Origin of the sequence: Xanthomonas sp. WHRI 10204 (assembly GCF_040202875.1) — a bacterium.
GTDB lineage: Bacteria > Pseudomonadota > Gammaproteobacteria > Xanthomonadales > Xanthomonadaceae > Xanthomonas.
Window position 1 is genome coordinate 497,453 of sequence record NZ_JBEGDW010000002.1, and the last position, 55,845, is coordinate 553,297.

Genomic DNA, 55,845 nt, shown 5'->3' on the forward strand with positions numbered 1-55,845 from the left:
AGATCCTGGGCTTGCGAGTGCTGGCCGAGCATTACCGCCAGGCACGCGATTCCTGGAAGCTGGATCTGGCGCTGCCCGACGGCGGCCAGATCGAGCTGTTCTCGTTCCCCGGCGCTCCGCTGCGCCCCAGCCGCCCGGAAGCACGCGGCCTGCGTCACCTGGCCTTTCGCGTAGAAGACCTGGATAGCGCGGTGGCGCATCTCAACGCCCATGGCGTCATCACCGAAGACATCCGCATCGACGAATACACCGGCCGGCGGTTCACCTTCTTCGCCGATCCGGACGATCTGCCGCTGGAGCTGTACGAGATCGGCTGAGGAAGCACCACGCCGGGCATCGGCTCGACGGGCACCGGTTCGACATCCACTCAGCGGCGCTTCGCTAATCGATCCTCCACATGACTTCCGGCCGATGCGGCGCCGCAGCAACGCAATGAAGATCTAAGCATCCCGGGACACAGGAACGTCCATGCTGCAGATCCGTGCGTTGTCCAAGACCTACGCCAACGGCGTGCATGCGTTGCAAGGCGTCACACTGGACATTCCTCGCGGCATGTTCGGATTGCTTGGCCCCAACGGGGCCGGCAAGTCTTCCTTGATGCGCACGCTGGCCACGTTGCAGGAACCCGATGCCGGCAGCGTCAGCCTCGGCTGCGCCGACGGCAGCAGCATCGACGTGCTCAGGGACAAGGACGCGTTGCGCCGCCGGCTGGGCTATCTGCCGCAGGATTTCGGCGTGTATCCGAAGGTCAGTGCGCTGGACATGCTCGATCACTTTGCGGTGCTCAAAGGGCTGACCAACCGTGCACAGCGCAAGGAGGTGGTCGAACGTTTGCTGCAACAGGTCAATCTGTGGGACGCGCGCAAGCGCAAGCTCGGCACCTACTCCGGCGGCATGCGCCAGCGCTTCGGTATCGCGCAGGCGCTGCTGGGCAACCCGCAACTGGTGATCGTCGACGAGCCCACCGCCGGGCTGGACCCGGAGGAACGCAACCGTTTTTTGAACCTGCTGGCCGAAATCGGTGAGAACGTGGTGGTGATCCTGTCCACCCACATCGTCGAAGACGTCACCGACCTGTGCACGACGATGGCCATCATGAACAAGGGGCAGGTGTTGCTGACCGGGAAGCCAGCCGATGCGATCGACATGCTCAACCAGCAGGTCTGGCGCAAACAAGTCAGCAAGAACGCCTTGCCCGATTACGAAGCGCGCTTCACCGTGTTGTCCACGCGCCTGATTGCCGGCCATCCGGTGATCCACGTGTTCAGCGCCGACTGCCCGGAGCCGGGTTTCGAACAGGTCGCACCCGATCTTGAGGATGTCTATTTCCAGCGCCTGCGCAAGCAAGCGCTGGCTGCCTGACGGAGCGCCGCGATGATCCTGGCGTTCCTGCGCTTCGAGCTGCGCGAACAACTGCGCTCGCCCTTTTTGTGGTTGCTGGCCGCGCTATACGCATTGTTGGCCTTCGCCGCACTCTCCAGCGATGCCGTGCAAATTGGTGGCGGCATCGGCAATGTGCTGCGCAACGCGCCGACCGTCATTGCCAGGGTACTGGCGATCTTCAGTCTGCTCGGTCTGCTGGTGGCTGCCTTGTTCGTCAGCAACGCGTTGCTGCGCGATTTCGAGCTGGGCACTGCGGAGCTGGTGTTTTCCACACCCGTGCGCCGCCGCGATTACCTGGTCGGCCGCATCGGTGCGGCACTGATCGCCGGCACGGTGATGTATCTGGTGATCGTGCTGGGCATGTTCGTGGCGCAGTTCATGCCGTGGATTGACCAGGCGCGGCTGGGGCCCGTCGCGCTGCTGCCATACCTGTGGTCGCTGCTGGTGCTGGTCCTGCCCAACCTGCTCTTCACCACCGCGTTGCTGTCGGTGCTGGCGGTGACCACGCGCAGCATCCTGTGTGTCTACATCGGCGTCATCGTGTTTTTCGTGTTGTATGGCGTGAGCGGTGCGCTGCTGGCCGATCTGGACAACGTCTGGATCGCCACCCTGGCCGACCCACTCGGCATCCGCGCACTGTCGCAGACATTGCGCTATTGGTCGGCCGAACAACGCAACCTGCAGCTTCCTCCGCTAACCGGTTACCTGCTCGCCAATCGCGCCCTATGGCTGGGTATGAGCGGGCTGTTGTTCACTGCGACCTTCGCACTGTTCCGCACCGAACGCAGCGGCACGCGTCGTCGACGCGGCGCGGCGCCTGCTGCATCCACCAGCGCACAGGCAGCCAGCGTGCGCGTCACCACCACCCGCCTCGCAGTGACACCCGCCTTCGCGGCTAGCACCGCTTTTCAGCAACTGCTGCGCCAGATCCGTTTCGATACGCTCGGCGTGCTGCGCAGCGCGCCGTTCGTGGTGCTGCTGATCCTGGGCCTGGCCGACTTCATCCCGACCGCCCTGTTCAATGCGCGCATGTACGGTACCGCCGTGCTGCCGGTCACCTCATTGATGCTGCAAGCACTGCAGAACAGCTACAGCTTTCTGCTGATCATCGTGGTGCTGTTCTATGCCGGCGAACTGGTGTGGAAAGAACGCAGCAACCGCATCGACGGCATCACCGATGCCATGCCGGTGCCGGACTGGGTTCCCCTGCTTGGCAAGTTTGTGGCCTTGCTGGCAGTGATCGCCAGCTTCCAGCTCGCCGGCGCGTTGACCTCGATCGCGCTGCAACTTGGCCGCGGCTACACCACGATCGAGCCGCTGCTGTATCTCAAGACCCTGGCGCTTGGCTCGGTGCTGTATGTGCTGATGGGCGGCATGGCCCTGGTGCTGCAGGTACTGAGCAACAACAAGTTCGTCGGCTACGCATTGCTGATGCTGGTATTGATCGGGCAATCGGCGTTGTCACTGCTCGATTACACCCAGAATCTGTACAACTTCGGAGGCTGGCCCAACGCTCCGTATTCGGACATGAATGGCTTCGGCCATTTCCTGCCCGGGCAGTTGTGGTTTCAAGGCTATTGGGGCGTGTTCCTGCTGGCCTTGTTGCTTCTGTCCTCGGCGTTGTGGCCACGCGGCGTCGGCCATGGACTGCGTCAGCGGGTGCGCCTGGCATTGCAGCGCTTGCGCGGCGCGACCGGCGTGGCATTGGCGGTCAGCCTGCTTGGCTTTACGGCGATCGGCGGCTGGCTGTACTGGAACACCAACGTCTACAACAGTTTCCTGTCGCCGGAGCAGCAGCTAGACCTGCAAGCGCGCTACGAGCGTGATTACAGCAAGTACAGGGACCTGCCGCAACCACGCATCATTGCCGTGGATAACCATGTCGACCTGCATCCGGAAACGCAATCGGTGGTGATCGATGCCACCTGGACCGTGCGCAATCCTCATAGCGCGCCGATCAGCGAAGTGCATATCGGCATGCAGGGACGCACTGGCGACCGCAGCCTGGTCAACGTGGATCTGGGCGGGCAGACGCTGATCACCCACGATCGTGCGGCCGGCTACCGCATCTACCGGTTGCAGCGCCCGCTGCAACCAGGCCAAGTGCGCGTGTTCCGCTTCCGCGTGGACCAGCAACCGCATGGCATTACCGCCGCGCAGGCACAGACCGATCTGGTCGCCAACGGCAGCTTCTTCAATAGTCAGGTATTGCCTTGGTTCGGCTACAACAGCCAAAACGAGATCGCCGACCGCAACGATCGCCGCAAGCGTGGTCTGGGTGAGTTCACGCGCATGCCTAAATTGGAAGACCAGGCCGCACGCGCCAACACCTATGTCAGCAACGATGCCGACTGGCTCAGCTTCGCCAGCACCATCTGCACCGCACCGGACCAGATTGCGCTGGCGCCGGGCTATCTGCAGAAAGAGTTCCAGCAGGCTGGAAGGCGCTGCTTCCGCTATGTAATGGATCGCCCGATGCTGAACTTCTATGCCTACCTGTCGGCGCGCTGGCAGGTACGCAAGGCCTACTACAAAAAGATTCCGATCGAGATCTATTACGACCCCAAGCACCCGTACAACGTGCAACGCATGATCGAGAGCGTGCAGAAATCGCTGGCCTATGACGAGGCCAATTTCACCCCGTACCAGCATCACCAGGTGCGCATCATCGAGTTTCCGGGCTATGCGGGGTTTGCGCAGTCGTTCGCCAATACCATTCCTTATTCCGAATCGGTCGGTTTCATCGCCGACCTGCGCGACAAGGACGACATCGACTACGTGTTCTACGTCACCGCGCATGAAGTGGCGCACCAGTGGTGGGCGCATCAGGTGATCGGTGCGAATGTGCAGGGCGCCACGATGCTGTCCGAATCGCTGGCGCAGTACTCGGCGCTGATGGTGATGGAGCGCGAGTACGGGCGTGCGCACATGCGCCGCTTCCTCAAGTACGAACTGGACCGCTATCTGGAGGGCCGCGGCGGCGAGATCGTCGAAGAACTTCCGTTGTACCGGGTGGAGAACCAGCAATACATCCACTACCGCAAGGGGTCGCTGGCGTTCTACCGCCTGCGCGAAGAACTCGGCGAGCAGGCGCTCAATCGCGCGTTGCAGCGTTTCCTGCAGGCCAAGGCGTTTCAGCAACCGCCGTACACCACCTCGGCCGAGCTGCTGCAGGCGATTCGTGCCGAGGCCCGCCCGGACCAGCAGGGAATGATCACCGACTTGTTCGAAAAGATCACCTTCTACGACAACCGTGTGGTTAGCGCACAGGCCCGCAAGCGCCCGGATGGACGCTTCGATGTGACCGTGCAGGCGCAGGCGGCCAAGTTGCAGGCCGATGGCCGCGGCAAGGAGCATGCGGTGCCGATGGACGACTGGATCGAAGTCGGGATCTACGGTCTGCCCGCGGGCAAGAACGCGCAGGCGCCGGTACTGGCGCTGCAGCGGCAGCACGTCACCAGCGCCACGCCCAGCTTCACCCTGACCGTCGACGCCCTGCCCATCGAAGCCGGCTTCGATCCCGACAACAAGCTGATCGACCGGGTGCCGGACGACAATCGCAAGCGGGTGACGCTGCAATAGCGGCAATCGCGGTCACTGGCCGATGCTCGCTGGGCGGCCAGGACCGGCGACGAGTACAGCCAACGACTGCAAGCGAGCCGAATGATTCCGCGACAGCCGACGTGACGACGCGCACTGCGCACGTCGTCGACTCAGTCGCATCGAACGGACTGCGTTCGCCCATCCTCCCGGATGTCGGACAACGCGCGTCGCACGACGGGATTTGCCGACTCGGCGCCGGACCGCAAGCAGTCAGCCTGCGCAGCCGGCGTTCTCAGTGGAGCGGCTCGGCGACGGCACCGCAGCCGCGCGGTATGAACGCATCCCGCAGTGCGGCTTTCCGCCACCATACCCCACGGTATACATTCGCCATCAGGCCGCCGACGGCGGCCACAGCAATCCCTGGGAGGGGAATCATGCGCAAGACCTTCAAGACCCTGATGGTGGCCCTGCCGCTGGCGGCCGCCTCGCTGCTGGCCCAGGCGTCCGATTCGCCGGTGGGTCGCTGGAAGACCATCGACGACGAGACCGGCAAGCCCAAGTCGGTGGTGCAGATCGAACAGGCCGCCAACGGCACGTTGAGCGGCAAGGTGGTCGAGATCCTGCAGTCCAACAATGGCCCCAATCCGATGTGCGACAAGTGCGACGGTGCGCTGAAAGGCAAGCCGATCAAGGGCATGACCATCCTGTGGGGCCTCAAGGCCGACGGCACCGCCGTGTGGGGTGGCGGCTCGGTGCTGGACCCGGCCAAGGGCAAGACCTACAAGGCCAAGATCACCCTGACCGAAGGCGGCAAGAAGCTGCAGATGCGCGGCTACGTCGGCATCGAAGCGCTGGGCCGTACGCAGACCTGGGTGCGTGAGTAGCCGGGAATCGGGAATCGGGAATCGCAAGAGCGGGCGTCCTTCGGGGCGCCTTTTTTTGCGAACCCGGAGTACCGGCAGGCGAGAAGACCTGACACGCAAAGGTGACCGTCATTGCGCTCCCACAGCCGGCGACTAGCCTGCGCACATCAACATCGCGACAAACCTGGCCTGCTTCAACCGATTCCCCATTCCCAACTCCCCATTCCCGCCCCTTTCCCGACTAGTGCGATAATCGCGTGTCCCCCGCATCACGCCTGCCATGACCCGCACCGCACTTGTCACCACCGCTCTCCCGTATGCCAACGGTCCGCTGCATCTTGGCCACCTGGTCGGTTATATCCAGGCCGATATCTGGGTGCGCGCGCGCCGGTTGCGCGGCGACAAGACCTGGTTCGTCTGCGCCGACGACACCCACGGCACGCCGATCATGCTCGCGGCCGAGAAGGCCGGCGTCACCCCGGAAGCCTTCATCGCCAACATCCAGGCCAGCCATGAGCGCGATTTCGCCGCGTTCGGGGTGACCTTCGATCATTACGATTCGACCAATTCGCCGGTCAATCGCGAGCTCACCGAGGCCTTCTACAACAAGCTGGAAGCAGCCGGCCATATCAGCCGGCGCTCGGTGGCGCAGTTCTACGACCCGGCCAAGGGCATGTTCCTGCCGGACCGCTACATCAAGGGCACCTGCCCCAACTGCGGCAGCGCCGACCAGTACGGCGACAACTGCGAAGTGTGCGGCGCCACCTACGCGCCAACCGAGCTGAAGGAGCCCAAATCGGTGATCTCCGGCGCCACGCCGGAGCTGCGCGATTCGGAGCATTTCTTCTTCGAGGTCGGCCATTTCGATGGCTTCCTGCGTGAGTGGCTGGCCGGCGATGTGGCGTTGCCGGGCGTCAAGGCCAAGCTCAAGGAATGGCTGGATACCGAAGGCGGCCTGCGCGCGTGGGACATTTCGCGCGATGCGCCGTATTTCGGCTTCCAGATTCCCGGCCAGCCGGGCAAGTATTTCTACGTGTGGCTGGATGCGCCGATCGGCTATCTGTGCAGCTTCAAGACGCTGTGCGCGCAGATGGGCGAAGACTTCGACGCGCATCTGGTGGCCGGCACGCAGACCGAGCTGCATCACTTCATCGGCAAGGACATCGTCAATTTCCACGGGTTGTTCTGGCCGGCGGTGCTGCACGGCACCGGCCATCGCTCGCCCACGCGCCTGCACGTCAACGGCTATCTGACCGTGGACGGCGCCAAGATGTCCAAGTCGCGCGGCACTTTCGTGATGGCGCGGACCTTCCTGGATGTCGGCCTGGAGCCGGAGGCGCTGCGCTATTACTTCGCGGCCAAATCCTCGGGCGGCGTGGACGATCTGGACCTCAACCTGGGCGATTTCATCGCACGGGTGAATGCCGATCTGGTCGGCAAATTCGTCAACCTGGCCAGCCGCTGTGCCGGCTTCATCGGCAAGCGCTTCGACGGCAAGCTGGCCGACACGCTGCCCGATGCTGCGCAGTACGACCGCTTCGTCGCCGCGTTGGCGCCGATCCGCGAGGCGTATGAGCGCAACGATGCAGCCAGCGCGATCCGCCAGACCATGGCGCTGGCCGACGAGGCCAACAAGTACATCGACGACACCAAGCCGTGGGTGATCGCCAAGCAGGACGGCGCCGATGCGCAGCTGCAATCGGTCTGCACCCAGGGCCTGAACCTGTTCCGCATCCTGGTTGCCGGACTCAAGCCGATCCTGCCGCGCACCTGTGCCGAAGCCGAGGCGTTTTTGTCGGCGCCCATGACCAGTTGGGAAGATGTGCAGCGCCCGCTCACGGCGCACACGATCCAGCCCTACACCGCCCTGTTCACCCGTATCGACCCCAAACAGATCGACGCCATGACCGACGCTTCAAAAGACACTATGGCCGCACCTGCGGCTCCGGCTGCGACCAACGCCAGCAATGCAACGGTGGCCAAGACCGATGCAAAAGCAACTACGCCGGCCAATCCCCCCGCCTCCGTCTCGAATCCAGGGCTTATTGGCATCGACGATTTCGCCAAGCTCGATCTGCGCATCGGCAAGGTGCTGGTGTGCGAGTTCGTGGAAGGCTCGGACAAGCTGCTGCGCTTCGAGCTGGATGCCGGCGAGTTGGGCAAGCGACAGATCTTTTCGGGCATTCGCGGAAGTTACGGCGAACCGGAAACACTGGTCGGCCGCAGCGTGGTGTTCATTGCCAACCTGGCCCCGCGCAAGATGCGTTTCGGCATCAGCGAAGGGATGATCCTGTCGGCCGGCTTCGACGGCGGCGCCCTGGCGCTGCTGGATGCTGATAGCGGCGCGCAACCGGGTATGCCTGTCAGGTGAAGCGGGGGTGGGGAGTCTGGCTTGGGATTCGGGATTCGGGATTCGGGATCAGTAAAAGCCAGAGCCGATCGTTGGGGGAGACCTGACACGAGTGCTTGGCGCGTCCCCTCATCCGCCCCTGAGGGGCACCTTCTCCCGCACGCGGGAGAAGGAGTTAGATCAACGCTGGAGCAGCCCATCTCCCGTCGGGAGAGGGGTTGGGGTGAGGGTACGTGGCGAAGCCCTGGTACCGTTGCACCTGCACGTGGCTCCGTCCTTCCCCTCATCCGCCCCTGCGGGGCACCTTCTCCCGCGCGCGGGAGAAGGAGATAGATCAACGCTGGCGTAGCACCTCCCCCGCATGCGGGAGAGGACAGCAACCAGTCACCGCGCCCTCACCCCATCCCGAATCCCAACTCCCCAATCCCAGCCCCCATGCACCTGGCCCTGTTCGACTTCGACCACACCATCACCACCTGCGATACCTATGCGCGCTTTCTGCGCAAGGTCGCGGCGCCCGCGCAGTTGGCGTCGGCAAAGTGGCAGGTCGGTCCGTGGGTGCTGGGTTATCGGCTGGGCCTGGTGTCCGCTGCGGCGTTGCGTGCACGTGTGACCCGCATTGTCTTCAGCGGCCGCACGCTGGATGAGATGGCCGCACACGGCGTGGACTACGCGCGCAGCGCACTGCCGGGCGTACTGCGTGCAGAGATGATGCAGCGCATCGACTGGCATCAGGCGCAAGGGCACGAGGTGGTACTGGTGTCGGCGTCGGTGGATCTGTATCTGCAGCCGTGGTGCACCCAGCACGGGCTGTCGCTGATCTGCAATCGGCTGGAGCACAGCGACGGCCGCCTGAGCGGGCGCTATGCCGACGGCGATTGCGGCCCGCACAAGGCCGCGCAGATTCGCGCACGCTACGATCTGTCGCAGTACGCATGCGTGCATGCCTACGGCGACAGCCGCGAAGACACGCCGATGCTGGCACTGGCGCACCAGCGCTGGTATCGCGGCAATCCGGTGCACTGAGCGCGCATGCCCGACCCCGCGCCCACGTTGGTCGAACGGCTCGACCGCCTGCTGCCACAGACCCAATGCGGTCAATGCGGCTACGACGGCTGCCGCCCCTATGCGCAGGCCATGGCCGATGGGCTGGCCGGTGTCGACCACTGCCCACCCGGCGGCGATGCGGGCGCGCGGGCCCTGGCGCAGGTGCTGGAGGTACCGGCACGCCCCTTCGATCGCAGCCGCGGCGCGCACAAACCACAACAAGTCGCCTGGATCGTGGAGGCCGATTGCATCGGCTGCACCAAATGCATCCAGGCCTGTCCGGTGGATGCGATCGTCGGCGGGGCCAAACACATGCATACGGTGATCGCGCCGTTGTGCACCGGCTGCGAGCTGTGCCTGCCGGCGTGCCCGGTGGATTGCATCGAGCTGCGCGCCATCGGCTAGGTGCCGCAAGCGCGAGCCGCTGCGCCGCGAGCCCAGCACGGCCGGCGCCGGATGTCGCAACCGTCGCAGGTGGTTCTGCCGCTGCCGCGCACAAGCGCTCAACCGATGACACGCGTGCCGCGGTGTGCCAGGTACCCGAATGCACGCCGCAAGGATGGCGTGGTCTTGCGGCGTGATCGCAGGCAGGTTCCACGCGCAATGCCCGGCATCGCGGCGCCGTCCAAACCACCAGCCCGCGCGACCGCGTCCTACATTTCGTCAGGAACGTCCTGACGCCGCCGGCGCATCCATGCTGCGGCGGCGCCCGTATGAGTAGGCACTCCCATCGAGGAATCGGCCGATGCGCCCACTTGCTGCTGTCGTTGCTGCGCTGGCACTCCGCTGCCGGCCGATTCCGCCATTGTTGCTGCTGGTGCTGGGCAGCGTGCCGCTCAACGCGGTGGCGGTCACGCGGGTGGATGGCGACGTCTTCGATGCCGACAAGGGCGCTCTGCGCTACCGCGAATCGCACTGGCTGCTCGACGGTGGCGGGCGGCTGGTGCTGTACCGCTGCCCGAATGGGCAACCGTTCGCACGCAAACAGGTCGATGGCGGCAGCAGCTCGCCAGACTTCAGCCTGATCGATGGGCGCGATGGCTACCGCGAAGGCGTGCGCACGCGCGGCGGCGTGCGCGAGATGTTCCAGCAACAGCCCGGTAAACCCGAACGCAGCACGGCATTGCCGGCCGGCAAGGACGAGCGTGTGATCGATGCCGGTTTCGATGCCTATCTGCGCACCCACTGGGAGGCACTGGCCAGCGCATCGCAACGGGTGGACTTCGTGCTGCCCAGCCTGCAACGGCAGTTGGCGTTCCGGGTCGAACGTCTCGACGACAGCGCCGGCCAACGTCGCTTCCGCATTTCGCTCGATGCCTGGTATGGCGCAGCAGTGCCATCGCTGGAGGTGCGTTACTCCATCGCCAACAAACGCCTGCTCGAGTTCCGCGGCGTGGGCAATCTGCGCGATGCGCAAGGGCGCTACCCGCGCGTGCGCATCGTGTTTGCGGACACCGCTGCGCGTGCTGCCAGCGCGGACGACCTGCGCCAGGCACGCGAGCAGCCGCTGACCAAGAGCTGCAACGCGTCGTGAGCCAGGCCCGCGCCATCTTCACGTTCGACCACGCGCCGTTGCGTACAACGGCCCGGGCACCCATTCCCCGTACAGGAGCACCTCCATGGCAAAAGCTTATCTCTGGCTCAACGCAGTGCTCTACGTCGCCCTGGCGATCTGGTGCACGCTGTCGCCGGCCAAGACCGCAAACGCAGTCGGCTACACCCAGCTGTCGCCGGCCGGGCAATCGGAGTATCTGGTCATCTATGGCGGCCTGCAGTTGGGCATGGCGTTCCTGTTCGGTTACTTCGCCTGGATCAATCAACCGCGCACCGGGCTGCTGGTCGCGCTGGCGTTCTACGTCCCCATCGTGCTGTTCCGCAGCGTCTCGCTGTCGCGCTTGTGGCCGGTTTCCGCACCAACCGTCGCGCTTGCCGGTGTCGAGATCCTGTTGCTGCTCGCCGCCGTGCTGTTGTGGCTGCGCAAGTGACAGACAGCGCCTGCACAGTCCGGTAGCATCGCCCCCACCTTACCCAACGCCCGATCGCATGAGTGCCATTCCTGGCCAGGACGACGATGAAACCGGACGCCTGCTGACCGCAACTGCGGGCGGCGACCGGCATGCCTTCGAAGCGCTGTACCGGCAGACCTCGCCCAAGCTGTTCGGGGTCTGCCTGCGCATGATCCCGCAACGTGCCGAGGCCGAAGAGGTGCTGCAGGACGTGTTCACGCTGATCTGGCACAAGGCCGGTCAGTTCGATCCCAGCCGTGCCCGCGGGCTGACGTGGCTGGCGATGATCGCGCGCAACAAGGCGATCGATCATCTGCGTGCCAACGCGCCGCAGCGCCGCAACCTGGCGCTGGACGATGCCGGCGAACTGCGCGATGGCGATGCGTCTCCGCTGGAACGCACCGAGCGCGCCAGCACGCGTCGTCGCATCGACCACTGCCTGGCCGAACTCGAACCGCCGCGTAGCGAACTGATTCGCACCGCGTTCTTCGAAGGCATCACCTACGAAGAGCTCGCCGCGCGCACCGACACACCGATCGGCACGATTAAAAGCTGGATCCGTCGCGGCCTGGCCAAACTCAAGGCATGTCTGGAACGATGAGCACGCCCTTTCCCATCGACCAGGAACCGCCGCGCGACGTGTTGGCCGGCGAATACGTGCTCGGCCTGCTGAGCGCAGAAGAACGTCTGGCGGCAGAACAACGCATTGCGACCGACGGCCAGTTCGCCCAGGCGGTGCTGCAGTGGCAGGATCTTCTGGCCCCGTTGCTGGAAGAAATCTCCGCCGTGACCCCGCCTGATCAGGTGTGGGCGCAGGTGCGGCAGACGCTTGGCTTCGACACGCCGCTCCGTGCAGTGACATCGGCCGCGCCGGTAGCCACCACCGACAAGCCGGCCGCGCCATTGTGGAACAACGTGCGCGTGTGGCGTTGGGCCAGCGCTGGCGGCCTGGCGACCGCTGCGGTGTGCGTGCTCGCGTTGTTGAACCTGCGCACGCCGCCGGCACCGGTACCGCCTGTTGGCGATACGCCGGTGGTACAGACCCCGGTCACCCCGCCTGCGGCCACCACACCACCGGCCACCGGCATTGCAATGACCTCCACGCTGGCCACCGAAGACGGGCGTCCGGGCTATGTGGCGCTGATGGATGCCGACAAGCACACCATCACGGTGACGCCGCTGGATCGCACCGCCACGGCCGACAAGGTACCCGAGCTCTGGCTGATCACGCCGGACGGCAAGGCGCATTCGATGGGTATCTTCGACGATCAGCGTGCGCGTCGCGCGCAGATCCCGGATCAGCTGATGCCCATGCTCAGCAACGAGGCGATTCTGGCGGTGACGCTGGAACCGCCGGGCGGTGCACCGGGTGGCGTGGCCACCGGCACCGTGGTTGCCAAGGGCGGCATCAGCACGTTGGCAATGGCGCCCTGATCGGGCGCATGAGCACCTGCTGCGCGGCCGCAAGACGCGGCGCAGCAGGTGCCTGAGAGGGCCACCTCTCCTCACTGGCAATGCGTGCCATCCGTCCGGGATGAGCACGCCTGCGTAGCGCTGCTCCTGCACGCTCGCCTGCGCCGCCCACGCAGGCAACTTCACAAGCCACCTCATCAGCGTCAGTGATACTGAGCGCACACATCCGGGTGCGCGGTTGCGTCATTGCGCTGCGCAAACGCGCCAATCCTGTCCTTGCATGCGACGATCAAGCGACCTGGTGCATCTGTTTGCCGGCAGCTTGCGTAAAGGGTGTCGATAACCTACGGAGAACCACGCGTGCCGAGCACTGGACTCGACCCCCGCGCCGCAACGCCTCAACCCTCTCCCACACGTCGTGGCTGGGTTGCATCGCGCATCGGTAGCCTGCGTCGCTGGGTAGATTCGCAAACCGATGAGCCACTGGACGAGGCGCGCGCCGATCGTATCGACTGGCTGCGCGCCCTGCCCTTCATCGCGCTGCACGTGGCCTGCCTGTCGGTGATCTGGGTGGGCGCATCGTGGTTTGCGGTCGCCCTCGCACTGGCGCTGTACGCGCTGCGCATGTTCGCGCTCACCGGCTTCTATCACCGCTATTTTTCTCATCGCGCGTTCAAGACCTCGCGCGTGTTGCAGTTCGTGTTTGCCGCCATCGGTGCGACCTGCGTGCAGCGCGGGCCGCTGTGGTGGGCGGCGCATCACCGCAACCACCACCGGCATACCGACACCGGCCGCGACCCGCATTCGCCGGCCCAGCACGGGTTCTGGTGGAGCCACACCGGTTGGTTCCTGACCCCGCGCAACTTCCGCACCGATTGGGAGGTGATCCCGGACCTGCGCCGTTTCGGCGAGCTGCGTTTTATCGACCGCTTCGACATCGTGATGCCGGTGCTGCTCGCGCTTGGCCTGTATCTGCTTGGCGACTGGCTGGCCGACGCTGCGCCCGCGTTGCACACCAACGGCCCGCAGCTGCTGGTCTGGGGATTCGTGCTGTCCACCGTGGCGCTGTTCCATGCCACCTTCACCATCAATTCGCTGGCGCACCGCTTCGGTAGCCGGCGGTTCGAGACGCGCGACGACAGCCGCAACAACTGGCTGCTGGCGCTGATCACCTTCGGCGAAGGCTGGCACAACAACCACCATTTCTTCCCCGGTTCGGCGCGGCAAGGCATGCGCTGGTGGGAGTACGACGTCACCTGGTACGGCCTCAAAGCGATGTCGTGGGTGGGGTTGGTGTGGGATCTCAAGCCGATGCCGGCAATGCTCACCCGCCGCGCGCAACGGGTGACGCGATGAGCGAGGGCAGGATTGCCGTGGTCGGCAGTGGAATCGCCGGCCTGGGCGCAGCGTGGCTGTTGTCGCGTCGCTATGAGGTTTCCCTGTTCGAGGCGGCCGATTATCTCGGCGGCCACACCCACACGCACGACATCCAGCTGGACGGCCAGCGCTATGCGGTGGACAGCGGCTTCATCGTGTTCAACCCGCAGCACTATCCGTTGCTGACCCGCATGTTTGCCGAGCTGGACGTGGCATCGCAGCCGACCACGATGAGTTTTTCGGTGCACGATGCAGGCAGCGGGCTGGAATACAACGCCGGCAGTCTGGATGGATTGTTTTGCCAGCGGCGCAATCTGCTCAGCCCGCGCTTCTGGCGCATGCTCGCGGACCTGCGGCGTTTTTATCGGCAGGCACCGGCCGTGCTGCACAGCGACGAGCGTTTCAGCACGCTGGGCGCGTATCTGCAACGGCATGGTTACTCGGCAGCGTTTCGCGACCAGCACCTGGTGCCGATGGCGTCGGCGCTGTGGTCCTCGCCGTCGCAGACCATTCTTGAATTTCCGATGGGCCAGCTGATCGGCTTCATGGCCAATCACCACATGCTGCAGATCAGCGGCCGGCCGCAGTGGCAGGTGGTGCGCGGCGGGTCCAACAGCTATATCCGTGCATTGCGTCGGCGCTGGCAGGTGCTGGAGCGCCTGTCCACGCCGGTGCATGCGATCCGGCGCACGCCCGATGGCGTCATGCTCGCCTCGCTGCGCGGCGAAGAGTACTTCGACGAGGTCGTGCTGGCCTGCCATGCCGACGATGCGCTGGGATTACTGAGCGATGCCACCCCGGCCGAGCGGGAAATCCTGGGCGGCATCACCTACCAGGACAACGACACCGTGCTGCACACCGATGCCCGCGTGTTGCCGCGCGACAAGCGCGCCTGGGCAGCGTGGAATGCACATGTGCCGGCCGACCCGCAGGCGCCCTGCACGGTGAGTTACTGGATGAACGCGCTGCAGTCGATCGATGCGCCGCAGCCCTTCATCGTCAGCCTCAATCGCGACCATGACATCGACCCGGCCAAGGTGCTGCGGCGCATGCGCTATCGCCACCCGGTGCAGAATGCTGCCGCGCTGGCGGCGCAGGAGCGCAAAGCGGAGATCCAGGGCCGCCACCACACCTGGTTTGCCGGTGCCGCATGGGGCTTCGGCTTCCACGAAGACGGCCTGCGCAGCGGTGTGGACGTGGCCCACGGCCTGGGAGTGAATTGGTGATGCAGCTGCTGCGCGAAGCCAGCACCGACGCCGTGCCGCTGCCTCCCGGTGAGGACAGCGGCACCGGCAGCGTGGCCGGCGGCTTGCGCAGCGCAATCTACACCGGATGGGTGCGGCATCGCCGCTTCGCGCCCAAACCGCTGGATTTCCGTTACCGCCTGTTTTTGATGTATCTGGACCTGTCCGAACTGGATCAGGTGTTCGCCCATCGCTGGCTGTGGTCGGTAGGTCGCGCCAATCTGGCGCAGTTCCGCCGCAGCGATTATCTGGGCGACCCCACCGTTCCGCTGGATCAGGCAGTGCGTGATTGCGTGCAGGCGCAGACCGGCGAGCGCCCGGACGGCGCCATTCGGCTGCTGACGCATCTGCGCTACTTCGGCCATGTGTTCAATCCGGTGAGCTTTTATTACTGCTTCGATCGGTACGACGGTTTGCGCTGGATCGTGGCGGAAATCACCAATACACCCTGGCAGCAACGGCACACCTATGTGCTACCGGTTGCGCATGCACGCACGCATCGCGATGTCCATGCATGGCGGTTCGACAAACGCTTCCACGTGTCGCCGTTCATGGGCATGCAGCACCGCTACGACTGGCGCTTCAGCGTGCCGGATGCGCAGCTGCGCGTGCATATGGACGTGCTGGACGCCAATGACGACGACGCTGCCGGCGCAATCGACAACAGCGGCACGCGCCGCTTCGATGCCACGCTGGTCCTGCAACGCCAGCCGCTGACCGCACGCACGTTGGCGCGCACCTTGCTCGCCTATCCCTTGATGACCGTGCAGGTGGTGCTCGCCATCCACTGGCAGGCCTTGCGCCTGTGGCTGCGCGGCAATCCTGTCCACGATCACCCCCATCCGCCTGTGCGAGATCCCCGATGAACGCCACGTCCCTGCCCGATACTGCTGCGCCACGCGCGGCTTCCTGGACGGACCGCCTGCTGCGCAAGCGCCTGCTGGCCACCTTGGGCGAACTGCGCGACGGGCAGCTGCAGCTGCACGAGGGCGACGCGGTGACCACGCTGGGCAATGCCAGCGGTGCGCACGCGCTGCAGATGCAGTTGCGTGTCATCGACCCGGATTTTTATCGGCAGGCCGCACTCAACGGCAGCGTCGGTGCGGGCGAGTCGTACATGGATGGTCAGTGGCAGTGCGACGATCTGGTCGGGCTGATGCGCCTGCTGCTGCGCAATCGCGACCGACTGGATGCGATGGAGACCGGCACCGCGCGCCTGGGTGGCTGGGCGATGCGCAGCCTGCATGCATTCGCCCGCAATACCCGCAATGGCAGCCGACGCAACATCGCCGCGCATTACGACCTGGGCAACCCGCTGTTCAAGCTGTTTCTGGATGACAACCTGATGTACTCGTCGGCAATCTTCGTCGATGGCGAAGAAGCGCAGGGCGAAGCGGCGCTGGAACGTGCGGCCACGCGCAAGCTCGAACGCATCTGCCAGAAATTGCGCCTGGGTCCGCAACACCATGTGGTCGAAATCGGCACCGGCTGGGGCGGTTTTGCACTGCATGCGGCGCGCGAACACGGTTGCCGGGTCACCACCACCACCATCTCGCGCGAGCAGTTCGATCTGGCGACGCAGCGTATCGCCGATGCCGGCTTGAGCGACCGGGTCACCGTGTTGCTGAGCGACTACCGCGACCTGCAGGGCCGCTTCGATCGCGTGGTCTCGATCGAGATGATCGAGGCGATTGGCCACCAGTATCTGGACACCTACTTCGCCAAGGTGGGCAGCCTGCTTGCCGACGATGGCGAGGCGCTGATCCAGGCCATCACCATCGAAGATCACCGTTACAAGCAGGCGCTGCATTCGGTGGATTTCATCAAGCGGCATATCTTTCCCGGCAGCTTCATTCCGTCGGTCGCGGCGATGACCGGCGCGGTGGCGCGTGCCAGCGATCTGCGCCTGTTCAACCTTGAAGATATCGGTCCGAGCTATGCGTTGACGCTGCGCGCCTGGCGGCAGCGCTTCATGGCGCAGCTGCCGCAGGTGCGCGCACTGGGCTACGACGAACGCTTTATCCGCATGTGGGAGTTTTATCTGGCGTATTGCGAAGCCGGCTTTCTGGAGCGTTCGATCGGCGACGTGCACCTGTGGCTGAGCAAGCCCGGTGCGCGCCCGCCGCAGTTCGTGCCCGGTCTTGCGTGAGACATGAAGCAGCTCGGCAACTACCTCGGCTTGCAGGTGCTCTGGGTGGTGGCAGTGGCCGCCGCCGCGCATGCGCGCGTGTGGCCGACGCTGCTGGTACTGGCGCTGTTTGCGCTGTATCAACTGTGGCCTTCGCGACGCGCGGTGGGCGACGTGCCGTTACTGATCGCGGCATTGGCACTGGGCTTGCTGCTGGACACCACGTTGGCGGCTGGGAGCTGGGTGCGTTATGCCGCGCCCTGGCCTGGCAGCGTGCTGGCTCCACCGTGGATTCTGGCGCTGTGGCTGGGCTTTGCGCTCACGCTCAATCATTCGCTGCGCAGCGTGATGCAACGCCCCTGGTTGGCGGTGTTGCTGGGCGCCATCTTCGGGCCGTTTTCGTACTGGCTGGCGCAACGCAGCTGGCATGCGGTGGAACTGGCGCCACCGTTGCTGCATGCGGTCCTCGCGGTCGGCATCGGCTGGGGCGTGGCCTGCGGCGTGTTGTCGCTGTATGCACGGCGTCTGGCGCGACCATTGCCACACCATAAGACCGGAGAACTGCAATGACTGTGTGGCCGCTGCTGCATGTGGGCGTATTCGCAAGTGGGGTGATGGTGCTGGGCTGGCTCTGGCAGCGCCGCAGCGGCAATGCCGGCCCGGTCGACGTGTTGTGGGCCGCCTGTCTGGCGGTGGCTGCGCCGTATTGCGCGTGGATGTCCGACGGTGCGCTGCTACCACGCGTGTTGGTGGCAGTGCTTGGCGGTCTATGGGGCGCGCGTCTGGCCTGGCATCTGGGCGTGCGCGTGTTCGGCGACCCGCACGAAGACGGCCGTTATCGCGCGCTGCGTGAGCATTGGAACGGCGACCAGCGCAAGTTCCTCGGCTTCTTCCTGGCCCAGGCGGTGGTGGTGGTGCTGTTTGCGGTGCCGTTCCTGGCTGCGGCCAGCAACCCGAACCCGGAATGGAGCGTGTGGAGCACCTTGGCGATCGTGGTGTGGTTGATTGCGGTCGGTGGCGAGGCACTGGCCGACCGGCAGTTGTCTGCACACAAGGCCGACCCGGCCAATCGCGGCAAGACCTGTCGCACCGGGCTATGGCGATATTCGCGTCACCCCAATTATTTCTTCGAGTTCGTGCACTGGTTCGCCTATCTGGCCCTGGCGGTCGGCGCCGGGCCCTGGCCGGTGGCGCTGTGCGCGCTCGGGCCGGTGGTGATGTTCGTGTTTTTGTATCGCTTCACCGGTATTCCCTACACCGAGCAGCAGGCCCTGCGCTCGCGTGGTGAGGATTACGCGCAGTACCAGCGCACCACCAGTGCGTTTTTCCCGCTTCCCCCTTCGTCCTGAGTTGCCTGGAGAGTTGCATGTCCACCGTCACCGCCCCGCCCTCCGCGCTGCCCGAAGAAGCTTTTGCCACCCGTCTGGCCGAATCCGGCGTGCTGCCCGACGCCGCGTTGCGTCACGGCATCCGGCGTCTGTGCGCGCAGCGCCTGCGCGATGAGCGCGGCGGCGATGCCGATGCCAACGGCGAGCGGCAGCGCGCTTTCATCGACAGCCTGCGCGCCAGCGCGATCGCGATCGAAACCGATGCTGCCAATCGCCAGCACTACGAATTGCCGCCGCAGTTCTTCACCCTGTGCCTGGGCAAGCGGCTGAAATACAGCAGCTGCTATTGGGACGCGAGCACGCCGAACCTGGACGCGGCCGAAGAACGCATGCTGGGGCTATACGGCGAGCGCGCCGAGCTGGCCGACGGCCAACGCATTCTGGAGCTGGGCTGCGGCTGGGGCTCGCTGACCTTGTGGATGGCCGAGCGCTACCCCAACGCCACCATCACTGCGGTGTCCAACTCGCGCCCGCAGCGCGCGCATATCCTGGAGCAGTGCCGCGTGCGCGGCCTGGGCAACGTGCAGGTCATCACCGCCGACGTCAATGCGCTGGCACTGCCGCCAGGCAATTTCGACCGCGTGGTATCGGTGGAAATGTTCGAACACATGCGCAACTACCGCGATCTGCTTGCACGCGTGGGCAGCTGGCTGGCGCCAGGCGGCAAGCTGTTCGTGCACATCTTCTGTCACCGCGATCTGGCCTATCCGTTCGAGGTGGCCGGCGAAGACAACTGGATGGGGCGGCATTTCTTCACCGGCGGGCTGATGCCGGCGGCCGATACGCTGCTGCACTTCCAGCAGGACGTGGTGATCGAACAACGCTGGGTCTTGTCGGGCGAGCATTATGAAAAAACCGCCAATGCCTGGTTGGAAAACCAGGACCGCCACCGCGCGCAGATCATGCCGCTGTTGAAGCAGACCTACGGCGACGACGCGCAGCGCTGGTGGCAGCGTTGGCGCATGTTCTGGCTGGCCTGCGCGGAGCTGTTCGGCTACGACCACGGCCGCGAATGGGGTGTGGCGCACTACCGCTTCGTCAAACGCTGAGCGCACGGCGCGTTCAAACGCCTGCGTGGCGATGACTGGCAGGCAGGGGCGCACCTCGATAGGCATCCGCGTATACGCATCACGCGAGCCGTCGCACGGTTTGGCAATGCAGCGTAGGCGCAACCCGCGAGGCACACCGATCGCGCGACGGGCGCAACGCGTCGCAAGCCAGGTCAGCGGCCAACGCGCTTCAACCCGCCGACGGTGAAGCGCGCCCTGCACAACCCGGCTGACCCAATGCCATTCAGCGTCATCGGTGCCAGGCGCTTACGGCGTTTACGAAAACGCAGTACGCGGGGATGACAAACCGATCACCGACACCGCCGCACACCCTGGCGGATGCGCGGCCGTGTTGGTTACCGCATGGAGTGCGCGATCAGCCCGCCGCTGCGGTGATCACGATCTCCACTTTCCATTCAGGCCGCGCCAGTTTGGCTTCGACCGTGGCGCGTGCGGGCGTGAAGCCGTGCGGCACCCATTCGTCCCATGCGGCATTCATGCCGTCGAAATCGGCGATATCGGCCAGGTAGATTTCGGCGCGCAGGATCTTGGTCTTGTCGCTGGCCGCCAGCGACAGCAGTTTGTCGATCTCGGCCAGCACCTGGCGGGTCTGCCCGGTGATGTCTTCGCTGGTGTCATCGGCAATCTGGCCGGCCAGGTAGCACACGCCGCCATGGACGGTCATCTCGGACATACGCGGACCCGCATCGAATCGCTGCAGCATTTCAGACTTCCTACGGTTGATTGACCCGGCCATTGTCACGCGAATGCGCGATGCGTGCAGCCCCGCCCCGTACGGTGCGCGTCAGCCACAGCCCCACCCGCACCATCCAGACCACGATCAGCACGATGGCGATCTTCTGGCTGATCCCCAGCGGTGCGCTGGTAACCGTGACGTGGAACAGCAAGGCCGCAAATGCCGCCCAACCGAGCACGCATGCGCTGAAAACATGTGCGCGCCACGCGCGATCGCGGCGGAAGTACCACGACTGCAGCAACACCGCTGCGATCACGCACAGAAACGTGGCATCGGCCGACAGCACATGCACCAGCTTTGCCGCGTTCGGCGCCAGCACCGGCATCCAGCTGTCGCCGATGGAGACCGCGCACAAGCCCAGCGCTGCCAGCCAGAAAAATCCCAGCACCGTGCGGCTGCGCGCCGTCGGTGCCAGTGCCGCATACAGACCAGCGGCCAGCCATGCCATCGCCGCAGCCAACAGGCAGTAGGCGGTGCGCAGCAGCAGACCGTAGGCGCCATGCAGATAGGCGCTGAGTTGTGCATCGATCCACCACAGATCGCCACGCAGCCATTGCAACGCGAACACCAGGCCGATGAACGCCATGCCGGCAACTGCCGCCACCCCACCGGCATGCCCGCTCCAGCGTGGCGCGCGTCCCGGCAGGGTCTGCGCAACATGCGCGCGAAGGTCGGTCGTGGGCATCAGCAGCCTGTCTGCCTTGCAACGGTGACGCCGTCCATCGGGTTCGCCTGCGGCACGCATATGCGTCTTTGCCCTATGATGCGCGCGGCCGTCCCGGACCGACAGATGTCGGCTCTTACGAGCCTGCGTTCACCCCCGTTTCGGCACATCGCGATCACGCTGCATGCTTCTTCAACCCGCCTGGCACATGCAGATCTTTGCGCACGCGGCACGTATCGTGCAGGCGTCCTTCTTCCCTCTTATGCAGATCCCGTTGCCCTCATGACGGATACCCCCGTGTCTTCCGAAGCGTCTGCCAGCGGTTGGCGTCGCGCCCTGCCGGTCATCATCAGCCTGGCGATCCTGGCGATGGCGCTGCACGCGCTGTCCTCGCAGTTCACCGACCATGGGTACCGCCAGATCCGCCAGGCGTTCCGGGCGTTGGGTGCGGGGCAGATCGCACTGACCTTGCTGCTCGGGTTAAGCAGCTACGCCTGCCTGGTGGGCTTCGACTGGGTCGGGCTCAAGCGCACCGGCAAGCGGCTGCATCCGGCGCGGGTGGGCATCACCGCCTTCATGGCGCATGCGGTCGGCCAGACCCTGGGCTTTGCCGCGCTGACCGGGGGCGCGGTGCGCTTGCGCGGCTATGGCAGCGTCGGGCTGAGCCTGGCCGAGATCGGCCAGGTGGTGCTGATGAGCACGCTGGGCTTCATCTTCGGTGCCTGGGTGCTGCTCGGGCTTGCCCTGATGCTGGAACCGGAAGCGGCCGCGCGTGCCCTGCCGATCGCTGCCGAAGGCATTCGCATTGCCGGCATCGCCTTACTGGTCGGCTATGTGGCGATGCTGGTATTGGTCGGCAAACAGGGCCGCGAATTCGGCATCCGCAGCCATCGCTTCTGGCTGCCCGACCGCACCACCGTGCTCGGCGTCACCGCCCTCAGCCTGGTCGAGCTGGGCCTGGCCGCGGCGGCGTTCTACGTGCTGCTGCCGCCGGACCCGGGCACCGGCTACTTCGGTTTTATCGGCATCTGGCTGGTGGCGGTAGTGGCCGGCCTGATCTCCACCGTACCGGCCGGGCTGGGCGTGTTCGAGTGGAGCCTGCTCAAGCTGCTGCCGCATGTAACGCCTGCCGCCGTGCTGGCCGCGGCGCTGGCGTATCGCGTCACCTACTACATCGTGCCGTTGCTGATTTCAGTGGCGATGGCGGCCGCCTCCGGGCTGGGGGCACCGGTCCGCGCCAGCGCCAGCACCGCACGCACGGTGTGGAAGGCGCTGCGCCCGTGGCTGCCGCAGATCCTGGCCCTGGCGGTGTTTGCGGTGGGCGCGGCGCTGGTCATCGACGGCACCCTGCCAACGCCCCGCGCGCGGCAGCAGGTCGCGCCGCTGCCACTGATCGAAACCTCGCATCTGCTGGTCAGCCTGGGCGGCATGCTGCTGCTGTTGATCGGCCAGGGCCTGCAGCGCCGCAGCCATGCGGCCTGGATGCTGGCGCTGGGCGTGTGCGTGCTGCTGCCGCCACTGTCGCTGCTGCGCGGCAGCCATATCTCGGTGTCGTTGTCGGCGGCGCTGGCAGCAGTCGCGCTGTGGGCCGCGCGGCGCGAGTTCTACCGCCAGGGGGCGCTGCTGGACGAAGCCTGGTCATGGCGCTGGCTGAGCAACCTCGGCCTGGTGCTGGTGGCTACCTTCTGGCTGCTGTTCTTCGTCTACAGCCATGTCGAATACAGCAACGACCTGTGGTGGCAATTCGCCACCTCGGCTAACGCACCGCGTGCGCTGCGCGCGGCGTTGATTCTATGCGTGGGCGTGATCGTGTTCGGCATGGCGCGGCTGCTGCGTGGCGGGCGCCGACCGATGCCGGCTGCCGATGCGCAAACCCTGCAGACGCTGGCCCCGATTCTGGAGATCAGTACCGACACCCAGGCCTGCCTGGCGTTGACCGGCGACAAGGCGTTTCTGTTCGATGCGCAGGGCCGTGGCTTTGTGATGATGCAGCGCTACGGTGGCTCGCTGATTTCGATGGGCGACCCGGTCGGCCCGCCGGAGGTGGCGCGCGCGCTGATCTGGCGCTTCCGCGAGGAGGCCGACCACATGGGCCTGCGCCCGGTGTTCTACCAGGTCGGCGAAAAATACTGGCAGACCTATCTGGACATGGGCCTGACCCTGGTCAAGCTTGGCGAAGAAGCGATCGTGCCGCTGGAGGGCTTCACCCTGGAAGGCCGCGACCGCGCCGATCTGCGCCAGGCCTGGAACCGCGGCAAGCGTGGCGGCCTGACCTTCCGCATGCTGCAACCCGAGCAGGTGGACGCGGTGTTGCCGCGCCTGGCCGAGGTGTCCGAACAGTGGCTGGAAGAAAAATCCGGCGAAGAAAAAGGCTTCTCGCTCGGCAGCTTCGATGCGGAGTATCTGCGCCGTTTCCCGGTGGCAGTGGCCGAGGCAGAAGGGCAGATCGTGGCCTTCGCCAACGTGTGGTGGGCACCGGCCGGCGGCGAGCTGTCGGTGGACCTGATGCGACATAGCGCCGAGGCGCCCAAGGGCACGATGGATTTCCTGTTCATCGAGCTGTTCCTGTGGGGCCAGGCCAATGGCTATACGCGGTTCTCGCTGGGCATGGCGCCGTTGTCGGGGCTGGCCGAGCACCGCCTGGCTGGCCGCTGGAACCGCTTTGCCAGCCTGGTCGCACGCCATGGCGAGCGCTTTTACGGCTTCAGCGGGCTGCGTCGGTTCAAGTCGAAGTTCGCCCCGACCTGGCGCCCGCGCTATCTGGTCGCACCCGGCGGCATGCATCTGCCCGCCGCGCTGCTGGACGTGACCCGGCTGATCTCGGTGGACCCCGGCCGGCAAGAGTAAGGCCGCTGACGCACCTGTGCCCTCTTCGGCGCAGGTGGGTTCATCGCTCGCACAATGTGGTTGCACGGCTTGAAGCGGCTGGCAGCACGTAGCGAGCCGCCGTCGGGTTGGCGCACGCAGAACCAGCGCGTGCAGCTGGCACCTGTCATACCGAAGACCGGCCCCGCCCGCCTGGCGGTGAGCGCAGGCATGTTGTCAGCCGCTCTTGATTGCGTGCTTGCCGCAGCGACGGATCAGCAGGGCATCAACGCGATGCCCTGCACTTTCAGGGTTTGGACAGGCCGTGCATCTGCTCCATGATCACCTTGGCCAGGGTCGCGTAGTCGCCCTTGAAGTGGTGATCGCCCGGCAGCGCCACGCGCTTGGCGGCCTGCGCAGGCAGGCTCGGGCACAACGCATCGTCGTCGTCCTGGCCGTAGATGCACACCGTGGTGCCGGCCGGCAGACGCTGTACTTCCGGCGCGATCGGCAGACCTTCGTCGTCCGAGCCCAGCCAGTTGCTGACATGGAATTCGTAGTCGGCCAGCTTGCCCACCGACAACAGTGCGGTCATGCGGATGTTCTGCTTGGTCTCCGCCGGCAATTTATTGATCGCCGCCGGCAACACATCCGCGCCTTGCGAGAAGCCGATCAGCACCACGCGCTTGCGCTGCCAGCGCTGCGCATAGACGCGCGCAATGCGGTCCAGGTCGGTGGCGAAGCCTTGCGGCGTGCGCTCGGTCCAGAAGTAACGCAGCGAATCCAGCCCGACCACCGGAATGCCCTGCGCGGCAAGCGCGTCGGCCACTTCTTCGTCCAGCCCGGCCCAACCGCCATCGCCGGACACGAAAATCACGAAGGTATCGTCGTCGCTGTCGCCGTCCGGCTTGGCCGGCAATTCGACCACCGGCAGGTCGGTCAGACCGCCCGGTGGCGGCGGCAGGGCCACCCCCTTCTGTTCGCCCAGCGAACGGGCGGCGGCGCGCAAGCCAGGCACGATGTCGCCTTGCGCAGACCGCTTGAAGGTGCGGGCCTGCGGAATCTGTTTGAGAAAGGCGTCTTCGGCTGCCGCAGGGCAGCGCTTGTCCTGGCTGCCGGCCAGCACCCAGGGAATCTGCAGCGTCACCGGAACCAGGCTATTGCTGCCCGGGCGCACACCCGGCTGACAGATCGCCTGATCGGACACCGTGGCCGGGCACAGGCCGTCGGTGAGCACGCCAGCCAGCACATGCGGCTTGGCCTGCGCACCGATGGCGTACGCCAGCGCCGCACCTTCGCCATCGCCCACCAGCAACGGCAGCCGATAGGTGGGGATGTGATAGAAGGCCTGCAGATAGCGCGAGAAGTTCTCCACATCGCCTACCGAAAACGTACACGTGCCGCCGGCCTTGCGCAGGACCGCGTACAGATGCGCGGTATCCACCACCGCCACCATCGCGCCATCGTCGCGCAGGGCTTGCGCCTGAGCCTGACGCGTGCCGGCATTGCCCGCGCCCGCCAGCCAGATCACCACCCGCTGCGGCTCGCCCTTGGGCATCAACACCGGGATCTGTTCAAAACGCCCGTGGCTGACCGGTTCCGGAGCCTGTGCGGCGGCCACTCCCGACAGCGTCAACACCGCCGCGCCGCAGAGCGCGCTCCATCGTTCAAGTCGTCGCATGTCGCACCATCGGGAAAAGTGATCCAAAGATAATCGTTCCGGCAGTCACCGCGAAGCGCGACCCTTCGTTCATCGCGCCTGTGCCGCCTGACGTTCTTCCCAGGCGGCCAGGGCCTGGCGGTAACGTGTCAGCTCCTCGGCATACAGATCGTGCACGCACAACGGGCAGCCGCTCTCGCAACACTCGTTGGGCGCGGGTGCCTGCGGCGCTTGCGGACGTGGATCGGAGGCGGAACTGGCGCTGTCGTGCATGCGGCCATTGTAGCGTGCGCATCCGCAGCGTCTGGTTGACGCGGCGCGCGGCAGAAGCGCCGGCTCAGCGGCCCAGCCGGCGACGCAGGTTGTCGCGCGCTGCCGAATCGATGCGTGCGTGAAAATACGCGCTGAGGAAGATGCGCGGCCGCTTGAGCAGCCCGGCCAGGAAGCGGCGGCGATTGAGCCGGAACAGCAACGCGGGGACATGGCCGCGGTATTCCTCGGCGATCGCACGGTCGTAGGCATCGAAAATGGCGGCGGGCGCGGCCAGAATCGCCATGTCGCAATCCAGGAACAGTGCCGCCTCCTCGTCCACATCCTGCGGTTGCAGTTGCCCATGGCGCGCTGTGAGCAGAATCAGCGCCTGCACGCGTTGCAGATCCACCTCGGCCTGCGGCCACCAGCGCGGGATGCAGTCCATGGCCCACTGCGCAGATTCGGCTTCGTTATCGCTGCGCCCGGGCTGATAGATCGCATCGTGGAACAGCACCGCCAGCCAGACCTCCACCGGCTGCTGCCACCCCGGCCCGGCAGCCACCTCGGCATAGTGCTGCAGCAGTGCGCGCACATGGCCGAAGTGATGGTAAGCGCGCGGCGGCGTGGCATAGGCCTGCTCCAACGCGGCCAGATGGTCGGCATGCAACGGCAGGGGTGTGGTGGCATCCATGCGCGCAGGCTACCGCGTGCGTGCGCGTCTGCACACACCGTTGCGGCTCAACGTAGCGGCCAGCGGCCTTCGATCTGGTAACGCGACTGGCCAAGAAAGCTGCGCACCAACGCAAAGTCGCGCACCGTCCAGGCAAGCGCATCGCAGCGCCGTTGCGGCAAGGTCTGGTTGCAATACAGCAGCGTCATATGCGGCGTGTACTGCGCATCGCCGGCGATGCCCACATGCGCGAGCTGACGACCAAGCGCCCCTTGCAACGCATACAGCCCGCGCACGCGCTCTTCGCCACGCAGCACGCACGGCAGTTGCGAGCGTCGCCCGCCGAAGGTGCCGACGCGATCGAACTCGACCTCGAAGGCCTCCATTGCCACACGCTCGGCCGCTTGACTGGCGCGGCTCACCAACGAAGGCGGCAGCCCACCGGCGTAATCGCCCAGATGGTGCAAGGTCACATGCAGCCGCTCGCGCCCCAGCGGTTTGCCATCCACCTGCCCGCTCTGCAGCAGCCCCTCGGCGATGCCGGCCGCAAGTCCGGCAGTGGCCGCATCGGCCATCACCGCAAAAAACAGCCGCTCGGTGGTCTTCTCTTCCCCCAGGCCCAGCGACAACTGCGCCTCGGCCGATGACAGATATAGAAACTGCTGCTTCATGAGTAATTCCACGACCGCCTGCGCGGGCCTGGCTGAAGAAGGGCGGCGGATACTAGCAGACCTGATGCGTGTGCGAATACGCCGCGCAATCCCGCGCTCACGTGGAACACTTCGTCAGCGTGGAACTGTACTGACGCCGTGGTGATTTGTTCGCCAGCTGGCGTGCGGCATGCCGCACGCACAAAAAGAAACGGGCAGCTTGCGCTACCCGTTTCCCGCCTGTATCGATTTACTCCGAGAGCTGCATCAGTTCAGATGCACTTCGGTCTTGCGACGCCTTACGCGGCGTTTTTCATCGCATGCTTGCGGTTGCGCATCACGTCGTGACATGCACGCACTTCCGGCAACAAACGCAGTGCAGCGTCGCGTGCGGCAGCCGGCGTGTCGGCATCGGCGATGGTTTCATCGAAGGCCTTCAGCAGGCGATCTTCGGACTCTTCCAGCTCGGCCACGTAGCCGTACTTGGTGTCGCCCAACGTTGCGCGCACCTTGCCGTAGAACTGCTGCATGCTGCCGACCATGGTGCCGTGCTTTTCCGGCGTGCCGCCGGCCGATGCGACCACGCTGCTCAGGCTGCTGACGATGTCGGTCTTGACTCCGGCAATGCGGCGGAACAACGTCGCCAGCTCTACATCGCCTACTTTGGCAGCGGCTTCGTCGTAGAAGTCCTTGCCGTCGCGGGAGATGGCGATGAGGTCGTTGAGGCTATGCTCGGTCTTGCTCTGAATGCTCATGTGTCGCTCCTTGTTGGATGCACCAGCGTCGCGAGGGATGCAATGCGCTGGCTTTCGGGGAGAAGCGCAATCGATGGTTTGATTGCGATGCCGTGACCTTGTGTACGACTGCATCGTGGCGGCGCGACCATAATCGGCATGTGAGCGATACGGGCATCGTCCTCACGCCATCGTGCGGCCGATGAATTGCGATTCATCGTTGGCAACGACGCATCAAGACCCCTTCGGCTGGCGACTCGCCCACATGTTGTCGACCAGATTCGGATAGGGGCGCCCGGCCTCTTCTGCACGCTGCTTCGCGGCGGCCTTCTGTGCGTCCGTCAACGGTGTGGAGGCGGCCTTTCGCTTGGGATTGGGACGCTTCCACGGCGGTGGAGTGAAGTCGGTCATGGCGCTGTTCGGTCCGGTTGCAATGCGGGCAGTCTCGACGCGCGGCCGTGAGTTGTGTGTGGATGCGATGCCCGCACGCAACCGCCACTTGCATCTGCAGCGAACGCGAGCGCAATGGGTCGCTGCTCAACCACTCGTGCTGTCAGCGAGCACGCGCCGTGCACGTCACAGATGCAGGGATCGCACGTAGATAACCAGGGTCTACAAAGCGCCGCGATCAGCGGCGCAGCGCACGCCCATCAGCGCACGCAGCGACGACGGTCAGCCACTCAGTCGTTGGTCGCCACACTACGCTGACGTTGCTCCTGCCACACCGCCAGCGCGTAGACCAGCAACCCGCCGAGTGCGGTGGCTGCACCCACATACCCGGTAGAGGTCCAGCCCCAGCCGGCGGTGATCGCCATGCCGCCCAGCCAGGGGCCCAAGGCATTTGCGGTATTGAAGGCAGCGTGGTTGGACGCTGCGGCCAGCGTCTGCGCTTCGGCTGCCACGTCCATCAGGCGGGTCTGCAACGCCGGCGCCAGAGCGCCCATCGTGCCGACCGCCACAATGGAAACGAACACCCACAGGCCCGAATGCGCAGCCAGCGGGAAGGTCAGCATCACCACGATCGACCACACCAACAGCACCGGCACCGCGCGGAATTGCATGCGGTCGAACAACCACCCGCCCAGGATGCTGCCGAGCACGCCACCGACGCCGAATGCGGCCATCGCCAACGGAATGCGCGCAGGCGCTACGCCAGTGACCGCGGTCAGGGTCGGCGCCAGATAACTGAAAACGCAGAACATCCCGGAAAACCCCACCGCGCCGATCGCCAACGCCAGCCACACCTGCGGCTGGTTGAACGCACGCAGCTCGCGCAATGGCTGCTGACGTGGCTCGTCCGGCGCAGGCGGCAACAACGCAGCCACCGCCGCGACCGTGCCCAGCGCAATCACCGACACCGACGCGTACGCCCAGCGCCAGCTCACGATCTGCCCCAGCCAGGTCGCCAGCGGGTTGCCCACCAACAAGGCAACGCTCAAGCCCAGCAGCACGCGCCCCACCGCAGTGGCGCGTTGATTGGGCGGGCTGATCGAGGCGGCAACGAGAGAAGCGACGCCGAAATACGCGCCGTGCGGCAGGCCAGCGATGAAGCGACACAACAACATCGTGTGGTAGCTCGGCGCCAACGCACTGGCAATGTTGCCCAGCGCGTAGAACACCATCAGCAGCAACAACAAGGTGCGACGCGGCCAGCGCGCGCCCAGGATCGCCAGCAACGGCGCGCCGACCACCACACCCAGCGCATACGCACTGATGACATGGCCCACCTGCGGCTCGCTGATCTGCAGGCCCTGCGCGATCTGCGTCATCAGGCCCATTGTGGAAAACTCGCTGATGCCGATCGCAAAACCGCCCATCGCCAGCGCAAGCAGGATCAGCACGTAATCGCGCCGTGGCACGCGCGGCGTTGAGAGATCGATATCGGACATGCCCGACTCCAGGATGACGGGGCGGCTTATTATTGTGCAATGCAGCAATCAGCGAAAGGCTTCTGCTCGCAGCGATTCAGCGCCAACCCGCAGCACATCACAGTTCACCGCGCGTTGGCGTGCTGGAGACGCAGTGTCCTACTGGCATCGCTCGAATCTGCTTGGGTCCGCCACCATCGCTGTGGGGCACCGCGATCGGCGTGGTGCCGCGCCTGGCGCGCGATCCAACTCGAACTGGTTGCTGATGTCCAAATCCACTGAATCTCCGTTGTTCTCCCCGGTGCGCCTGGGCGCATTGGATCTTGCCAACCGCGTGATCATGGCGCCGCTGACGCGCAACCGCGCCGGCGCCGGCCAGGTGCCCTCGCCGCTCGCCGCCGAGTATTACGGCCAGCGCGCCACCGCCGGCCTGATCGTTGCAGAAGGCACGCAGATCAGTCCGCTCGGCCAGGGGTATCTGGACACCCCCGGCATCTACACCCAGGCGCAGGTCGAAGGCTGGCGCGCAGTCACCGACGAAGTGCATCGCCGTGGCGGCAAGATCGTGCTGCAGCTATGGCATGTCGGCCGCGTCTCGCACATCAGCGTCTTGCCTCCGGGCGAAGTGCCGGTTGCGCCCAGCGCCATTCGCGCCGAAGGCAAGACCTACACCAAGAGCGGCTTTGAAGATGTATCCGAGCCGCGCGCCCTGGCACTGGATGAAATTCCCGCACTGATCGAGGATTACCGTCTCGCTGCGCGCAACGCGATCGATGCCGGCTTCGATGGCGTGGAAGTGCATGCCGCCAACGGCTATCTGCTCGACCAGTTCCTGCGCGATGGCTCCAACAAGCGCACCGATGCCTACGGCGGCGACATCGAAAATCGCACACGCCTGCTGAGCGAAGTGGTGCAGGCCATCGCCGACGAGATCGGTGCCGAGCGTACAGGGGTGCGGTTGTCGCCGGTGACCCCGGTGTACGGCGCATACGACTCCGATCCGCAGCCGTTGTTCGAACGTGCGGTCGAGCGGCTCAACCTGATCGGCGGGCTGGCCTTCGTGCACGTGATCGAAGGCGCCACCGGTGGCGCGCGCGACAACATCGCCTTCGACTACGCTGCATTGCGCACCAAGTTCGATGGTGCATGGATTGCCAACAACGGGTACGACCGTGGCATGTCCGAACACGCCATCAGCAGCGGCTACGCCGATGCGATCGCTTACGGCCGCCCCTTCATTGCCAACCCGGATCTGGTGCGTCGCCTACACGAGAAAGCACCGCTGGCAGCCGTCGACCAGGCCACCCTGTACGGTGGCGGTGCCAAGGGCTATACGGATTACCCCGCACTGGCGGACTGATCAGAACGCCGGCAAGCCCGATCTCCGCCGCAGCGATGCGTCGGAGATCGGGTAGCGAATGCATCGCGCGTACAACGCGTGACGCCGCGCAGCGCGGCGACCGCAGACCAGCCCGGTTGATCAGCCTGCGTGCAAGGCCACCCTTCGCGTGACGCGCCGACACCACAGCGCCGCTACATGACGCGCCCGTTGCATCCGGATAGCATCCAGGCGGCCCTTGCTGCTGGAATTCCAATGCGCCGCTTTTTCTCGTTTGCCCTGTGCTGCACGCTGCTGATCGGCGGGCAAGCGCTTGCCGTGCCGTTCTGGGGCGCGCGCCAGTCCAGCCCTGCCGATACCCTGCCCACGCAACTCAAGCCGGGCGAATGGATCTGGGGTGGCGTCAGCAAAGGCTGGGGGCCAATGGCGGTGATTGTCAGCCTGACCGAACAACGCGCCTATGCATATCGCAACGGCATTCTGATCGGCGTGTCCACCATCAGCTCCGGCAAGCCCGGGCACGAAACGCCGACCGGTGTGTTCACCATCCTGCAGAAGGACAAGGACCACCGCTCCAACATCTACAACGCCGCCCCCATGCCGTATCAGCAGCGGCTGACCTGGGACGGCGTCGCCTTGCACGCCGGCGGCCTGCCCGGCTATCCGGAGTCGCACGGTTGCGTGCATCTGCCGTCCGAGTTTGCGCGATTGCTGTTCGACAATTCCAACATGGGCATGGTGGTGGTGGTCGCGCAGGCCGGCATCAGTGCCGACGATGTGGTGCATCCACGCGCGCTCAGCCCGATCGATCCCACCACCGGCGCCGAGCGCGCCTTGCTGCCGCTACCCAACGGCCAGGCATTTGCCTGGCAGCCGGATCTGGCGCCGGCCGGCCCGATCTCGATGCTGATCAGCAGTGCCGACCAGCAACTGGTGGTCTACCGCAACGGTGTGGAAATCGGGCGCGCGCAGGTCGCCTTGCACGCGGAGCCCGGCGCGGCACCGCTGGGCACGCAGGCTTTCATCGTCGGCCAGGGCTTTTTGCCGGGCGACCTCCCCGGGCTGCCCGGTCAGCGCATGCCCAACTGGATGCGGATCGGCATTCCCGGCAGTACTGCCGCCGCAGGGCAGGCGCTGGATGCCGCCACCGTCGCGCGCCTGCAGGTACCGCCCGCATTTCTGGCCGGGCTGTTGCCGCTGCTGACCCCCGGCGTGGTGTTGGTCGCCACCGACCAGCGCATCCTGCCCGAGACCACCGGCGCCAAGCTGCAGGTGCTGGATTCGGACCCGCCTGAAACGCCATGAGCGCGCTATCAGCGCGCTGCCTGGACAGGCCGGCCACTGCGGCGTTCGCTGCGTACTGCATGCCGCCATCCCCAGCGCGCGGCGTGTTGTTTCGACCGGGTGCTCCTTCGCTGCGGATGCGCGATTGTCAGCACAGCGCTGCTGGCACATGATGCGGTTACCTCATTGCCAAGGATGTGCGTGATGCGCCTGCTCGCTGCGGTTCTGTTCGGCATCAACGTTGTGGCATGCACCATGGCCGATGCATCGGCACAAACCACGCGTCCTGCGCCGCCAAGCGCGGACTGCCTGGATGCGCGCCAGGTGACGGAATTGCATCAGGCCGATGCGCGCACGCTCGCTGTAGCACAACACGACGGACGCCTGTTCCGCCTGCAGTTGGCGCAGGACTGCCCACAGCTCGCCGCGCAGGCAGATGCCAATCTGCTCGCGCCGCACGGTTGGGTCTGCAATGGCGCGCAGGCGTATGTCAGCGTCGGGCAGCAACGGTGCGCGATTGGCCAGGTCACCACGCTCAGCGCGCGCGACTACGCCGGCATTGCCCGGCAGCGCGACCGCGACGGTGTGCCCACGCTGGAAGGCGTCAGCGTGCGCGAAGCACGTCGTCGCAACTTCGCCGGCTCGTCCAGCTACTGCTTCAATCCCAGCATGCTGCGCGCCTGGTCGGAAGACGCGCAGGGCCTGGTGGTGGAAGTGTCGCCACGCCACCCCGGCACGCATCGCCATTATCGCGTCGAGTTGATGGACAGCTGCCGCGAACTCAGCGGCGCACCGCCGATCCGCTTCGTGTCCGGCATGGGCTTGAATGCGATCTGCGGCAATCCCGGCGACAAGGTCGATGTCCTCGACGAAATCGGCCTTGCCGGCGCAGGCGTCGGAACGGGCCAGCAAGGCGACCTGAGCACCATGCGCGGCGGGCAGTTTGCGCGGATGCGCCAGAGCTGCATGGTGGCGGCGGTGTATCCGCGCGATTGACGACGCCTGCAAGACAGGCGCTGCACTGCACCGCGGGAGCGCGCGGTGCAGCTCTGCTGCCCGCATTGCGCACAAGCGCATTCCTGCGCGAGCGACTTACCCGCGGGTGACGCTCACGCCTTGCGCAAGAAGCAGGTCTTCAGCACCAGCCCCTTGATCTTTTCCGAGTTGCCTTCGATATGTTCGGCATCGTCTTCGACCAGGCGGATATTGCGGATCACCGTGCCCTGCTTGAGCGGAATCGACGCGCCCTTGACCTTGAGATCCTTGATCACCGTCACCGTATCGCCGGCCTGCAACACGTTGCCGTTGCTGTCGCGCACGACCGTCGCGCTCGCGGTGGCCTCGCCTGCACTCCATTCGAAACCGCACTCCGCGCAGATCGACAACGCGCCGTCGGCATAGGTGTTGTCCTGGCCGCATTGCGGGCAGGCGGGAACGGTAGACATGCAATTCCTTGATCGAAACGGGCGTGGATTGTAGCTCCCCGGCGCTACGATCACGATCACGCACCCGGCACGGCCACGGCCACGGCGCGATAGTGCAGCGCTTATCGAATACCCAGCAGGTCGCACGTGTCCAACCCGCCAGTGTCCCCCACATCGAGCGCCGCACACGCTGGCAACGCCGACGGCGGACCCAGCGATGCCGGGTCCGGCGGCCCTGCAAAACCCAAGGGCTCGCACCTGGTGGTTTACGTCGCGCTGGCCGGCAATCTGTCCATCGCAGTGGCCAAATTCATTGCTGCAGGCATTTCCGGCAGCTCGGCCATGCTCAGCGAAGGTGTGCATTCGCTGGTGGACACCGTTAACGAGGTGCTGCTGCTGTACGGCTTGCGTCGTGCCGCGCAAGCACCTACGCCGACACACCCATTCGGCTACGGGCGCGAGCTGTACTTCTGGAGTTTCATCGTCGCGCTGTTGGTATTTGCGATGGGTGCCGGCGTCTCGCTCTACGAAGGCATCGTGCATCTGCGTCATCCCGAGCCGGCCAAGAGCCATCTTGTCGCCTATTGCGTGCTCGGTGTCTCGATCGTGTTCGAAGGCATCTCCTGGGTGGTGGCACTGCGCGAATTCCGCGCCAAAAAGGGCCGCATGGGCTACTTCGAGGCGTTTCGCCAGAGCAAGGATCCCAGCACCTTTACTGTCTTGCTGGAAGACAGCGCGGCGTTGATCGGCCTGTTCATGGCACTGCTTGGCCTGGCCGGCGCACAGCTGTTCGACATGCCCGAGCTCGACGGCATCGCATCGATCGGCATTGCCGGTGTGCTCGCTTTCACCGCGTTCCTGCTGGCGCGCGAAACCAAGGGCTTGCTGATCGGCGAACCCGCGCATGCGCATGTCACCGAGTCGCTGCTCCGCATTGCCGCCAGCGACCCGGATGTGCGCGCCGCCAACGGCGTGCTGACCATGCAGATGGGCCCGAACCAGGTGGTTGCCGCGCTCAGCGCCGAGTTCGAAGACAGCCGCACCACGCCGCAGATCGAGGCCTGCGTCGGGCGCATCGAAGCGGCAGCCAAGCGCCAGCATCCCGAGCTCACCGCGTTGTTTATCAAACCGCAAACACCGGAAACCTGGCGCGCGCGCCGCGCACAGATCGAGCGTGGCGCGCAGACGGAGTGAATGCGCACACAGTCGGCTAATGCAGCTGCGCTGCGCGCTCGATGTGCGGCGTTTTAGCGCCATGCGTGCTGTACCGTGAAGTAGCGAACCGGCGGCAAACGCATTAGAACAGCCAACAAGACGACTGTACTCACCGCCAGGCGAGCGCGGCGGGTGCGCGGTGCGACATGGACCACGCGTGCACTCCGGTATTGAGCACGCCGTCCACACCTCTCTGGCCACTGCTCGCTATGTGTTGCTAGCCGCTCTTGCTACACGGGCCGTGTAGCGAGCCGAACCGCACAAACGTCGCACACAAGCCTGCGTGGTACCGCACTGGCTTGCAGCAGCGCCGTGCCATGCAGTGCACCAAGCTGATCCTCGCCCAAACCGCAACGCCTGCTGCGGTTGCATGATCCACTGCGATTGCCTACGGTGTGCAGGCAGCATCTCTTCGCATCGTGAATCAGCCGATGCACTCCCCTCGATCACCCGTCATGGAGGTTTCCAATGGAAATCAGCCAAGGTCGCGTTGCGACCATTCACTACACGCTGTCCGATGACAGCGGCCTGGTACTGGACCGCTCCACCCCGGACACCCCGCTGAGCTATCTGCACGGTGCCGGCAACATCGTCCCCGGCCTGGAGCAGGCACTGGACGGCAAGCGCATCGGCGACACGCTCACTGCCGACGTTGCGCCCGAACAAGGCTATGGCCCACGTCATGAGCAGCTGATCCAGCACGTGCCACGCGATGCCTTCCCCACCGATGTCGACGTCGTGCCCGGCGTGCAGTTCGAAGCCCGCACTCAACAGGGCCCGGTCCTGGTGACCGTGACCGACGTCGGCCCGGAGCAGGTGACCGTGGACGGCAATCACCCGCTGGCCGGGCAGACCCTGCACTTTGCAGTCGAAGTGGTTGAAGTGCGCGAAGCCACTACCGATGAATTGAACCAGGGCCACGTCGACGACATCGCAGCCTGATGCAAGATGCCGCGTGCCGCCCGGCACGCGGCACATCGGCCCGGGCGCAATGCCTGCGCGCCGGTCTGGACGGTGGACGCGGCAGCCGTAGTAAAGTGCGCGGCCCGCTCTCAGGCACTCTGCATGAAACTCGGCATCGACTTCGGTACTAGCAACTCCGCCGCCGCGGCGATCGTCGACGGGCAGGTGCAACCGGTGCGCTTCGGTGAGGCCTTGCAGTTCCGCACCACGGTGTATTTCCCCGACACCATGCGCGATCCAGAGAATTTCAGCCTCACGCCCGCGCTGGAATACGAGATGGAGCGCTTGATCGACTCCGCCCGCCGCGATGCGACTGCCGCCGGCCGTACCCCAAATCAGGACAGCCTGCGCCGCGAGGCGTTGCGCATCGTGCGCCGGCAATGGATGGAAGAGCAGGTGCGCGAGCCGCGCAGCTCGGCGGCGCTGCTGCAGAACGCGGTGTACGGCGACGACGCGCTGGATGCCTACTTCCTCGAAGGCGAAGGCAATCTGGTGCAAAGCCCCAAGTCGATGCTGGGCTACAACCTGCACCCGCGCGCGCGCCAGACCATCACCGGCATCGCCACGCACGTGCTGGAACATATCCGTCTCACCGCCTCGCGCCAGTTCGATCTCAACATCCGCAACGCCGTGCTCGGCCGCCCGGTGCAATTTCGCAGTTCGATCGGCGAAGCCGGCAATGCACAGGCGCTGGAGATTTTGCAGACCGCCGCCATCGCCGCCGGTTTCGACAGCGTGGAGTTTCTCGAAGAACCCGCAGCGGCAGCGATGCACTATCACGTCAGCCACGACACCCGGCACGACACGGTGGTGGTGGACATCGGCGGCGGCACCACCGACATCGCGCATGCCAGCGTCGGCGGCAGTGCCCCGCCGCAGGTGCATCGCGCCTGGGGCATTCCGCGCGGCGGTACCGATATCGATCTGGCGCTCAGTCTCGCCGCCTACATGCCGCTGTTCGGCCGCGGCATCACCCGCGTGCCGGCGCACCACTATGTGGAAGCGGCGATGGTGCAGGACATGACCCGCCAACGCGAATTCCGCCTGCACAAATACCAGGACGTGCCTGCCCCGTTCGACAAGCGCCTGCAGGCATTACAGGACACCGGCAATACCGCGCGCCTGTATCGCGGCGTGGAAGCCTGCAAGATCGCGCTCAGCGAGCTCGACCAGCACCAGGCATCGCTGGAGTTCATCGAACGCGGGCTGGGCGTGGACGTGCAGGCCAGCGCACTGGTGGCGTCCGCTTCCAGCTATTTGCGCGAGCTGGAAGGTTTGCTTGCGCAGGTGCGGGCCGACATGGCCGCACCGCCGGCCACCCTGTTCCTGACGGGCGGCATGTCGCGCGCCGGCTATATCCGCGACACCGTAGCGGCGGCCTTTCCGGAATCGCGCATGGTGCATGGCGATCCCTCGTTCGGCGTGGTGCAGGGCCTGGCTTGGGCGGCGGCCCAGAGCGCCCGCCCGTCGGACGGTTAACACAAATCGGCGCTCAGTGCCTATAATGCGCGGTTGCTGCCTGACGCTCAGCCGTCTCGCCTGCAAGGCACGCCCGTCGTGCCGCCGCGATTGCGCACCGAACGCGATCGCACTTCTCGACACCGCTTTCGCGCGCACCACCCTCGCCGCACGCGGTGTCATTGCACTTCCCCGCTACAGGAGGCCACATGGCACGTCCCGCGACCAAGCAGAAATCCCAGCCCAGCATCGCTCGCAGCGAAGGCAAGTCGCAGCCGCTCAGTCGTGAGCGTATCGCTGCCGACATCGCCGCGTTCCGCAAGACCGGCGGCCGGATCGAAGTGCTCACCACCAACTTCGGCCCCGCCCGCAACGACGGCGACAAGATCGCGTAAGCAGCGAGCACGCTGTCACTTGCGCCCGCATCGCAGCGCGCGCTTGCGATAGCTGCCGCCAAGGGTTGCCTTGAAGTGTTACCGACGTGCCACCGCAAGGTGGCACGTCTGTTTTCGGCGTCAGTTGCTGTAGTCGATACGCACCGAACCCGAGTGCGACTCCAGTTTGATATCGCCGTTGCCGGCTCCCAGCGTCGCGCGCAGGCTCTTGCCAGGGCCGTACTCAGGCCGCTCCACCCGCCCGGCAACCGAGTGGATGTCGCCACTGAAGACCTCCACATTCAGCGCCGCCGAGACGTTGCGCGGCACGCCCAGCGTGATCGTGCCGCTGACACTCTCTGAAGAGATGCTGCCGCCCGGCGCCAGCCCGGCCACCGTGACCGAGGCTGAGCCAGACACGCTTTGCGAACGCAACTGCGAGACCTGTCCCGCGCCGATCCGGATATCACCGGAAACGGACTCGGCCGACACCACGCCGCTGGCGCCGGCTTGCGCGTCGATTTGCCCACTGACCGTGCCCAGCGTCACCCGCCCGCTGCTCACCGTGCTGCGCAACGTCCCACTAACCGTCTCCAGCTGCGCTTCCTTGGCACGACCGCGCGCCACTACGTCGCCACTGACGGATTTGAGCCGCAGCTGCGCAAGATCGACCTGGTCCACATCGACCGACGCGCTGACCGCAGCCACCTGCAGCATGGCGCCGCGCGGCACGCGCAACTCCAGCTGCGCCCCCTTGCTACTGCGGCTGGTATGCGGATAGATCACTTCCAATTGCAGCCGATTCGAACTCGCATCGACATCCAGCCGCTGGCCCTCGCCCAAGGTGCCGGTCAGCGCCACCTCGTCGCGGTCCCACCCACGCACACGGATCTGCCCGGCGATGTTTTCCAGCTCCACGCGCCCGCCACGTGCCAGCGGATGACTCTGATTGACCGCCGTTTGGGCCGCCGCAGGCGCAGCGCAAACCGCAGCCAATAGCAACAGGGAAAGATGTGCGTAGCGCATGAACATGCTCCTCAACTTGGGAAGGATGCCTCGCCCTGAGAGGCAAGACGGGTCAATTGCAGCCGTTTGGCGTAGGTGCGCTGCAGTTGCGACAACAAAAAGGCGGACTGCGGACTCTGCGCGATGGCCGCGTGGATGGCCCGCGCGCTTTGATCCAGCTCGTCCAGCGCAGGCCGCAGATCGGCCGGCACCTGCTGCAGCGGAACCTGGGCGATGGCCTGCTGGTATTGCCCGGCCATCGCCTGCGCCTGCGCCACCAGCGCCGGCTGCGCAGCACGCGGCGGCGATGTGTGCTGCCTGATGCCGGGCACGACAGCGACCAAGGCCACGACCGCTGCCAACGCAACGCCAAGCACCGGCAGCGCCCAGCGACGACGACGCGGCCGGCGTGCCACCACAGTGGCATGCGGCACCAGCGCTGGCGCGATGCGCTCCCACAGCTGCGCAGGCGGCAAGCGCTGCTGCGGCAATGCCTGCAAGCGCGCAACCAGCGCAGCGTCTTCGGCCCGGGACTCGGCTTCGATGCGATCAGGGTGGTCGGGGTGGTCGGGGTGGTCGGGGGTCATGCGTGTTCTCCAAGCCGCGCGCGCAACAGACCGCGCGCGCGATGCAGTTGTGCCTTCGAACTGCCGACTGCCATCTGCAATTGATCGGCAATTTCCTGGTGTTTCCAGCCTTCGATATCGTGCAGCACCAGCACCGCCCTGGCGCGCGGCGGCAACGTTTCCAAGGCGCGCTCCAGATCCATCCGGATCGAGTGACAACCCGCTGCGTCGGGAACTGCCGCAAGCTCGGTGTCGTCACTGGCGTGATCGCCAAACGCCGCACGCGCGCGCAGCTCCATCAACGCGGTATTGACGGCAAGCCGATGCAACCAGGTGCCCAACGCACTCTGGAAGCGAAACTGCGGCAATGCCTTCCACGCGGCGATGAAGGTGTCCTGCAATACGTCATCGGCGCGCGCGGCATTGCCGCCACACAAACGCCAGACCAGCGCATACAACCGCGGCGAGTGACGGCGATAGATCGCCTCATACGCTGCACGCTCGCCAGCCGCTGCCGCACGCGCCAACGCCGCATCGTCGCGGTCGGCGGGGGTGGCACACGGCAGGGCATCGATGGGCACGGAGGTGTCGAGCATAGCCAGTTGGATGCACCGAACAGCGCAATGGTTTAAACCCGCGCAAACTTTTTTGGAAGCCCGCAGAACGGCGCGAGCCCTGGCCAGTGCTGGCGGTGCCGCATGGCTGGATCCGTGGCGAACAGCCGTCTCGCCACTGCAATCGCTGTAGTGCTCGCTAATACTCAGCGCAGCAGCCGATCACCACTGCGAGAGCGGCCGATAAAGCGTAGCGAGCAGTCGTCAGGTGGTGCGCGGGCAACGCACTCAGAGCCAGGCTTACAGGTAGTCCCTGCCGATTCCCGGCCACGGCCGCCTGCCGGTAAGCGCAGTACGCATGTTCGCAGCTCCAAACCTTTTGGCCGGCCACCGCATCCAAGTCTGCAATGGCGCACTCCCGCGCCGCATCGCCGCCCGCCGACGCTACTGCGGCGTAGCGCCTGGTTTACGTTGGAGATCGTCATGCCACACCTGCTTGGACTGGCTCTGGCCTTGTGCACGTCCCACTGCCCCCAAGTGCAGCGACTGGACGCAGTGCAGCTCAGGGTGACGCATGCCCGGATCGACGTCTGCCTACTGCATGCCACCATGGAGCAGGACTCCTGCATCGGTGCCAGTAGACCGGATCAGTGGGCACCGGTCCACGCGATCGCGCAGACCTGGCGGCGCTTGGCGGTCTTGGTCGCGCATGACGTGCGTATCGGCACTGAATGGCAACAATCGGGTACAGCGAAGACGAGGTGGCTCCCAGCCAGCGCGCATCCGCCATCGGCAGGACGCGATTGCATCGAGGTCCGACCACTAACGCATCTGTAGAGCCGCTAGGCAAGTGTTGTACGGCGCTGTCATGCCAGGTATCTGGTTCGGCGCATCTAGCGTCGCCGCGGCCGTGAGCATCGCTGCGTCGCAGGAATACCGTCGGTTTCGCCAGTCCGCATCCACCTCACTCACCTTAAAAAACAGGACAAGCACGAGGTGTAGCGACAGCGCCTGCTGCAGCCGGACAACCCAGGCGCGCGCGCATGTTCATCCCCTGCACCTGTCGCGTGCAGGTTGCGCCGTTACAATGGCGGTCCACCCCGCTTTTTGCCTGATCTGATGTCCGCGTCCGACCCCTTACCCGCCATGATCCGCAGCCTGTTGCCTCACTGGAACCCGGAGTGGCTGGCAGTCGCAGTGCCAACGATCAAGATCGTGCTGATACTCGCCTTGGCGGGCTTGCTACGCCTATTATTGCGGCAATTGCTGCGGCGCGTATGCACGCGCTACAACGTGCCCGCCGAGATGATGATCGGTATTCGTCGCGTTGGTAGTTTCATCATTTCGACCAGCGCGTTGCTGATGGTCTTGCACGTTGCCGGTGTCTCTAGCGAAACGCTATGGACGGCATTCACCGGCTTTGCTGCGGTTGGCGCGGTGGCGTTTTTCGCCGCATGGAGCGTGCTATCCAATATCTTCTGCACCTTCCTGATCATCACCACACGTCCGTTCCGCCTGCACGATCACATCGAGCTGCTCGAAGGTGGCGACAAGCCCGGCCTGAAGGGACGGGTGATCGATATCAACGTGATCTACACGACATTGGAAGAAACCGGCGACCATGCGGGCAGCGTGCTGCAGGTCCCCAACAGCCTGTTTTTCCAGCGCACCACGCGCCGGTGGCGCGAAAGCAGCGGTTTCAACGCGAACTGAGCACACAGGTGCGTGGAGGGAATGGGCCACCGTTGTTGCCGACCGGAAAGCTCCCAAACGTCCGCACCTGCCGGAACAATGTGCTCTCGGCAACGCATGTTTGAGGTCAACAAGACACTCACAGTTCGCGAGCGCACCAACGCGCTCAACGCAGTTGGCTGTCCTTGCTGCCGCGACGGTTGAATCCGCCTTGCGCGCCCTGCTCCAGGTCGTGCGCCTCCTGACAGTTCACGCAAAACTGCACGCCAGGCACGGCCTTGCGTCGCGCTTCGGGAATCGGCGCATCGCAGGCTTCGCAATGGGTCAGGCTCGGCCCCTGGTGCAGCTGACTGCGCGCACGCTTGATCGCGTCTTCGACGGTGGCATCGATCTGATCCTGCACTGCCCCATCACCCGCCCATCCGGTCGCCATGATCGTCTCACCCTTATCTGGTCAGGCTGGATAGATGGTCATTGGCGCAGGCAAATCCAAGCCGGCCGTGCACAGTGCCCTCAAACTGGGTGCTCTAACATTCAGTCATCCGCACCCACGAGGGATTTGCAATGGAACACCCTGTCCACCCGTTCTCCGAATTGTTCGCCCAACTTGGCTTGGCCTCCGATGAGGCCAGCATTCGCAGCTTCATCGCCGAACATTCGCCATTGCCGGGCGATATGCGCCTGGAAGAAGCGCCGTTCTGGACGCCCGCACAAGCGCAGTTGCTGCGTGAAGAACGTCTCGACGATGCCGACTGGATCGTGACCATCGACCAGCTCAATATCGCCCTGCATACGACCGCCGACGATACCGGCGTCTGACGCAGGCCGGCTTGATGCCTAAGGTAGAGATCGCCTTCAGCGATCGCGCTGTACAACGCGCTGATAGAAAAAGAGCGGCCAATGGCCGCTCTTTTTTGCAGCAGTGCAGCTGACAGCGCAACACCGTCCAGCTGCACACTGCGCGTCAGGTCACCTTCTTGGCGATCGTCATGCCCAACACAAACAGCACGATGGCGATGATGATGCCGGCCCAGAACAGGAACTTGGCAATTCCCATCGCAGCGCCTGCCATCCCGCCGAATCCGAGCGCACCGGCGATCAGTCCGATGATGGCGAAGATAATGGCCCACTTGATCATGTTGTTGTCTCCTAATCCGGCACGCTGCCGTTGTTCGATCGTGTGCTTGCGACACATCGCCGCAAAACATGCGCTGCACGCTACCCATCCACATGTGCCGCATTCGTGAATACACCTGACACACGCTGCCACACGCAGGCGGCGTTCAGCGCTAACGGCGTGCAGGTTTCCTGCAAAGACACTGCGCGTTGACGCTTCGTCGACGTCACCAGGCAACTCGCGATCAATGCTGCTTTCAACACTGATCGAGTCGATAGCGACCACGCAGCAGGCGAGCTGATCGCGCTTCCCCGCATGAAACTGATCTCATTGACCGCAATCGTCGGGAACCATTCAAACGCTCTGCAGTGCGTCTGCTCCTCACGGTTAAGACAGATTCGCCAGCATCGGCGATCATGCAGCTCTTGCAGCAGTCGATCGCCATGGACACTCTTCGCTATCTCACCGGTTATCCGCCCGCCGTCCTGGATCAGGTGCGCGAGCTGATCGCACAGGACAAGCTCGCCACGGTCCTGGCGCGGCGCTATCCGGAGCGACACAGCATTCGTACCGATCGCCATCTGTACGATTACGTCAAGGCGATGAAGGAGCGTTACATGCGCTCCTCGCCCACCTTGCACAAGGCGATCTACGACAACCACCTGCAGGTGGTGAAGCATGCGTTGGGCACGCACACGGCCATCTCGCGCGTGCACGGCGGCCGGCTCAAGGCCAGTCGCGAAATTCGGATTGCCTCGGTGTTTCGGGATGCACCGGAGCCCTTCCTGCAGATGATCGTCGCCCACGAGCTGGCGCACTTGAAAGAGGCCGATCACAACAAGGCCTTCTATCAACTGTGCAACCACATGACCCCGGACTACCACCAGCTCGAATTCGACCTGCGCCTGTATCTGACCCACCTGGCACTCGCAGCAGACAGCTGATCGCGTTGTGCCGGGTCACGGATTAGGATGCAGCCATGCACGCCTCGTCCCTCGCGCAACTCACCCTCGCCGCACAAGGCCAACAGCCCGCGGCCATCAATGCGTTGGCGCAGGCGCTGGTGCGCGCCGGTGAGACGGAGCAAGCTCTCGCCTGGTACATCCGTGGCGCAGCCGCAGGCGATGCCACCGCCCAGATCGAAGCCGGTCGCATGCTGGCCTACGGCATCGGCGGTCCAGTGGATGTGGCTCAGGCCATCGCGCACTGGCAACACGCCGAACACAACGGCGTGGCTGCAGCGTCGTATCTGCTGGCGACGCTGGCTGTGGGCGAGGACCCTGGGCAGTTGGGAACACAAGCGCATGCGCGGTTGCACGCGGCTGCGACCGCACACTACCCGCCGGCGCTGCGCGCGCTAGCCATTCAATACGGTCGAATCGATCACCCGCATCAGCAACAACACTGTGTGCGCCTGCTGGAGCAGGCTGCATCGGCTGGCGACGTGCCAGCTGCGGTGCTGCTCGCCGAGCGCCTGCTGCGCGGCGAAGGCATTACCGCCCAGCCCGACGCAGCAGAGCACCTGCTGCGGCAACTGCAGCCGCTGGGAGTCACGGCCCTCCCCGAGGTCCAGATCGCGCCCCCCGATCCGGTCGATGACAGCGCGCGCGAGCACATGCACTTCACCCCGCGCAGCGCGCCGTCGCGGCTCCACCAGTGCCCAACGATCGAAAGCCACTCCGCGGTGCTGTCCGCCGACGAGTGCCGGCTATTGATCCTGCTGGCACGCCCACATCTGCGCGCCTCCCAGGTGCTCGATCCGAATGATGCAAGCAGCCAGCGCACGCCGATCCGCACCAGCCGCGGCGCGACGCTGGACCCGATTCTGGAAGACTTCGCTGCCCGCGCTGCGCAGGCGAGGCTGGCGGCTTGTGCGCGGCTACCGCTGACGCATGCCGAGCCATTGTCGGTGCTGTGCTACGCACCAGGGGAGCACTATCGCGCGCATCGCGACTACCTGCCGGCCAGCAGAATCGCCGCTGATCGTCCCGCTGCCGGTAATCGCCTGCGCACGGTCTGTGTGTATCTCAATGCGGTCGAGGCAGGTGGCCAGACCGATTTCCCGGTTGCAAGGGTCTGCGTGCCGCCCCGCGCAGGGTCTGTGGTGTGTTTCGACAACCTGCACGCCGATGGCCGGCCCGATCCTGATTCGCTGCATGCCGGCCTGCCGGTCGCGGCCGGGAACAAGTGGCTGGCGACGCTGTGGTTCCGGCAGCGACGCTATCGGGATTGGTGAACAGGTTCATACACTGCGCCCCACTGACGTGGTTTAAAATGTTGCAGCGCGACGTGATCGGACAGGGTCTGCAGACGTCGTTTTTTTGTTTCCCCAGTGCACGGGTGCATGCCCGGTGTCAGGGGAGGCACATCACGCAGCCCCGCGGAGCCTTCGATGCTTTTCGAAACCCTCGATACCACCGGTCACGAGCAGGTGATCTTCTGCCACAACCGCGACGCCGGCCTCAAAGCCATCATCGCCCTACATAGCACGCGGCTCGGGCCGGCCCTGGGCGGCGTGCGCATGCGCCCCTACCCCGATAGCGAAGCGGCGCTTACGGATGCGCTGCGGCTCAGCCGCACCATGACCTACAAGAACGCGTTGGCGGGACTGAATGTCGGCGGCGGCAAAGCGGTGATCATCGGCGACCCCAAAACCGACAAGAGCGAGGTGCTGTTTCGCGCATTCGGCCGTTTTGTCGACACCTTGGGCGGGCGCTACATCACCTCCGAAGATGTCGGCACCGACGTCAACGACATGGAACAGATCTACCTGGAGAGCGAGTACGTCACCGGCGTGCATCAGGTGCATCGCGGCTCCGGCGACCCAGCGCCATTTACCGCCTACGGTGCGTTGCAGGCGCTGATGGCCTCGCTCAATCGCAAGCTCGGCCACGAAGAGGTGGGCAAGGCGAGCATCGCGATCCAGGGCCTGGGCCATATCGGCATGGAACTGGTGAAATTGCTCAAGGAACGCGGCGCAAAGCTCTATGTGGCCGATCTGAATCAGGCGCTGGTGGATCGCGCAGTGGCCGAATACGGCGCCGAAGCCGTGCGCCCGGACGAAATCCATCAGGTGCCGGCCGACGTGTTCGCACCGTGCGCACTGGAAGGTGCGATCAACGAAAACACCTTGCCGCAGCTCAAGGCCAAGATCATCTGCGGCACCGCCAACAATCAGCTCGCCAGCGCTGCGATCGGTGACGAGCTGCACAAGCGCGGCATTCTGTATGCGCCCGATTACGTGGTGAATGCCGGCGGGGTGATGAATGTGTCGCTGGAGATCGACGGCTACAACCGCGAGCGCGCCATGCGCCTGATCCGCAGCATTTATCACAATCTGGAAAAGGTCTTCGACCTGTCCACGCAGTTGAACGTATCGCCGCAGCAGGCAGCCGATCAAATTGCCGAAACGCGCATCGAGGCCATCAGCAAACTCAAACTGCCGCTGGGCCGCACTGCACCGCGTTTTTTGCATAAATTGCGCGGCGAATAAGCACGCCAACGGGCGGGCCGCATTTAACGACACGTGCGATGACGCAACCGCGGCCGCACACACGACGCCCGGGCATTGCGCCCGGGCGTCATGCACACCGATCAGAAATCGGCGCTGTACTTCAGGCTCACCGCGCGGTCGTCGCCGCGCTCGCCCACCCGCTGGTCGTAGCCGAAACGTAGCTGGCTCTGCTGGCCCAACGGCGCCGAGGCCGCAATGCCGAACACGCCGCCCGGACGCGCCGGCTGCATGCCGCGCAGCGGTGCCCATGCCTCCACACCGATGAAGCTGGCATCCAGCATCAACCCCTGGCTGCTCAACGCCTGCTGCCATTCGGCATAACCGCCCAACTGCAGGCCGCGCCAGCGATAGGCCGAACGCATGCCGGCCAGCACTTGCGTGCGCGAGGACGTGCTTGCATCGGCACGCAGACCGAAACCATCGCCACCGCTTTCGCGGAACCCTTCGCTACGCAGACGCACGTAATCCAGGCCCATGTACGGCGTCAGCGACGCAGCTGCATGGCCCCAGCGATACCCGGTTTCCAGGTTGCCGCTGAGATAGCTGCCGCTGTAATCGCTGAAGGCACTGCTGCGGTCTTCGCCCAATTGCAGGGTGCGCTCGATCTGCCGGTTGACGTTACCGAAGCCCAGCTGGCCCAGCGTGTACGCCGACCCCAACGTGGTGCCCCAGTACAACTGCGCCTGCACCTGCCGATCGCGGCCGCGTGCGCCATCCAGATCGCCCAGGCTATTGGAACGCGTTTCGCCGAAAGCAAAGCCGGTGACTGCACCAGACGCCAAGCGCAGATCGTTGCCCATCATCCAGCCGGAGGTAGCGAATCCTGCAGTGGTCACCCCACCCTCGCCCGGCCCGCCCAGTGCGCGCTGCCAGGTGCCCAGCAGGCGCGGCTGTTGCGACAGACCATCGAAATGCGCGGCCAACGCGCGCCTGCTCAGATCGATGGTGTCGAAGGTCATCGCTGCAGACGCCGCATGCGCACGTCCGGACAGACTGCGCAGCGAGTCCGCTGCGGTCTTGGCATCGGGTGATTGCTGCAACGCCGCCGCGGCACGAATGAAATCGCCACTGATGCCGCCGTTGCCCTGCAGCTGCTGCGCGTCCACCTTTTGGAACGCCTGTTCGACGCGAATTGCCGACTCCATCGATGCCGTGCCGATTGCGCCCAGCGATGCGGCGACGGCCGTGACATCCATGCGCTGCAGCGACACGTACGCGTTATTGGCGTCGTAGCTCAACGTGGCATTGAGAAAGGTGACTGCAGGCCCGTTGCTGAGACTGGCAAACGTCCCCTGCAGACCGTTGGTTGCTTGCAGCACAGGATAGGTGGTGTTGTTGACCACATAATCCCGCCGCCCGAGCAACTGCAGGTCACCGTCGATCGTCGCTGTACCGCTCACGTTCAAGCGGTCGCCCACATTTAATGCCAAGCGTCCGAAGTCATCTTGAGTGTAGTTACCTCCGATTGCCAAAACCGCGCTACCGACCTGCAGCGTACTTCCGCGATTGGAGACGGTGCCGGCAATGCGTCCTGCTCCGATCAACGTTGCACCATTGAGGACGTCAACCCGCGCGCTCTGCAGACTGGCCGTTTGCAACGTGCCATCCCGCACTTGGGTATCGCCGGCAAACGTATTGTTGCTACTGCTGAGGATCAGCGTGCCGGATCCGCGCTTGGTTAATCCGCCGCTGCCAGTGATGTCGTTGGCCCAGGTCGAACGCAAGGTCGTGACCTCGACATCCACCGTCCCCCAATCGAACCGCGCGGGCCCCAGCACCGCCTTGCCCACGTTGAGCAGGCCGTAACCGAACGTCGGATCGACACCAGGCGCGCCCAGATCGGTGGCTGTTCCCAGCAACGTCTGACGCACCAGATCGTTGTTGAAATACGGAAACGCCTGCCACACCAATGCCGCCGCACCCGATACCAGCGGCGCAGCGTAGGACGTACCGCTGCCATAGAAATAGCGGATGTTGCTGGCGGTTGCATCGGGATCGATAAACAGCGCCGTGCCCGGTGCCACCAGGCAATAACGCATTGCCACGCCGCATGCATTGGAGTACGACGCCAGCTGCGTGGGATTGGCGGTATCCAGCGCGCCAACCACTAGCCAGCCACGCTCCAGGTCTGCGGCCGGAAGCGTACCGTTCGGACCCAACTGACTGGGAAGCGCCGCCGTGTCGGACGGCTGCGCACGCGACTCATTGCCCGAGGCAAATACCACCAACCCATCGTTGCCGATGATGAAGGATCGATATTCCTGCGCGATCTGATTGGTGACCGTCGGGTCGTTCCAATACAGGCCGCCCCATGAGTTATTCATGATGCGCACGCCGACGCTGATCAGATCGGCATGCACTGGGCCCAGACCGAGCGGCCCGTCGACTTCATTGCCTTGGCCACTGCCATCGTCCACCGGCGCGCGGTCGCTGATGATCCGCGCAGACACCAGGCCTGCACCCGGCGCAATGCCGCCCGGCCATTGCCCCACCGCACGCCCGGCCGCCAGTTCGGCGACAGCCGTGCCATGCCCGAGCACATCGCCCACTGCGACATTGCTGGTGCGCGGGTCGACATAGAGGAAGCTGTCGCTCACCCGCCCCTGCAGGGCCGGATGATTGGTATTGATACCGCTATCGATGATGCCGATGCGATAGCCCGCGCCAGTGAACCCCAGCGCCTGCGCTGCACGTGCATTGGTCAACGCCAGATGTGCGTCGATTGCCGGTTGCGGTGCAGTGACCGGCGGTGGAGGCGGCGGCGGTGAGGTGGGCGGCGGCGGCGGAGGTGGCGAGGTCGGTGGCGGTGCAGTCGGCGTGGTCGGACGAATACCGCCTCCACCACCGCCTCCACCACACGCGGTCAACGCCACAGCCAACGCCGAGGCCAGGACAGTCCTGGCGACGTTTCTCTTCTTCATTCAAGTGTTCTCCCCGAACCCATTCCATGGATTGGGCCCCATCCCGGGCCCTAATCTCATCATATACGGCATCGCTTCGGGTCTGCAGCCGCACGTCAGCTTGCTGGCGCGAATCGGCCATGAGGCAGATAATCGTTTCACTTTAAACGGTATCCCCCTATGTCCGACATCGTCATCGTTGCTGCCAAACGCACTGCCATCGGCTCGTTTCTCGGTCAATTCAACGGGGTGCCGGCGCAGACGCTCGCCGCTGCCGCCATCGAAGGCGCGCTAGCGCAATCGGGAATCGCACCGGCCGACGTGTCCGAGGTCATCGTTGGCTGCGTGTTGCCGGCCAACCTCGGCCAGGCCCCGGCGCGTCAGGCGGCCATCGCTGCAGGCATCCCGACATCCACCGGCGCCACCACCATCAACAAGGTGTGCGGCTCGGGCATGAAGGCAATCATGTTCGGACACGATTTGATCAAGGCCGGTTCGGCCAGCATCGTGGTGGCCGGCGGCATGGAGTCGATGAGCAATGCCCCGCACCTGCTGCCGAACTCGCGCACCGGCAATCGCTATGGCAATTTCCAGGCGGTGGATCACATGGCATGGGATGGCTTGACCAATCCCTACGATGGTCAGGCGATGGGCGTGTTCGGCGAAGCCACCGCAGAAAAGTTCGGTTTCAGCCGCGCCGATCAGGATGCTTTCGCCATCGCCTCGGTCGAGCGCGCGCAGGCCGCGCAGCGCAGTGGCGCGTTCGCCGATGAAATCGTTCCGGTGACCGTGGCCACGCGCAAGGGCGAGATTATTGTCGACAGCGATGAGCAGCCGGGCAAATCCGACGTTGCCAAGATCCCGACCCTGAAGCCGGCCTTCAAGAAAGACGGCACCGTGACGGCGGCCAGTTCGTCGAGTATTTCCGACGGTGCGGCAATCACGGTGCTCATGAGCGCCGACGATGCGCAGCGCCGTGGCGTGACGCCGCTGGCGCGCATCGTCGGCCACGTCACCCATTCGCAGGACCCGGAATGGTTCACCACCGCGCCGGTGGCGGCGATCCAGTCGCTGGTCGACAAGATCGGCTGGACGCTGGACGCGGTCGACCTGTTCGAAATCAACGAAGCCTTCGCCGTCGTGGCGATGACACCGATCAAGGAACTGGGCATCGCGCATGCCAAGGTCAACGTGCATGGCGGTGCCTGCGCGTTGGGTCATCCGATCGGCGCGTCTGGCGCAAGGCTGGTAGTGACATTGGTGAATGCGTTGCGCACGCGCGGCGGCAAGCGCGGAATCGCAACGCTGTGCATCGGCGGCGGCGAAGCGACCGCCATTGCTATCGAATTGATTTAATTGCCATTAACAGCGATTTTGCAAAGCTGAATGGGCGCGCGCTTGACACTCGTCTTCGGGCCGTCATCATGTCTGGGGCGCGCAATAGCGCGTTGCCTAATCTAATCGACGAGGATTGAAACAATGACCATCAACAAGCTGCTGATCGCAATGGCTCTGGGCCTGGCCCTGACCGCTTGCTCGAAGCCGGAACAGGCTCAGGACGCTGCTGCTTCGGCTAACGAAGCTGCAACCGACGCTCAGACCGCTGCTGACCAGGCTGCTGCCTCGGGCTCGCAGTCGGCTGACGCCGCTCAGGCTGCTGCCAACACCGCCGCTGCTTCGGCCGACACCGCTGCTGACGCTGCCCAGGCTGCTTCCGGCGCCGCGACCGACGCTGCTGCCGACCAGGCTGCTGACGCTGCCAAGACGGCTGAAAACACCGCCGAAGCTGCTAAGGACACCGCCGAAGAAGCCAAGAAGTAATCACTTCTTAGCTCCAAGCGAGTTCGGAAAAAGCCGCTGGTTTCCAGCGGCTTTTTCTTTGCCTGCACGGCGGGCGCGACCGCCGGTTTGCACGATGGCACGGCGGCTCGGTTGGCCACTCCAGTCCGTATGCTGCCCGTAAGCTGAATGCGCAAACGCGTATTGACGCGGACTGCATCGGCCCCTGCATAAGCTCCGCGTTCCAACACCGGAACAGGAACAGGACCACCCATGAAGACGATCCGCATGCTGTCGTTGAGTGCCATCGCTGCACTCACTCTCGCCGCCTGCCAGGGCCCTGATGCCGAGCAAGCGCGTCGCGATGCCGCGTCCGCTGCCAAACACGCTGCCGCTGCCACCGAGCAGGCCGCCGACCGCGCGGCGGTACAGGCCAAGGCCGCCACGGCCGATGCGCGCGTGGCCGCACGCGACCTGGCTGCAGACGCCAGCCGCGCGACCGCAAATGCTGCCGACGCCACCGCCGACAAGACCCGCGAGATGGCCAACAAGGCCGAGCAGAACGCCGACAAGCACGACGCCGAGCATCCGCAGCACTAAGCACACCGAAAACCACGCTGCGCTCACCGACAGGTGGGCGCAGCCTGCCGCAAGAGTGGCGTTTCCTCATGCACACGAGTGCCGGCGCAGCCCCAGCCAGCCGACCGCAGCCTGCAAGTTGTGTCAGCTGCTATGAACCGCTCACACTGCTGCGTCTGCTCGCACACAATTTCGTGCCGATGCACACGTCTTGCGTCGAGATTGAACTCGTGTTGTCGAGCTTGGCAGGCTAGCATTCGGCATGCCCACCTCTTTTACATCGCGGCGCCGCAATCAGCTGGCGCTGGTCTTCTCTGCGCTGATCTTTATCGTCATCGGCATCGGCATCTTTGTCGGCGCGCGCCGCTCGCTGGCCGATGCAGCGTTGGTCTCGCATACGCATGAAGTGATCGGGCGGGTCGACGAGATCCAGGCGCGCTTGCTGGATGCCGAATCGGCGCAGCGCGGCTTCCTGCTCACCGGCAACGAAGCCTATTTGCTGGACTACCAGACCAGTGTGGAACGCCTGCCGATCTTATTGAGCAATCTGCGCAGGTTGATTGTCGACAACCCTGCGCAAGAGCAGCATCTGGATCAACTGCAAACCCTGGTGGAGACACGGCTGCGGCAAATCCAGCACACGCTGGATGTCTATGCACAGGGCGGCCTGGAACCGGCACGCGCCGGCATCCGGCAGAGCGCGTTCCGCACCACCAGTGCCATCCGCGAGCAGGCGTTGACGATGGTGCAACGCGAGCAGGAGCTGCTGGCGCAGCGCGCGGAAAGCAGCCGGCAAAGCGCCACCTTGTTGCTGACGCTCGCACTGGCCGGCATTCCGTTCGGGCTGCTGGTGGTCGGCGGCGTCTATGCGCTGCTGATGCGCGAACTGCGGCATCGCGCGCAGGCCGAACGCCTTGCCGCAGACGCCAATCGCGAGCTGGGCGACAGTGTCGGCGCGTTACAACGCAGTACTGCCGATCTCAATCTGCTCAGCCGTTACACCGGCCTGCTGCAAAGCTGCATCAGCGCCGAAGAAGCATTGGTGGTGACCAGCCGCACCCTGGCCAGCCTGCTGCCGGGCATTGCCGGAAGCGTGTACTTGCTGCGCGCCTCGCAGGATCGCGCCGAAGCGATCAGCCACTGGGGCGAGCCACTGGTGCAGAGCGCGCCGCATCTCTTGCCGGAAGAATGCTGGGCATTACGCCGCGGCCAGCCGCACATCATCGAGGACCTCGCGCGGGATGCGCTGTGCGCGCATATCGACGTGCCGGACACCCAGACACCGATCACCACCGCATGCCTGCCGATGTCGGCGCAGGGCACGCAGCTCGGCTTTCTGTTCTTGTCGTCGCCCGGTCCAGGGCCGATGCCGCGCCTGGAAATCGCCGAGGCGGCCGCCGAGCAGCTGTCGTTGGCGTTGAGCAATCTGCGCCTGCGCGAGTCGCTGCGCCGCCAATCGATCCGCGACGCGCTGACCGGGCTGTACAACCGCCGCTATCTGGAAGAATCGCTGAGTCACGAACTGGCGCGTTGCGCGCGGCGCGGCCTGCCGTTGTCGGTGCTGATGCTGGACGTGGACCACTTCAAGCAATTCAACGATAGCCAGGGGCATGCCGGCGGCGATCTGCTGCTGGCAGCGGTCGGCGAGCTGTTGCTGACCCGGTTGCGTGCCGAAGACGTGGCCTGCCGCTATGGCGGCGAAGAATTCACCGTGATCCTGCCCGAGTCCGATAGCGAGGAAGCCATGCGCGTGGCCGAGCAGATCCGCGGCCATATCGCGGCGCTGGCGGTCAGCGATGGCCAGCGTGCGTTGCCGCGCGTGACCGCCTCGATCGGCGTGGCCAGCTTTCCGGTCGATGGCGAACTCGGCGCAGGTCTGATCCAGAAAGCCGACGCAGCGCTGTACGCAGCCAAGCATCGCGGGCGCAACCGGGTCGAGCGTCATGGTGCCGCACAGCCGCGCGGGACTGACACGGAGGCGTGAGCAGGCACGGCGTCGATGTCGGATTGCGCGCTCTGTCACACAAAAGATCGATTGACGCAGCGATAGTCGGCCTTGACCCCCGAAGCGAGGCAATCCGATGTCGATGTGGCGCGATCAAGGTCCCAACAAGAAAGACGGCGTTCCCGCAGCGCCGGATGCTCCTGCCGCCGATGGGCGGCTGTTCAACGCCGACGCCAGCCCTGCCCCGCCAGTGCCGGCCGCAGCCGCCACGCCCAGCGTCGTCCCTACCGCCGCGCCGCAGCAGCGCCAGAGCGAGGCCAAGGAATCGCTGATCGCCGCCGACATCAGCATCGAAGGCAAGATCGAAGGCGCCGGCCACGTACGCCTGGCCGGCCGCTTCAAAGGCGACGTCAACGTCAAGGGCGATCTGACCATCGAACGCGGCGCCAAGCTCAATGGCGGCGTGCGCGCCAACAAGGTCATCATCGCCGGCGAGCTGGAAGGCAATATCGAATCGGCGGCGCAGGTGGAGCTGCAGACCTCCGGCGTGTTGGTCGGCGACGTCAAGGCCGGTAGCCTCACCGTGGCTTCGGGCGCCCGCATGCGCGGCCAGGCCGACTTCGGCTGGGGCGAGGACACCGGCAAACCGACCGCCACGCCCAAGCCGGTGGTGGGCGGAGACAGCGACGCCACATGAGTGCACCCCGCCCGGGCACGCCCGGAGCCACGCGCAGCTGCCCGCATTGCAAGGCGACGATTCTGGAAAGCGCCATCATCTGCCCTGCCTGCAAGCATCATCTGCGCTTCGACTCGGCGGCTGCGCAACACGCGCAGCCGGCGCCGATCGTGCCGTTGAAGGTCGACGGCACCATCCGTCATCCCGCCGATGGCGATCCATGGGAATACACCGTGGTCGTGGTGGTGCGTAACGGCAAGGGTGAGGAGATCCGCCGCCACGTGGTCGATGTGGGCGCGATGCACGGCGGCGAAGAACGCGGATTTACCCTGGCGGTGGAAGCTAGCGCGGTGCGTGGATCGGGACGACGGACGCGGCATTAGCGCGCTAGGTGCGGCATCGCCGCTGTGGAATCAGACTGGCGCCGTGGCGGCGCAGCTTGCGCAACAGCAGTGACGCTTAGGACAACGGCGTCCATCGCAAAGCCGCGTATCGCTTTGCCGCTGCGCGCCGACGCAGGCCGACTATCGGCATCGCACTCCAAAGCTTGGAGCGGCTAACACCACCTAGCGAGCAATCGTCAGGCGAGTGTAGACGGCGCGCTCAGCACCGGAGCGTACGCGCGCTACATGGCGACTCGGCGCACCCGCCGCATCTGCATGGTCGCGCCGATACGCGCCATTCCCATTCTCAGGATCTGCACACCGGCTTGGCCAGAGTTGCGGGCATGCGCAACGGCAACGACACGAACACACGCGGCGATCTGGTGGTGCTTGGCCCCGAGGGGCTGTATTGCCCGCAGGGCGACTTTCATATCGACCCTTGGCGGCCGGTGCCGCGTGCGGTGATCACGCATGGCCACGGCGATCACGCACGTGGCGGCATGGGCGAATACCACTGCACGCGCGACAGCCTGCCGATCCTGCAATGGCGGCTGGGCGAGCAGGTCTATCACACGCATGCCGATGGCGAAGCGTTTACGTTGGGACGCGCGCGCGTGTCGCTGCATCCGGCCGGACATGTACTGGGCTCGGCGCAGGTGCGTATCGAAGTGGATGGCGAGGTCTGGTTGGCATCCGGCGATTACAAGCGCCAGCACGACCCCACCTGCACGCCGTTCGAAGTGGTGCCGTGCGACACCTTCATCACCGAAGCGACCTTTGGGCTGCCGGTGTATCGCTGGCCGGAGACATCCGAAGTAGCGGCCGATATCGTCGCCTGGCGGCGCGAATGCGCCGAACGCGGCGAGGCCGCCATCTTGTATTGCTACGCCTTAGGCAAGGCGCAGCGTGTGCTGGCCGAATTGCGCGCCTGGGACACCCAGCCTGCGCTGTTGCACGGTGCGATTGCGGCCGGGGTGGAGGTGTATCGCCAGGCCGGCATCGCGATGCTGGACACCCAACCGGTGAGCGAGCATGCGCGCGGCGCCGACTATGCCGGCCAACTGGTGCTGGCGCCGCCGTCGGCGGCGGGCAGCCCCTGGATCCGCCGCTTCCGGCATGCGCAACAGGGATTCGCATCGGGCTGGATGCGCATTCGCGGCAATCGACGTCGGCGCAATTACGACCGCGGCTTTGTGGTGTCCGATCATGCCGACTGGCCGGATCTGC

The 55,845-nt window shown here is 65.2% G+C and carries 54 protein-coding genes and 2 other RNA genes (2 of these 56 only partly in view); 39 read left to right on the top strand and 17 right to left on the bottom strand.

What is annotated here, in order from left to right:
• From gloA2 to ABQZ00_RS12975, 18 genes are all read left to right on the top strand, one after another.
• Window positions 1-317, top strand: the 3' portion of a protein-coding gene (gene gloA2 / locus ABQZ00_RS12890) for an SMU1112c/YaeR family gloxylase I-like metalloprotein (protein ID WP_323538158.1). Its footprint begins 73 nt before the window's first position; 317 of the gene's 390 nt are visible here — the last part of the coding sequence; its start codon lies beyond the left edge, outside the window; its stop codon occupies window positions 315-317.
• A gap of 151 nt (window positions 318-468) precedes the next feature.
• Window positions 469-1,362, top strand: a complete 894-nt coding sequence (locus ABQZ00_RS12895) for an ABC transporter ATP-binding protein (protein ID WP_323538157.1) — start codon at window positions 469-471, stop codon at window positions 1,360-1,362.
• Window positions 1,363-1,374: 12 nt separating this feature from the next.
• Window positions 1,375-4,965 (top strand): ABC transporter permease/M1 family aminopeptidase, encoded by a 3,591-nt coding sequence (locus ABQZ00_RS12900; protein ID WP_323538156.1) that lies wholly within the window; start codon window positions 1,375-1,377, stop codon window positions 4,963-4,965.
• 395 nt (window positions 4,966-5,360) lie between these two features.
• Window positions 5,361-5,810 (top strand): DUF2147 domain-containing protein, encoded by a 450-nt coding sequence (locus ABQZ00_RS12905; protein WP_055845208.1) that lies wholly within the window; start codon window positions 5,361-5,363, stop codon window positions 5,808-5,810.
• A 259-nt stretch (window positions 5,811-6,069) separates the two neighbouring features.
• Entirely contained in the window at window positions 6,070-8,160 is a 2,091-nt protein-coding gene (metG, locus tag ABQZ00_RS12910; RefSeq protein ID WP_323538155.1) for a methionine--tRNA ligase, read from the top strand.
• 414 nt (window positions 8,161-8,574) lie between these two features.
• Window positions 8,575-9,165, top strand: coding sequence for an HAD family hydrolase (locus tag ABQZ00_RS12915; RefSeq protein ID WP_055845211.1), 591 nt, complete (start codon window positions 8,575-8,577; stop codon window positions 9,163-9,165).
• A 6-nt stretch (window positions 9,166-9,171) separates the two neighbouring features.
• Complete coding sequence (gene rnfB, locus ABQZ00_RS12920) at window positions 9,172-9,591, top strand: Rnf electron transport complex subunit RnfB (protein WP_323538154.1); 420 nt, start codon at window positions 9,172-9,174, stop codon at window positions 9,589-9,591.
• Window positions 9,592-9,931: 340 nt separating this feature from the next.
• Entirely contained in the window at window positions 9,932-10,720 is a 789-nt protein-coding gene (locus ABQZ00_RS12925) for a hypothetical protein (RefSeq protein WP_323538153.1), read from the top strand.
• Between the two features lie 85 nt (window positions 10,721-10,805).
• The gene (locus ABQZ00_RS12930; protein ID WP_323538152.1) at window positions 10,806-11,171 is read left to right on the top strand and encodes a DUF4345 domain-containing protein; all 366 of its coding nucleotides are present in this window, start codon (window positions 10,806-10,808) and stop codon (window positions 11,169-11,171) included.
• Window positions 11,172-11,229: 58 nt separating this feature from the next.
• Window positions 11,230-11,793, top strand: coding sequence for a sigma-70 family RNA polymerase sigma factor (locus tag ABQZ00_RS12935; protein ID WP_323538151.1), 564 nt, complete (start codon window positions 11,230-11,232; stop codon window positions 11,791-11,793).
• Entirely contained in the window at window positions 11,790-12,626 is an 837-nt protein-coding gene (locus ABQZ00_RS12940) for an anti-sigma factor (protein WP_323538150.1), read from the top strand. The genes ABQZ00_RS12935 and ABQZ00_RS12940 overlap by 4 nt, the downstream gene beginning before the upstream one ends.
• Window positions 12,627-12,965: 339 nt before the next feature.
• The gene (locus tag ABQZ00_RS12945; RefSeq protein WP_323538149.1) at window positions 12,966-13,961 is read left to right on the top strand and encodes an acyl-CoA desaturase; all 996 of its coding nucleotides are present in this window, start codon (window positions 12,966-12,968) and stop codon (window positions 13,959-13,961) included.
• Window positions 13,958-15,208 carry an NAD(P)/FAD-dependent oxidoreductase gene (locus ABQZ00_RS12950; protein ID WP_115512162.1) on the top strand — a complete coding sequence of 417 codons (1,251 nt, stop codon included), beginning with the start codon at window positions 13,958-13,960 and terminating at the stop codon, window positions 15,206-15,208. The genes ABQZ00_RS12945 and ABQZ00_RS12950 overlap by 4 nt, the downstream gene beginning before the upstream one ends.
• Window positions 15,208-16,092, top strand: a complete 885-nt coding sequence (locus ABQZ00_RS12955; protein ID WP_323538353.1) for a DUF1365 domain-containing protein — start codon at window positions 15,208-15,210, stop codon at window positions 16,090-16,092. The genes ABQZ00_RS12950 and ABQZ00_RS12955 overlap by 1 nt, the downstream gene beginning before the upstream one ends.
• Window positions 16,089-17,375 (top strand): class I SAM-dependent methyltransferase, encoded by a 1,287-nt coding sequence (locus tag ABQZ00_RS12960; protein WP_323538148.1) that lies wholly within the window; start codon window positions 16,089-16,091, stop codon window positions 17,373-17,375. The genes ABQZ00_RS12955 and ABQZ00_RS12960 overlap by 4 nt, the downstream gene beginning before the upstream one ends.
• Window positions 17,376-17,378: 3 nt before the next feature.
• Window positions 17,379-17,924: a DUF2878 domain-containing protein gene (locus tag ABQZ00_RS12965; protein ID WP_115553349.1), complete on the top strand. Its 546-nt coding sequence runs from the start codon at window positions 17,379-17,381 to the stop codon at window positions 17,922-17,924.
• A complete protein-coding gene (locus ABQZ00_RS12970; RefSeq protein ID WP_323538147.1) occupies window positions 17,921-18,703 on the top strand; it encodes a DUF1295 domain-containing protein in 783 nt (260 codons plus the stop codon). The genes ABQZ00_RS12965 and ABQZ00_RS12970 overlap by 4 nt, the downstream gene beginning before the upstream one ends.
• 17 nt (window positions 18,704-18,720) lie before the next feature.
• Window positions 18,721-19,791: an SAM-dependent methyltransferase gene (locus ABQZ00_RS12975; protein WP_115553347.1), complete on the top strand. Its 1,071-nt coding sequence runs from the start codon at window positions 18,721-18,723 to the stop codon at window positions 19,789-19,791.
• 376 nt (window positions 19,792-20,167) lie between these two features.
• On the opposite strand, the gene ABQZ00_RS12980 is transcribed toward ABQZ00_RS12975, so the two are convergent.
• Entirely contained in the window at window positions 20,168-20,515 is a 348-nt protein-coding gene (locus tag ABQZ00_RS12980; protein ID WP_055845242.1) for a RidA family protein, read from the bottom strand.
• 10 nt (window positions 20,516-20,525) lie between these two features.
• A complete protein-coding gene (locus ABQZ00_RS12985) occupies window positions 20,526-21,233 on the bottom strand; it encodes a DUF998 domain-containing protein (protein WP_323538146.1) in 708 nt (235 codons plus the stop codon).
• A gap of 261 nt (window positions 21,234-21,494) precedes the next feature.
• Between ABQZ00_RS12985 and mprF the strand changes: the two genes are divergently transcribed.
• The gene (mprF, locus tag ABQZ00_RS12990; RefSeq protein WP_323538145.1) at window positions 21,495-24,059 is read left to right on the top strand and encodes a bifunctional lysylphosphatidylglycerol flippase/synthetase MprF; all 2,565 of its coding nucleotides are present in this window, start codon (window positions 21,495-21,497) and stop codon (window positions 24,057-24,059) included.
• Between the two features lie 265 nt (window positions 24,060-24,324).
• Here mprF and ABQZ00_RS12995 read toward each other — a convergent pair whose 3' ends face one another.
• From ABQZ00_RS12995 to ABQZ00_RS13025, 7 genes are all read right to left on the bottom strand, one after another.
• Window positions 24,325-25,698 (bottom strand): virulence factor, encoded by a 1,374-nt coding sequence (locus tag ABQZ00_RS12995; protein WP_115512169.1) that lies wholly within the window; start codon window positions 25,696-25,698, stop codon window positions 24,325-24,327.
• 69 nt (window positions 25,699-25,767) lie between these two features.
• Window positions 25,768-25,950, bottom strand: coding sequence for an oxidoreductase-like domain-containing protein (locus ABQZ00_RS13000; protein ID WP_115512170.1), 183 nt, complete (start codon window positions 25,948-25,950; stop codon window positions 25,768-25,770).
• 64 nt (window positions 25,951-26,014) lie between these two features.
• On the bottom strand, window positions 26,015-26,620 hold the full coding sequence (locus tag ABQZ00_RS13005; RefSeq protein WP_055845253.1) for an HD domain-containing protein: 606 nt from the start codon (window positions 26,618-26,620) through the stop codon (window positions 26,015-26,017).
• 47 nt (window positions 26,621-26,667) lie between these two features.
• Entirely contained in the window at window positions 26,668-27,270 is a 603-nt protein-coding gene (locus ABQZ00_RS13010; protein ID WP_311239365.1) for a 2'-5' RNA ligase family protein, read from the bottom strand.
• A 278-nt stretch (window positions 27,271-27,548) separates the two neighbouring features.
• Window positions 27,549-28,004, bottom strand: coding sequence for a PA2169 family four-helix-bundle protein (locus ABQZ00_RS13015; RefSeq protein WP_055845257.1), 456 nt, complete (start codon window positions 28,002-28,004; stop codon window positions 27,549-27,551).
• A 213-nt stretch (window positions 28,005-28,217) separates the two neighbouring features.
• A complete protein-coding gene (locus tag ABQZ00_RS13020; RefSeq protein WP_115514409.1) occupies window positions 28,218-28,394 on the bottom strand; it encodes a hypothetical protein in 177 nt (58 codons plus the stop codon).
• Window positions 28,395-28,663: 269 nt separating this feature from the next.
• The gene (locus ABQZ00_RS13025) at window positions 28,664-29,872 is read right to left on the bottom strand and encodes an MFS transporter (protein WP_323538144.1); all 1,209 of its coding nucleotides are present in this window, start codon (window positions 29,870-29,872) and stop codon (window positions 28,664-28,666) included.
• 244 nt (window positions 29,873-30,116) lie between these two features.
• Here ABQZ00_RS13025 and ABQZ00_RS13030 point away from each other — a divergent pair, with 244 nt between their 5' ends.
• The 3 genes from ABQZ00_RS13030 to ABQZ00_RS13040 all read left to right on the top strand — a co-directional run bounded on the left by ABQZ00_RS13030 (window position 30,117) and on the right by ABQZ00_RS13040 (window position 33,470).
• Window positions 30,117-31,211: an alkene reductase gene (locus ABQZ00_RS13030; RefSeq protein ID WP_323538143.1), complete on the top strand. Its 1,095-nt coding sequence runs from the start codon at window positions 30,117-30,119 to the stop codon at window positions 31,209-31,211.
• A gap of 228 nt (window positions 31,212-31,439) precedes the next feature.
• Window positions 31,440-32,495, top strand: a complete 1,056-nt coding sequence (locus ABQZ00_RS13035) for a L,D-transpeptidase (protein ID WP_503064290.1) — start codon at window positions 31,440-31,442, stop codon at window positions 32,493-32,495.
• A gap of 174 nt (window positions 32,496-32,669) precedes the next feature.
• Window positions 32,670-33,470, top strand: a complete 801-nt coding sequence (locus ABQZ00_RS13040) for a hypothetical protein (RefSeq protein ID WP_323538352.1) — start codon at window positions 32,670-32,672, stop codon at window positions 33,468-33,470.
• A 113-nt stretch (window positions 33,471-33,583) separates the two neighbouring features.
• On the opposite strand, the gene ABQZ00_RS13045 is transcribed toward ABQZ00_RS13040, so the two are convergent.
• On the bottom strand, window positions 33,584-33,919 hold the full coding sequence (locus ABQZ00_RS13045; protein ID WP_055845263.1) for a zinc ribbon domain-containing protein YjdM: 336 nt from the start codon (window positions 33,917-33,919) through the stop codon (window positions 33,584-33,586).
• A gap of 126 nt (window positions 33,920-34,045) precedes the next feature.
• Here ABQZ00_RS13045 and ABQZ00_RS13050 point away from each other — a divergent pair, with 126 nt between their 5' ends.
• The 5 genes from ABQZ00_RS13050 (at window position 34,046) to ABQZ00_RS13070 (ending at window position 37,929) form a co-directional block, all read left to right on the top strand.
• A complete protein-coding gene (locus ABQZ00_RS13050; protein ID WP_503064279.1) occupies window positions 34,046-35,092 on the top strand; it encodes a cation diffusion facilitator family transporter in 1,047 nt (348 codons plus the stop codon).
• Between the two features lie 167 nt (window positions 35,093-35,259).
• Window positions 35,260-35,336, top strand: a non-coding RNA gene (locus ABQZ00_RS13055) — sX9 sRNA.
• Between the two features lie 245 nt (window positions 35,337-35,581).
• Window positions 35,582-36,055 (top strand): FKBP-type peptidyl-prolyl cis-trans isomerase, encoded by a 474-nt coding sequence (locus tag ABQZ00_RS13060; RefSeq protein WP_055845266.1) that lies wholly within the window; start codon window positions 35,582-35,584, stop codon window positions 36,053-36,055.
• Between the two features lie 123 nt (window positions 36,056-36,178).
• Entirely contained in the window at window positions 36,179-37,555 is a 1,377-nt protein-coding gene (locus ABQZ00_RS13065) for an Hsp70 family protein (RefSeq protein ID WP_323538141.1), read from the top strand.
• A gap of 188 nt (window positions 37,556-37,743) precedes the next feature.
• On the top strand, window positions 37,744-37,929 hold the full coding sequence (locus tag ABQZ00_RS13070; RefSeq protein WP_010366034.1) for a hypothetical protein: 186 nt from the start codon (window positions 37,744-37,746) through the stop codon (window positions 37,927-37,929).
• 120 nt (window positions 37,930-38,049) lie between these two features.
• Here ABQZ00_RS13070 and ABQZ00_RS13075 read toward each other — a convergent pair whose 3' ends face one another.
• From ABQZ00_RS13075 to ABQZ00_RS13085, 3 genes are read right to left on the bottom strand one after another with little or no spacing between them, the layout of a single operon-like run.
• The gene (locus ABQZ00_RS13075; RefSeq protein ID WP_323538140.1) at window positions 38,050-38,934 is read right to left on the bottom strand and encodes a DUF4097 family beta strand repeat-containing protein; all 885 of its coding nucleotides are present in this window, start codon (window positions 38,932-38,934) and stop codon (window positions 38,050-38,052) included.
• Window positions 38,935-38,945: 11 nt separating this feature from the next.
• The gene (locus ABQZ00_RS13080) at window positions 38,946-39,500 is read right to left on the bottom strand and encodes a hypothetical protein (protein ID WP_323538139.1); all 555 of its coding nucleotides are present in this window, start codon (window positions 39,498-39,500) and stop codon (window positions 38,946-38,948) included.
• Entirely contained in the window at window positions 39,497-40,075 is a 579-nt protein-coding gene (locus tag ABQZ00_RS13085; RefSeq protein WP_323538138.1) for an RNA polymerase sigma factor, read from the bottom strand. The genes ABQZ00_RS13080 and ABQZ00_RS13085 overlap by 4 nt, the downstream gene beginning before the upstream one ends.
• Before the next feature lie 1,077 nt (window positions 40,076-41,152).
• On the opposite strand from ABQZ00_RS13085, the gene ABQZ00_RS13090 reads away from it, so the two are divergent.
• The gene (locus ABQZ00_RS13090; RefSeq protein WP_055845278.1) at window positions 41,153-41,746 is read left to right on the top strand and encodes a mechanosensitive ion channel domain-containing protein; all 594 of its coding nucleotides are present in this window, start codon (window positions 41,153-41,155) and stop codon (window positions 41,744-41,746) included.
• A 145-nt stretch (window positions 41,747-41,891) separates the two neighbouring features.
• Here ABQZ00_RS13090 and ABQZ00_RS13095 read toward each other — a convergent pair whose 3' ends face one another.
• Window positions 41,892-42,158 (bottom strand): DksA/TraR family C4-type zinc finger protein, encoded by a 267-nt coding sequence (locus ABQZ00_RS13095; protein ID WP_115512182.1) that lies wholly within the window; start codon window positions 42,156-42,158, stop codon window positions 41,892-41,894.
• A gap of 131 nt (window positions 42,159-42,289) precedes the next feature.
• On the opposite strand from ABQZ00_RS13095, the gene ABQZ00_RS13100 reads away from it, so the two are divergent.
• A complete protein-coding gene (locus ABQZ00_RS13100; protein WP_115512183.1) occupies window positions 42,290-42,544 on the top strand; it encodes a DUF2789 domain-containing protein in 255 nt (84 codons plus the stop codon).
• 145 nt (window positions 42,545-42,689) lie between these two features.
• Here the strand turns inward: ABQZ00_RS13100 and ABQZ00_RS13105 are convergent, their stop codons facing one another.
• On the bottom strand, window positions 42,690-42,863 hold the full coding sequence (locus tag ABQZ00_RS13105) for a DUF1328 domain-containing protein (protein ID WP_003489471.1): 174 nt from the start codon (window positions 42,861-42,863) through the stop codon (window positions 42,690-42,692).
• Between the two features lie 395 nt (window positions 42,864-43,258).
• Here ABQZ00_RS13105 and ABQZ00_RS13110 point away from each other — a divergent pair, with 395 nt between their 5' ends.
• From ABQZ00_RS13110 to ABQZ00_RS13120, 3 genes are all read left to right on the top strand, one after another.
• Complete coding sequence (locus ABQZ00_RS13110) at window positions 43,259-43,786, top strand: YgjP-like metallopeptidase domain-containing protein (protein ID WP_323538137.1); 528 nt, start codon at window positions 43,259-43,261, stop codon at window positions 43,784-43,786.
• Window positions 43,787-43,821: 35 nt separating this feature from the next.
• Window positions 43,822-45,078, top strand: a complete 1,257-nt coding sequence (locus ABQZ00_RS13115; RefSeq protein WP_323538136.1) for a 2OG-Fe(II) oxygenase — start codon at window positions 43,822-43,824, stop codon at window positions 45,076-45,078.
• A gap of 156 nt (window positions 45,079-45,234) precedes the next feature.
• The gene (locus ABQZ00_RS13120) at window positions 45,235-46,335 is read left to right on the top strand and encodes a Glu/Leu/Phe/Val dehydrogenase dimerization domain-containing protein (protein WP_055845291.1); all 1,101 of its coding nucleotides are present in this window, start codon (window positions 45,235-45,237) and stop codon (window positions 46,333-46,335) included.
• A 101-nt stretch (window positions 46,336-46,436) separates the two neighbouring features.
• Here ABQZ00_RS13120 and ABQZ00_RS13125 read toward each other — a convergent pair whose 3' ends face one another.
• Window positions 46,437-49,277 carry a S8 family serine peptidase gene (locus ABQZ00_RS13125; RefSeq protein ID WP_323538135.1) on the bottom strand — a complete coding sequence of 947 codons (2,841 nt, stop codon included), beginning with the start codon at window positions 49,275-49,277 and terminating at the stop codon, window positions 46,437-46,439.
• A gap of 159 nt (window positions 49,278-49,436) precedes the next feature.
• On the opposite strand from ABQZ00_RS13125, the gene ABQZ00_RS13130 reads away from it, so the two are divergent.
• The 6 genes from ABQZ00_RS13130 (at window position 49,437) to ABQZ00_RS13155 (ending at window position 54,618) form a co-directional block, all read left to right on the top strand.
• Entirely contained in the window at window positions 49,437-50,612 is a 1,176-nt protein-coding gene (locus tag ABQZ00_RS13130; protein WP_323538134.1) for a thiolase family protein, read from the top strand.
• Between the two features lie 123 nt (window positions 50,613-50,735).
• Window positions 50,736-51,077: a hypothetical protein gene (locus ABQZ00_RS13135; RefSeq protein WP_104614059.1), complete on the top strand. Its 342-nt coding sequence runs from the start codon at window positions 50,736-50,738 to the stop codon at window positions 51,075-51,077.
• Window positions 51,078-51,308: 231 nt separating this feature from the next.
• The gene (locus tag ABQZ00_RS13140) at window positions 51,309-51,635 is read left to right on the top strand and encodes an XAC1346 family secretion chaperone (protein ID WP_039406588.1); all 327 of its coding nucleotides are present in this window, start codon (window positions 51,309-51,311) and stop codon (window positions 51,633-51,635) included.
• Between the two features lie 241 nt (window positions 51,636-51,876).
• Window positions 51,877-53,598, top strand: a complete 1,722-nt coding sequence (locus ABQZ00_RS13145; RefSeq protein ID WP_323538133.1) for a diguanylate cyclase — start codon at window positions 51,877-51,879, stop codon at window positions 53,596-53,598.
• Between the two features lie 97 nt (window positions 53,599-53,695).
• Window positions 53,696-54,256, top strand: a complete 561-nt coding sequence (locus tag ABQZ00_RS13150; RefSeq protein ID WP_323538132.1) for a bactofilin family protein — start codon at window positions 53,696-53,698, stop codon at window positions 54,254-54,256.
• The gene (locus ABQZ00_RS13155) at window positions 54,253-54,618 is read left to right on the top strand and encodes a hypothetical protein (protein ID WP_055845308.1); all 366 of its coding nucleotides are present in this window, start codon (window positions 54,253-54,255) and stop codon (window positions 54,616-54,618) included. The genes ABQZ00_RS13150 and ABQZ00_RS13155 overlap by 4 nt, the downstream gene beginning before the upstream one ends.
• 171 nt (window positions 54,619-54,789) lie before the next feature.
• On the opposite strand, the gene ABQZ00_RS13160 is transcribed toward ABQZ00_RS13155, so the two are convergent.
• Window positions 54,790-54,866, bottom strand: a non-coding RNA gene (locus ABQZ00_RS13160) — sX9 sRNA.
• Between the two features lie 96 nt (window positions 54,867-54,962).
• Here ABQZ00_RS13160 and ABQZ00_RS13165 point away from each other — a divergent pair.
• Window positions 54,963-55,845, top strand: partial view of a ligase-associated DNA damage response exonuclease gene (locus tag ABQZ00_RS13165; RefSeq protein ID WP_323538131.1) — the 5' portion only. The gene runs 134 nt beyond the window's last position; the window shows 883 of its 1,017 coding nt (coding positions 1-883); it begins with the start codon at window positions 54,963-54,965; the stop codon falls past the right edge of the window.

Coding starts and splice junctions, on each gene's coding strand:
- ABQZ00_RS12895 (WP_323538157.1), top strand. CDS start 469: ATGCTGCAGATCCGTGCGTTGTCCAAGACCTACGCCAACGGCGTGCAT.
- ABQZ00_RS12900 (WP_323538156.1), top strand. CDS start 1,375: ATGATCCTGGCGTTCCTGCGCTTCGAGCTGCGCGAACAACTGCGCTCG.
- ABQZ00_RS12905 (WP_055845208.1), top strand. CDS start 5,361: ATGCGCAAGACCTTCAAGACCCTGATGGTGGCCCTGCCGCTGGCGGCC.
- metG (WP_323538155.1), top strand. CDS start 6,070: ATGACCCGCACCGCACTTGTCACCACCGCTCTCCCGTATGCCAACGGT.
- ABQZ00_RS12915 (WP_055845211.1), top strand. CDS start 8,575: ATGCACCTGGCCCTGTTCGACTTCGACCACACCATCACCACCTGCGAT.
- rnfB (WP_323538154.1), top strand. CDS start 9,172: ATGCCCGACCCCGCGCCCACGTTGGTCGAACGGCTCGACCGCCTGCTG.
- ABQZ00_RS12925 (WP_323538153.1), top strand. CDS start 9,932: ATGCGCCCACTTGCTGCTGTCGTTGCTGCGCTGGCACTCCGCTGCCGG.
- ABQZ00_RS12930 (WP_323538152.1), top strand. CDS start 10,806: ATGGCAAAAGCTTATCTCTGGCTCAACGCAGTGCTCTACGTCGCCCTG.
- ABQZ00_RS12935 (WP_323538151.1), top strand. CDS start 11,230: ATGAGTGCCATTCCTGGCCAGGACGACGATGAAACCGGACGCCTGCTG.
- ABQZ00_RS12940 (WP_323538150.1), top strand. CDS start 11,790: ATGAGCACGCCCTTTCCCATCGACCAGGAACCGCCGCGCGACGTGTTG.
- ABQZ00_RS12950 (WP_115512162.1), top strand. CDS start 13,958: ATGAGCGAGGGCAGGATTGCCGTGGTCGGCAGTGGAATCGCCGGCCTG.
- ABQZ00_RS12955 (WP_323538353.1), top strand. CDS start 15,208: ATGCAGCTGCTGCGCGAAGCCAGCACCGACGCCGTGCCGCTGCCTCCC.
- ABQZ00_RS12960 (WP_323538148.1), top strand. CDS start 16,089: ATGAACGCCACGTCCCTGCCCGATACTGCTGCGCCACGCGCGGCTTCC.
- ABQZ00_RS12965 (WP_115553349.1), top strand. CDS start 17,379: ATGAAGCAGCTCGGCAACTACCTCGGCTTGCAGGTGCTCTGGGTGGTG.
- ABQZ00_RS12970 (WP_323538147.1), top strand. CDS start 17,921: ATGACTGTGTGGCCGCTGCTGCATGTGGGCGTATTCGCAAGTGGGGTG.
- ABQZ00_RS12975 (WP_115553347.1), top strand. CDS start 18,721: ATGTCCACCGTCACCGCCCCGCCCTCCGCGCTGCCCGAAGAAGCTTTT.
- ABQZ00_RS12980 (WP_055845242.1), bottom strand. CDS start 20,515: ATGCTGCAGCGATTCGATGCGGGTCCGCGTATGTCCGAGATGACCGTC.
- ABQZ00_RS12985 (WP_323538146.1), bottom strand. CDS start 21,233: ATGCCCACGACCGACCTTCGCGCGCATGTTGCGCAGACCCTGCCGGGA.
- mprF (WP_323538145.1), top strand. CDS start 21,495: ATGACGGATACCCCCGTGTCTTCCGAAGCGTCTGCCAGCGGTTGGCGT.
- ABQZ00_RS12995 (WP_115512169.1), bottom strand. CDS start 25,698: ATGCGACGACTTGAACGATGGAGCGCGCTCTGCGGCGCGGCGGTGTTG.
- ABQZ00_RS13000 (WP_115512170.1), bottom strand. CDS start 25,950: ATGCACGACAGCGCCAGTTCCGCCTCCGATCCACGTCCGCAAGCGCCG.
- ABQZ00_RS13005 (WP_055845253.1), bottom strand. CDS start 26,620: ATGGATGCCACCACACCCCTGCCGTTGCATGCCGACCATCTGGCCGCG.
- ABQZ00_RS13010 (WP_311239365.1), bottom strand. CDS start 27,270: ATGAAGCAGCAGTTTCTATATCTGTCATCGGCCGAGGCGCAGTTGTCG.
- ABQZ00_RS13015 (WP_055845257.1), bottom strand. CDS start 28,004: ATGAGCATTCAGAGCAAGACCGAGCATAGCCTCAACGACCTCATCGCC.
- ABQZ00_RS13020 (WP_115514409.1), bottom strand. CDS start 28,394: ATGACCGACTTCACTCCACCGCCGTGGAAGCGTCCCAATCCCAAGCGA.
- ABQZ00_RS13025 (WP_323538144.1), bottom strand. CDS start 29,872: ATGTCCGATATCGATCTCTCAACGCCGCGCGTGCCACGGCGCGATTAC.
- ABQZ00_RS13030 (WP_323538143.1), top strand. CDS start 30,117: ATGTCCAAATCCACTGAATCTCCGTTGTTCTCCCCGGTGCGCCTGGGC.
- ABQZ00_RS13040 (WP_323538352.1), top strand. CDS start 32,670: ATGTGCGTGATGCGCCTGCTCGCTGCGGTTCTGTTCGGCATCAACGTT.
- ABQZ00_RS13045 (WP_055845263.1), bottom strand. CDS start 33,919: ATGTCTACCGTTCCCGCCTGCCCGCAATGCGGCCAGGACAACACCTAT.
- ABQZ00_RS13060 (WP_055845266.1), top strand. CDS start 35,582: ATGGAAATCAGCCAAGGTCGCGTTGCGACCATTCACTACACGCTGTCC.
- ABQZ00_RS13065 (WP_323538141.1), top strand. CDS start 36,179: ATGAAACTCGGCATCGACTTCGGTACTAGCAACTCCGCCGCCGCGGCG.
- ABQZ00_RS13070 (WP_010366034.1), top strand. CDS start 37,744: ATGGCACGTCCCGCGACCAAGCAGAAATCCCAGCCCAGCATCGCTCGC.
- ABQZ00_RS13075 (WP_323538140.1), bottom strand. CDS start 38,934: ATGCGCTACGCACATCTTTCCCTGTTGCTATTGGCTGCGGTTTGCGCT.
- ABQZ00_RS13080 (WP_323538139.1), bottom strand. CDS start 39,500: ATGACCCCCGACCACCCCGACCACCCCGACCACCCTGATCGCATCGAA.
- ABQZ00_RS13085 (WP_323538138.1), bottom strand. CDS start 40,075: ATGCTCGACACCTCCGTGCCCATCGATGCCCTGCCGTGTGCCACCCCC.
- ABQZ00_RS13090 (WP_055845278.1), top strand. CDS start 41,153: ATGTCCGCGTCCGACCCCTTACCCGCCATGATCCGCAGCCTGTTGCCT.
- ABQZ00_RS13095 (WP_115512182.1), bottom strand. CDS start 42,158: ATGGCGACCGGATGGGCGGGTGATGGGGCAGTGCAGGATCAGATCGAT.
- ABQZ00_RS13100 (WP_115512183.1), top strand. CDS start 42,290: ATGGAACACCCTGTCCACCCGTTCTCCGAATTGTTCGCCCAACTTGGC.
- ABQZ00_RS13105 (WP_003489471.1), bottom strand. CDS start 42,863: ATGATCAAGTGGGCCATTATCTTCGCCATCATCGGACTGATCGCCGGT.
- ABQZ00_RS13110 (WP_323538137.1), top strand. CDS start 43,259: ATGCAGCTCTTGCAGCAGTCGATCGCCATGGACACTCTTCGCTATCTC.
- ABQZ00_RS13115 (WP_323538136.1), top strand. CDS start 43,822: ATGCACGCCTCGTCCCTCGCGCAACTCACCCTCGCCGCACAAGGCCAA.
- ABQZ00_RS13120 (WP_055845291.1), top strand. CDS start 45,235: ATGCTTTTCGAAACCCTCGATACCACCGGTCACGAGCAGGTGATCTTC.
- ABQZ00_RS13125 (WP_323538135.1), bottom strand. CDS start 49,277: ATGAAGAAGAGAAACGTCGCCAGGACTGTCCTGGCCTCGGCGTTGGCT.
- ABQZ00_RS13130 (WP_323538134.1), top strand. CDS start 49,437: ATGTCCGACATCGTCATCGTTGCTGCCAAACGCACTGCCATCGGCTCG.
- ABQZ00_RS13135 (WP_104614059.1), top strand. CDS start 50,736: ATGACCATCAACAAGCTGCTGATCGCAATGGCTCTGGGCCTGGCCCTG.
- ABQZ00_RS13140 (WP_039406588.1), top strand. CDS start 51,309: ATGAAGACGATCCGCATGCTGTCGTTGAGTGCCATCGCTGCACTCACT.
- ABQZ00_RS13145 (WP_323538133.1), top strand. CDS start 51,877: ATGCCCACCTCTTTTACATCGCGGCGCCGCAATCAGCTGGCGCTGGTC.
- ABQZ00_RS13150 (WP_323538132.1), top strand. CDS start 53,696: ATGTCGATGTGGCGCGATCAAGGTCCCAACAAGAAAGACGGCGTTCCC.
- ABQZ00_RS13155 (WP_055845308.1), top strand. CDS start 54,253: ATGAGTGCACCCCGCCCGGGCACGCCCGGAGCCACGCGCAGCTGCCCG.